Genomic DNA, 57,671 nt, shown 5'->3' on the forward strand with positions numbered 1-57,671 from the left:
CGGCTATTATACCGCAAAGAGAATATTTTTATCCACAGCGCTTGCAGAAGATGTTCCTGTAAGAACCATGGTTTGTTCCAATTCCGTCTTAATGGAATCGATATAGGTTTCAACACCTGCCTGAAGTCCGCCGATCGCCGCCACGGAAAATGGTCTGCCGATCATGACGGCGTCAGCGCCAAGAGCCAGTAGTTTTAGAACATCGCCACCACTGCGAACTCCACCGTCAGCGAGGATGGTGATTTTTCCTTTGACGGTATCGGCGATATCTTCCAGTACATCGGCACTGCCTGGAGCGTGATCAAGCACCCGGCCCCCATGATTTGAAACGACGATGGCATCAGCGCCACTGTTTACAGCCAGTTGAGCATCTTCTGGGGTCATGATGCCCTTGATGACAAACTTCATCCCGCTCTTTTTGACAATTTCAGTCAGCTTATCAAGGGGTTTAGGTGATACGGGGCGGCCCATCTTTTTTAAAGTGATGAGGCCTGCAGCATCAATGTCCATGCCCATAATATCTGTTCCGAGGGCCTGGGCTTTTTCTATCTTGGCATAAAGTTCATCGTCCTCCCATGGCTTGATAAAAGGAATACCCCAGCCTCCGGCATTTTTAATAGCCTCGAAACCGGCCAGGTGAATGAATTCAGGAACGCCGTCACCCGTGCAGCCTATTATTGATTTTGCCTTGCAACCGTTGATAATGGAAGCTGCATATTCTTCTTCTGAGATCTTGCCGCCCATATTAAAGGAAACACCACCAATGGGAGCGGCAAAAACGGGAAGTGCCAGCTGTTTTCCGAGGATATTGACGCTGGTGTCTGGGTCGGTCACTTGGTGAATCAACCGCATGTTGAATTTAAACTTTTCAAGGGCCTTAAGATTGTTGCCAAAGGATGAACCACTGCCAAGGCCACCCATTCCAGGAACCTGTCCAGAGCAAACTTTCCCGTTACAGATTGGACATACCCTGCAGTATGGTTCCATCAGTTTTCTTGCGTTATTACGAATTTCTTGCATCTCTTTCTCCCTTGTATAATTTGGCAGTTAAAATGATACTGCTATTCAGGTTCGACATGTTGATTTTTTTACAGATTGAAAGATGTAAAATAAAATCGGTACTCCGGCAAGTACTTTTCCGCCTTCCCCTCTCCTGAAGGAAACCAATTTATTTTTTGCTCATATATGCTGCCAGACCGTGTTTTAATTTTACCTTGAAATCTTGTAGAGTGGAACTTTGGCCCTGCCAAAGATTTTTTGTCAGGTGGACCTGGGGCTTTCAGCCATGCGCACCAGGAGTCGGGCCAGGTCTGCTTTGGAGAACAGGTACTGATGACGACAGAATTCACAATGGACTTCAGCTTTTCCTTCTGTCTCCATCAGCTGCTGAAGACCAGACTTCCCAAGAGATATGAGGGCATTTTCCATTTTTTCATGGGAGCAGCTGCAGGAGTACTGAAGAGGTTTTGAATGAATTTTTTTATGGGGAACGTTTTTAAACAGCGTTGAGAGGATGTCCGAGGGGGAGTTGCCAGCCAGAAAAAGTTCTGAGAGGGGAGGAAGACTACTAATCTCTTTTTCAATATGGCAGAGGGCAGTCTCGTCGGCTGGTGGCAGAGACTGTATGAGAAAACCACCTGCAGCAGCTATCGAGCCATCTGGATTGAGGTAAACAGTAAGCCCCAGAGTTGAAGGGGTCTGCTCGGATTGGGAGAGATAAAAAGCGATATCATCGCCTATTTCGCCGGAATAAAGAGGGATTGTGCCAGGGTATTTTTGTTCGATGCTGATCTGTTTTACGACGGTGAGCAGCCCGACTGTGCCGATTCCTCCAGCAACATCGATTTTCCCATTTTTAAGTGGGAGCTCCGCATGGGGCTTTTTGACATAACCACGGGTCCAGCCGTTGTAACCCGCTTCGGTGATAATTTTCTCCAAAGGGCCATTGCCTTCAAATTTAAGGAGAATGCTCTGGTCGTCTTTGAGCAATGCGGCCAACAGGGCATTTCCTGTCAGCGCCCTGCCAAGGGCTGCAGCGGCAAGGGGACCCACATCATGACGCCTGCAGGCCTCGGTGACCAGTTTGGTTGTGTTGCATGCAACACCAAAAAAATCTCCCTGTTCGGAGATGACTCGTTCTATTATGTCAGTCATATTTATTCTTTTATAGAGGTGGCGGTGAAAGTATTTCGTGTCAAATCTGCTGTTAGCATATTATAGTCGTAAAGTGAACTGGAGCAACGATCAAATTGTTGACCTGAAACTTTACGTTTACGTATTGGTTAGCTCCCTGTGGGATGGGGGAATATGTACTCTTTATCATTGACTATAAAACAGTAAGGGGAGGATGTTATGCGAGTATTATTGGTTGCGTTGTTGCTTATCGCAGGTCCGCTGCAGGCAAAAGAAATTGCCGGGGTGATGGTTCAGGAGATTGTAAAAACGGATTCTGGCAAAGAGTTGAGCCTCAATGGAGCCGGAATACGATCGAAGTTTTTTATGGATATCTATATCGCGGAACTGTATATGCAGCGGCCTGGCTCGACAGTTGAACAGATTCTGGCCTCAACCGGAGAGCGGTGGATCGTTATGCATTTTCTCTATGAAGAGGTTTCAAAAGATAAATTAGTTGATGGGTGGGTGGAGGGCTTTGCCGGTAATACGAAGCCAGAGGACCTTGTAGCCCTGCAGGAACGGATCGATCGTTTTAATGCCATGTTTGTGGACGTAAAAAAAGGGGATCGTATTATCCTGGCCTATGACCCTGACAAGGGTACCGTTGTGACCATTGCAGGAGAGGTCAGGGGGGTTGTCGAAGGAAAGGATTTTAACGATGCACTTCTGCTTATCTGGCTTGGGGATAAACCGATCAGTAAAAAGTTGAAGGCGGAATTGCTGAGCTACTCAGAATAGCTCACGGGCGAGCAAAGCGCAGGCAAATTACATCAGTTAAAAAGGCCGTCACTGAAGAGTGGCGGCCTTTTTTACCTCATAACGTACGCAGCGGGTTAAGCAGCGAGATGTTTGAGTGGAATGCTGTCTTGATAGTTATTCCGCTTTTCAAAGAAATCCTGGACGTAGAGGAGATGTACACGCATCGCGTCGTGGGCTTTCTGAGGCTCGCGGGCTTTTATATGGTTAAATACCGCTCGGTGGTGATCAAGAACCTCTTCGTAGGCAAGCTCAACATCTCCCAGGTGGACGAGATTCTTTTTTATTCCGACAAATAAGAAGTCATAAAAACTCCTGGTCAGATGAATGAGAACAGGGTTTTTGGTGGAAAAGGTGATAGCCATATGAAAGGCTGTATCTGCTGCCGTGGAGATTGAACCATTGTCTGCCAGATCGTCTTCCATCTCCTTGAGACTTTTCTGAATGGAGCGAATGTCAGCATCTGTCGCTCTGAGCGCCGCGAGTTGGGCCGCGTTACATTCAAGTCCCATCCGCACCTCTACAAGATCGAAAAAAGTGGCTTCGTCCGTACTCATGGCGGCGGAAAGCGGGTTTCCTTCGCGGTGCTCAGGGGAGCTGACAAAAGTTCCCTGGCCCTGGACCTGTTTCAGTAGCCCAAGATTGACAAGTTTTTCGATGGCATTTCTGACAGAAGTCCTGCTGACCTGCATGGATGACGCAAGTTCACGTTCGGGTGGTATCTGCTGTCCCGGCTTAAAATCACCTTTGTAGATGAGCTCTCTGATCTGTTCGAAGACCTGGCTTGAGATACGTCTTGGTTTGATTGGCCGAATTTTCATGGCTGAAATCTCTGTGGTATTCGTATTCATAGTGTAATCCTTAGACCTCATTTTTTATTGTTATCAATCGCTTCGGCAAGAAGTTCAATGGTATGGACGCAGCGAATACTTTCGTTGGCTTTTCCTACAGCACCTTTGAGCATTATCATGCAGCCTGGGCAGTCCATTGCTACAGTTTTTACTCCGGTGGCCTCAATTGCACTGACCTTATCTGCAGTGATCTGTTTGGAAATTTGTGGATGACTGAGAAAAGAATATGTACCTCCAAAGCCGCAACAGCGATCAGAGTTCTTCATTTCTTTCACCGTAATTCCTGTACTTTTCAGCAGTGCCCGAGGCTCTTTGTAAACGTTTGATCCACGTTTGAGATGACAGGAATCGTGATAGGTGACGGATTGATCGGTAGTTGTGCTGGCCAGTTTTTGCGAGGCACCCAGGACGTTTTCTAAAAATGCGGAAGCGTCCATGGTTTTCGCCGAAAGCTCCCGCGCTTTTGCAGCCCATTGTGGGTGATCAGCGAGGCGGTCGACGAAATCCCTCTTAACGGCCATGGTGCAGGTGGGGCAGATAGAGAGAACATAGTCAACTTCAGCTTCAGTAAAGGCCTCCACACTTTGTTTAGCAAGATCAAGTCCTGTCTCGGTATCTCCTGAGTAGAGTGCTGGGATCCCGCAGCAGTTCTGACCCTTTGGAAAAACCACCTCCACGTTCAGGGAGTTCAGAACCTTGATGAGACTGACCCCGACCTCAGGATAGACAAAGTCTGCACCACAGCCGACAAAGAAGCCAACCTTGTAGTCAGGGTTGAAAAGGGTCTGGGGGATAGTGTCAAACTGATCCCTGAAGGATTTTGGCGCAATGGACGGTAGATCACGCCACTCAGTGAAATCACGATCTAAAAAGTGGAGAGGCAGATGCCGGATGATGCGCGGTTCGCCTTCCTTGCGGTTCTTATGGGTGACCGGTCGTTGGAGTTTTGAGGCGGCTCGCACCATGGAGTGAAACAGGCCACGGTTTTTCATAACCGCTTTAAAGGCGACATTTTTGATCACGCCCATTCCATATTCTTTTGTCACCTCATTTCTGAGGTGGAGTATGATCTCTTCAAGATCAATTTTAGAAGGGCAGACGGCAACGCAGGACCGGCACCCGATACAGGCTCGGGTAATATCTTTTGCTTTGTCGAGGCCTTCATAGAAAGCGGTAAGGATGACACCGATCGCAGAGATGTAGATGGAACCAAAGACGTGCCCGCCAACGGTCTGGTAGACCGGGCAGACATTGGCGCAGGCACCGCATTGGATACATTTGAGTGCGTCCCGGCAGGCCTTGGACTCGTAAAGGGCTTCCCTGCCTCCATCGATGAGTACGATATGCTGTTCTTTCTGTTCTCCGTCACAGGGTACACATCCTTTAATCCAGGTAACATAGGAGGTGAGGAGCTGTCCTGTGGCATTTCTTGGAAGCAGACGGGTAATCTTAATGGCGTCTTCAATGTTGCGGACAAGTTTGTGAATGCTGGCGAAAACAACGTGTACCTTGGGAAGTGTAGCACAAAGTCTCGCGTTACCTTCGTTGGTTACAAGACCGATACCTCCGGTGTTTGCAACAAGAAAGTTGGCACCGGTCAGGCCGATGTCTGCATCAAAATATTCCTGTCTGAGGCGGGTCCTTGCATGGTCAACCAGGGTTTTTATCTCAGGAGTCAAGGTTTTTCCGGCTTCTTTGCTAAAGAGCTCTGCAACTTCCTCCTTAAACATGTGGATTGCGGGCATTACCATGTGGCTTGGGCGTTGGCCGGCAAGCTGAATAATCCACTCGCCAAGATCGGTTTCCGCGGCTCGTATGCCGTGGGCCTGTACAGCTTTGTTGAAATGAGCCTCTTCGGAAACCATGGATTTGGATTTGGCAATGAGTTTGGCATCCTTGCTCTTGGCGAGTTTTATGACATAGTCGTTTGCCTCTTTGGTGTTCTTGGCCAGAAATACCTTTGAACCGGCGGCTTCCGCATTTTTAATAAATTCAGCAAGCAGCTCTTTTCGATTGAGGCGAACTTCCTCTTTGATATCCGAGAGTTCAGTCCGCATCTGTTCAAAATCAAGACCCCTATAGGCATTTTCCCGGGCGATGAGGTAGGCATCTCCAAAAAGATGCAGGGCCTTGCTCAGTTTCGGATTGGCAATGGCCTGTTCAACACTTTCTTTATAGTTTGTATTTGTTTTCATCATATTCTCCTTATTAATTTTCCATCAAATCACTGGAAACATTATTGACCAGGAGAATGTGTAACTCTCTGGGACCATGGCAACCTATAGTGAGAACTCTCTCAATATCAGCAGTACGGCTGGGGCCGGTGATATATGCGACAAATTTAGGGTCAGACCCTGTATGCATCTGGGTCATGGGAGTCACTGCGGCAAGGTTGTCTTCAAGTATCTTTTCAGGATCAACGATAACAAAATGGGTTTCGGGCAGGGTGGTCGCAAGGCGGATGGATTCGTCGGTTGATTCCAGAACGACAGTGCCGCTGTCGGCCATGCAGAAATTACAGAAGGTCACGCCTCCTGCAGGTACATGTCCTGCCTCTCGGAAATTGCCACTAAACACCTCAACATCTTCAGCTGCAAGCAGGGAGCGAAGGTTATGCTTTACGGCAAGCGGAGTCTCTGGAACCAGGGTTGTACCACTGGCAACGGAGCTAATGTATTTTGCTGCGGCTTCAAGGTCTTCAAGCTGCAGTACCTCTGCACCGACACGTTTTGCAACTTCGATGAATTGTTCAAGATGCTGATTGGCCATACTGTCTATCCTTTTTTGAGACGAATTAACGAACGATTTCTACGACAAATATTTAAACAGAAGCGGCTCCTTGCTATAGAGCTGTTCCTGATGAGTGTTTCAGGTGAAAAAAAGTCTGCCTCGCCAAGCCAGGCGCGGCAGTGGGGACGACCGGATCCTAAATGAGCAGAATAGAGAAACTACAGGACCGGAGAGGATCACCTGTCTGTACGTATAAGCAAAAAGTATTCCTGTTTTCCTTGTCTAGGAAAAATAACGTAATATCAGTGCGATGGAGAAGGGTCTTTGAAAGAGGGGATTCGCTTGGGAGAGTTTTGTCTTAAAAAAAGGACGGTTTTGAAGGGAACCATGGGGTGTAGTGGTATCCAGGATGAGTGATTTGTTGGAAGCCTCTAGTATAGGTATCTAGAAAAACATTAAAAAATACAAGAAAATTCAGTCCGGAAAAAAAGACAGCAGTGGTCTGGTTACAGACCGGCTTGCTGTGTAAAAGCTCATTACCATTTTAACAGTTTGAAATAAATGAGTTTATCTCTAGTCCTAAAAAAAAGACCACTGGATCCTGCGATTATTTTACGAAGGGTGCAGGCTGTTGCTCTATCATACTTTTTTGTGGGTATCTTGCTGAGATATATTATATTTTTTAAGCAGAGAATAGAAGTGGGAGCGTGAAAGACCGGATATTTCCATTATCTTTTGCATGTTACCATCGCATTGTCTGAGGAGTTCGCTGAGGTAGGTTTTTTCTGCCGCGTTCTTGAATTCTTTGAGTTGAGGCAGTGGTCTGTCAAAAATATCTTCAAAGATCTGCTGTCCGATATTCAGGGCCAGATGGGTTGGTTCTTCCAGTTTATCAGCGGTTTCCTGGGAACCGTCGTAGCGTGCGATTTGCTTTTTGGCAACCTCAATACGCAGACTCCGTGGTAGATGTACAGCGTAGAGGGTATTCTCATTGCCCGCGTCAATGACTGATCTCTCAAGAATATTAAAAAGCTCCCGGACGTTTCCCGGCCAGCTGTAAAGCTTTAAGGTATCAATGAAATCATCGCCTATGTTTTTGGGTTCAAGGCCAAACTCCTGGCAGAGTTGTTTGGTCTTGAAGATGCACAGTTCTGTGATGTCCTCTGCTCTCTGGTGCAGTGGCGGGAGGTGAATTCGCATGGTTTTAATCCGAAAAAGCAGATCACGTCGAAATAATCCCTCCTCTGCCATCTGATCGAGGTCCCTGTTTGTCGCTGCTATCAATCTGAAATTACTTGTTTGTTCTGTTGTGGAGCCGATAGGTCGGAACTGTCTTTCCTGAAGGACGCGGAGGAAAACCTTTTGGATGGAGAGCGGCATTTCGCCCACTTCATCGAGAAACAGGGTGCCGCCGTCTGCGGTTTTAACCAGACCTTTTTTATCCAGTTGTGCCCCGGTAAATGATCCTTTCACATGGCCAAAAAGAGTTGATTCCACCAGGGATTCGGTGAGTGCTGTGCAGTCGATGACAGTGAAGTTTTCCTGGGCACGTCTGCTGTTTTTATGAATAACTGAGGCAAAAAGTTCTTTGCCTGTTCCTGTTTCCCCGGTGATGAGGACGTTGCAATCGGCGCTGGCTGCTTTGTTTGCAAGCTTGAGGCTTGCCTGGATTTCACGACTCACGCCCATGACACCTTCAAGTGGGATGTCGGGTTGGTGGTTGTGACCAACTTTTTCCTGACGGTATTTAAGGGCTCTGTTAAGGCTGAGTGTGATGTCTTTTACCGAAGTGGGTTTGAGTAAATAGTCCCAGACGCCACCTTTTATTGCGAGTTCAGCACCATCTGGGTTTCCTTTTCCTGTGAGAATAATAACCTCAGGAGGATTGGGGATGGCCATCAGCTCCGGGAGGATGTCAAGGCCATTGCCGTCGGGAAGAAATACATCGAGAAAAACCAGATCGTATTCGGTGTTCTGGGCAAGCAGAAGTCCCGCACTCAGGGTGTGGGCCTTGTCTGCGTGATAGGACAGCCGGCTGATAAGGCTGATCATGGTTTCGCAAGCTTCAAAATCGTCATCAATTACTAATATATTCGGCATAGGTCACATGTTTTCCCGGATCTCGGCCAAGCTCTGGAGAAGATCCTTTTTATGATAGGGTTTTATAATCACCTTATAAATATTGGAGCAGTCCTGGGCTGCCAGGCGCGCGTCTTCTCGTCCTGAGACCAGTATCACCGGCAGGTCCGGTAATCTCCTGGCAAGTTCGGTGCCGCTTATGGCTGGCATGTCATAATCACTGATGAGTATATCAAAACTTTGCTTACCTGAGGTGACAAGTTTCAGCGCGGTTAAGGGGTCCTGGAGGGCTGTTACCGTAAAACCCATTTCCTCAAGGATGCGGGGTGTGGTCTGGAGCTGATCGGGGTCATCCTCTACAAAAAGGATATTGCCTCCGTGTTTTATGTTATTGGAGTAATCCAGTGCTGAGTCGGTTCTTCCTGCCGCCACTGCGGGAAGCAGTATCTCAAAAGTTGTGCCTTTGTCTTCCTCGGATTTCACCTCAATGCTTCCCTGGTGGCTCTGGATGATACCATGGACAACGGCGAGGCCGAGGCCGGTTCCCTCTGTTTTCGATTTTGTAGAGAAGAATGGGTCGAAGATTTTATTGATGATGTCCTTGGGGATCCCGGGGCCGTTGTCCTTGACACTGAGCTTGATGAAATCCTTTGCTATTCCCGTTCCTTTCAGTGGGTCTGTATCATTTTTCTGTAACTTGCTGAGTTCAAGGTGCAGGTATCCTCCCTTGCCTCTCAGGGCATGATATGCATTGGTGGCCAGGTTGAGGATGGCCTGGTGCATCTGGGTGGGGTTGGCGTTGACAAAAAAGCGTTGATCTTTCTCTATGTGGGACAGCACTTTGATGTTTGCCGGTGTGGATGCCTCCATGAGGTGGACAACTTCCTGGATAATTTCAGCAAGGTTGGTCGCCTGAAACCCTTCTGTTGATGGTCTGCTGAAGGAAAGGATCTGTTGTACAACCTGCCCTCCTCGGTGAGCAGCTTTGAGAACACGTTTGAGGTCCGCTTCAGTCTGGGTTCCCGGAGTTATGTCTCCGATAGCCAGTTCCGTTGAATTGATAATTGAAGTGAGAATGTTATTAAAGTCGTGGGATATACCCCCGGCGAGGGTACCGATGGCCTCAAGTTTTTGTGATTGGAGGAGTTGACGTTCCAGGTTTTGCTCCTTGGTAATATTTTCAGCCGTCGAGAGGACACCCAGCAGTCTTCCCCCCTGGCCCATCAGTGGAACCTTATTGACCTCCAGCCATGATACACTGTTGTCTTTTCCTGCAACCTGACGTTTTAGCTTGCGAAATGGCTTTTGACTGTCAAGGACGGCACTGTCAACCGTTTTGGACCACTGGGCATAGTCACTATCGCTAATGATATCCTGCGTTTTGAGGTTGATGACCTGCTGGGTGTCTTTAATTCCAAAAAAGTCGGTGAAGGCGCGGTTAACCCCAAGGTATTCTCCCGCTCTGTTTTTCCAGGAAACGAGTTGGGGGATCGTATCCATGAGCGTTTCCTGGAAACTGAGCTGGTCTTTGATTTTTGCTTCAACCTTCCGTCTTTCAACCATTGCCACAACCACGGAAATGAACGCCAGGATGAGGAGAAAGAAACTGACGATGATTGTCCAGAAAAGCTCTTTTGAAATGGAGTAAATGGCTGCTGGCTGATTAATGATTTTACTGTATGGCGGCAGAAGCTTCTGGTCTATGTCCAGTTTTTTCATTACAGCATAATCAAACAGATAAATTCCCCCGGGTTCATTGAGGATTGGAAGATCTTCAGCGCGTTTTCCCTTAAGGATCTCCATGGCCATATTGCCTGCGGTTTTACCCTGTTCAAAGCTTGAGAGAACGCGACCGCCGACGGCACCGTAGCCCACCATAAATTCCCAGGCTGTGTAGATTGGAACATTACTGTGCTGGTAGATGGCCTCACTCACCTCTTCGGAGGTGTAAAAATCACCCGATGGAGTTGTCTGGTAATAGGGGGCAATGAAAAGCATGCTGTCGTCGCTGAGATTGCTTACTCTTTTCTTGGCTTCATCGAGGCTCAGCTGGATCCAGTATTCGATCTGAATCCCCATGTCATGCTCGCTTGAGATCTTTTCAGCCTGCTTTCGGATTGCGGTGCCTGCAGTCGAATCATCGATGAGAACAATGAGCCTTTTCCGTTGTGGATGAAGCTTTTTTGCCACCTCAAGAGTTGCAATGAAGTCGAATACCTCTACAACGCCGGTGATGTTGCCAGAAGCAATATCCGAATCCTTGAGGTCGTTTATGCCGCAGAAAACGACAGGTACTTCTGGGAACAGTTCATCCCTGTAATCCGTAATAAAATTAAGGGCGTCGTTGTCTGAGAGGACGATGAGATCAAAGGTTTGGTCCTTGAATTTTTTTTTATATAAAGAGAGCAGGTTCTGGGAAACATCGTGGTAAAGGAACTTCTTTGTATCCATGTATTCAATCTGCAGGTCAACCCGTGGTTCACTATTGGTGAGAACAGACCGTACCCCATTGAGCAACCCGTCTGACCAGTGATAGCCGTTGTGGTAGGAATTGAGAAAGAGGACATGTTTTTTTTCTGTGTAACCAGATGACATGCCTGTCCATATAAAAATTATGGCGAGGATAACCAGCAGTTTCAGGCACCATCTTTGGTTTGGTCGTATTCTGGGGAATGCGGTTATGTTCATTAGAATTAGAGGGTCGCAGGATTGATTGTGGCTTCTCTAGTGCCATTATAGTGCCAAAACATCTCCGGTCGAAGAAAATTGCATTATTTGTTTTTTTAGGGGTTTTCTCCAGAGTCTATAAAACAAGGAGGGGACTAACCGAGGGTGAGGGCATAGCCGCATTAGCGCTGAGATGCAGTGCGGCTATGATGAACCAATACGGAGAAAAATGGTGGTTGCGGTGGTCTTGATTATATCCCGGATTCACGATGAATCCTGCTTTTGCAAGCGGTAGGTGAAGCCTGGCAAACCATTTTGGGTTGTATTGTTTTTCGGGGTTAGATTTCGTCAACTCCGGATGGGATCATACATATGAAAACGAAATCTTCACCGCCACCATTCATGATTTGATGTTCCTCGTTGCCTGGGATGAAGACCACGGTGCCGCTTCTTACCTCGCGCCATTCGCCATCCTGATAGATTTTGCCGATACCGGAGTGGACAAAGATTTCATGCTCCCACTGGTGGGAGTGTCGCGGAGTGAAGCCTCCTGGTTCGACAGTAAAGACACGCATGCAGAAATTATCTGCATCATCCGCTTTTCCTATGACCACCCTGCCTGTTACACCTTTGACGGCATCACTGTTGAACATGTGGGCGGGTGCTTCTTTGTAATCTGCTATTTTCATAATTTTTCCTGAGCCTCTTGCGTGCGTGTTGTTTTGTGGAGTCGGGTTACAGTACGTCAGTACATGGTCTGACTGGGCCAAGTATAGTCTATAATAAAAAAGGAAAAACAATTTTATACATCGTAAATTATAGTTCGGTATCGGAGGAATGCAACGCCTCTGACTCTTGGCGGCGGGTAATCTTCCCTGTTATTCCCATGTAGATTGCCAGCAGGGTTATCGTTACTCCAAGCCAGTTTATGGGACCGGTGGGCCGGTCGAAAATAAGAACATCCCAGATGAAAGCAAGCGTTGGTTGAAGCAGCAGGGTGAGACCTGTGAGCGAGGCTGGGATTTTGGGCATAGCAGTTGCGATGAGCGCCCAGCCGATGGTTTGGCTGAAGAGTCCAAGACCAAGGAGTGCCAGAAGGCTCTGGGAGTCGGGGATGGTAAAGGAATCACCGGAATAGAGCATTTTAGCACCGAGGAAAATTGCGGTGAAAATCGATACAAGCAGTAGAAGGAAAAAAAATGACGTGCCCCGTGCGGCTTGTACTTTGCGGAGGCTGAGAAGAAAGACAGTGTAGAAGCAGGCGGTGAAGAGGGCAAAGAGAATGCCGGTTTGGTAGTTTGTATCAAGCGTACTCCAGTTTGTTCCGATGATGAGATAAAGACCGGCTACGGCGAGAGGGATAGAGATGATGAATCGAAGTTTGGATTTTTCGCCAAGAAAAATGATCCCCACTCCTGCAAGAAGAAACACCTGAAAGTTGCCTATAAGTGTCGCGAGGCCGGGGCCAATGTACATGATAGACTCATGCCAGAAAAAGAGATCAAGGGCAAAGGTCAGACCACAAAAAATAACAAGACCAAGCTGGCCCAAAGCGGGTCTGTGGTATTCCCTTTGTAACAGTGTGGCGGCCAGCAGGAAAACAGCTCCAAAGAAGGTGCGATAAAAACCGGAAGCGGTGGGAGATACGTGGGCAAATTTAACAAATATTCCAGAAAAACTGATAAGAAAGGCCCCGCAAAGAACGCAAAAAATTGGAGAGTATAGTCTGGAGAGACGCGTCATGATTATTGTAAACCAATGGGGGAGAGGGTTGTTTTTAAATATGCCTATCTGTTAATTGCCCTGAGTGGCCCATTGGCCTGGGTTTTGGTCGGACCTTTTTTCTGACTTTCGCCAATTTTTGAATAAATAGCAATATCTATGGATAAATAATGGCTATGTAAGCTCGTATCTGAGCCGGCAGGCGTAATTTCTTGCCTTGAGAGCCACGTTCTGAGTTGGGCGACAAGGGCTAATGGTCAGGCCAATGTGCATTTTTGAGAACTGGGACAGCTCAAAGGTCGGGTGAAATGGCGACCTTGTATTCTTACGCCTAACACGCACAGCGGAACAGCACAAAAAAGGTCCCATTATAAACCTTTTATTGTAGTTTGAAAAAATAAAAATATTGTTTTTGGCTAATTACACCTTTTTGCCCTCTGTAATTCTAAAATATTGTTGATTTTCTGTGAAAACCTATTAGAAACGACTTGTTGTAATAAATTAAAATCGATGTGCACCTTGTGCTTGAGTACCTTGGAGATTCATTGTGGTGATTCTGAATATCTTTGGTGAGGGTGCTCCTCTCCCGAAAAGAATCAGAAAACGTGCATACCTGACAAAACTGACAAAAGCGTTTGTCTGAGTCTTGCTCATTTTGGACGACAGACAGGGGCAACTTATTCAATGGAGAACAAACCGGACGATATGAAAGATCTTTCAACGACGTACCTTGGGCTGAATTTGAAAAATCCCTTGATTGTAGGAAGTTGCGGTTTTACCAATTCAGTCGATAAAATAGCAGAGCTGGCTCGGAACGGTGCCGGAGCTGTTGTTTTAAAATCTTTGTTTGAAGAACAGATACTTGCCGACTTATCTGCAAACCTTGAAAGTTACACTACTGATTACCCTGGGGCAACCGACTATGTCCGCGAGTATACAAGGGGCAATGAGGTCGAAGCCTACCTGGGGCTCATTGCGGGCGCCAAAAAGAAGGTCGATATACCCGTTATCGCCAGTATCAACTGTGTTTCCGATAAAGAGTGGACCTCCTTTGCCAAATCAGTTGAAAATGAAGGTGCCGATGCCCTTGAACTGAATGTGTCGCTTCTGCCTTCTAATCCTCGGATGACCAGTGAGCAGAACGAGCGGATGTACCTGGATGTTGTCGGCTCGATCAGTGAGAAAGTGTCCATCCCTGTGGTGTTGAAGATGAGTCACTATTCCGCATCGCTTGCAAATTTGATTCAAAAACTGAGCTGGACGGATAAAATTGCAGGTTTTGTCCTGTTTAACCGTTATTACTCCCCCGATATAGATGTGGAGAAAATGGTAGTCAAGTCCTCTGAGCTTTTAAGCAACCCGGCAGAAGGAACACTTCCTCTTCGCTGGATTGCCCTGTTGTCTGGCATTGTAGAAAAGGATCTGGTTGCCTCCACTGGAGTTCACGACAGCGATGGAATGATAAAACAGTTACTGGCGGGTGCGACTGCTGTACAGATTGTCTCTACCATTTACAAAAACGGAATGGGCCAGATTGGCACCATCCTGCAAGGGCTTGAGAGCTGGATGGAGCAGAAATCATTTGCTAAAATTGATGATTTCAGGGGAAGCCTTGCCTATGACAAGGTGGCTGATCCTGCAGTTTTTGAGCGAACACAGTTTATGAAGTACTATGGCGGATTGTCCTAAACCGTTTGACGGGACACTATATCTGGGGAAATCATCTGCTGCATTAGTATGATTCTCCCAGGTTCGAAGGGGCATTCCATACGGGAACTGAATAACGATACAGCCTCCCCTCTTTTCAGGCTGTATCCAATTAACACAACCATTAATTGTTTATGAAACCGTTGCTTACTTTTACAAAAGGCGGAGTACATCCGCCTGAATTCAAGGCGCAGACAGCAGGGCTCGGGATTGAAGTAATGCCCGTACCCCAGGAGCTGCAACTCATTCTAGGCCAGCACATTGGCGCACCCTGTACTCCAACTGTAGGCAAGAGGGATGAGGTAAAGGAAGGAGGGATCATTGGAGAAGTGACGAAGGGACTTGGCGTTCCTCTCCATTCTCCCGTGGATGGGAAAATCAAGGACATTGGTACCTCGACCCATCCTTTGCGCATGAGTGTCCCCTCCATTACTATCAGCGTTGCTGAGGATGCCAGTGCCCCTGTCTATGAAAAGCAGGACTGGCATAACATCGATAAGGCGGAGTTGTTGAAAAAAGTTCATGCTGCCGGTGTCATTGGTGTTGGTGGTGCGGGTTTTCCAACCCATGTCAAGCTGAATCCGCCATCCTCCTCTCCCGTTGATACCCTGCTGCTCAACGGTGCCGAGTGTGAACCCTATATCACCGCAGATCATCGGCAGATGCTGGAAAATACCGAAGATATAATTGAAGGTGCCAAAATTATCCTGAAGATACTTGGCATTAGCAAATGTTATATCGGTATTGAAAGCAATAAGCCTGACGCCATAGAAAAGATGAGTGCTGCCGCGCAGGCAGGTTCAGGAAATGGTTACACCATTGAGGTTCAGCCCCTTCAGGTAAAATATCCCCAGGGCTCAGAAAAGCAGCTCATTGAGGCTATCACGGGGCGAAAGGTCCCTGCAATGGCACTGCCATCGGCTGTTGGTGTGGTTGTGCAGAACGTTGCCACTGCCAAGGCGGTCTATGATGCCGCGGTCTTTGGCAAGCCACTGTATGAAAAGGTGGTAACCATTGCCGGAAAAGGCATCAAACGGCCAGCCAATCTGCTGGTAAAGGTTGGTACAAGAATTGGTGATATCGTCGATTATCTTGGAGGCCTGCAGCCAGGTCTTACGAAGGTGATAATGGGTGGACCAATGATGGGCTTTGCCATCTCAAGCCTTGAGGTGCCTGTGACTAAAACGACTTCCGCCCTGTTGTTTCTAACAGAGGATGAAGTTGATACCAGGCCCCACTCCCAGTGCATTCGTTGCGGCTGGTGTCTGGATGCCTGCCCGATGGGACTGGAGCCCAAAGAAATTGGTATTTTTGTTGAAGCAGGTAAGGCAGAAGATACGGCTCCTTTTGGAGTTTTCGACTGCTTTGAATGTGGCTCCTGTGCCTACGTCTGTCCGGCTAAGCGACCACTGGTTCAGTTTATACGAATGGCAAAGATGAAAGCCAAACGGCCATAATAGGCTAAAGGGTTGTTGGACTTGTTCATCTCATGTTTCGCTCCTCTACGATGGGGGGTAAGTAAGTTAACTTGGAGGTTTGAGGAAAGTCGTGATCAAACAGCAAGCGTCAGAAGATCAGACTGCAGTTGCCGGTAACATGTGGAAGGTATCTATCTCTCCGCATTTAAAAAGCAGCGAGTCTGTGGAAAAAATTATGTGGACCGTTGTGGCGTGTTTGTTACCGCCACTCATTTTATCGGTGTTTGTCTTTGGTATCCAGACCTTATTTATCACAGCGGTGTCTGTGATAAGCTGTGTTGTGGTCGAGGCGCTGAGCCAGAAAGCTCTGAAGCGGCCTGTCACAATTAAGGATGGCAGTGCAGTGCTCACCGGTATGTTGATGGCCTTTGTCATTCCCCCTGGAGTGTCTCCTCTGTTGCCAATCCTGGCAGCAGTTTTTGCCATTTATATCGGCAAGCATCTGCTCGGTGGTATTGGTTATAACTTTTTTAATCCGGCTCTTTTAGGCCGTGCTTTTCTGCTGGCATCCTTTCCCGTTGCCATGACCTCTGCCTGGCTTCCACCAGTGGATGGTATGGCAATTTTTTCCTACCTGGGGACCTCCATAGATGCCGTTTCAACGGCCACACCCCTTGCGGTGATGAAAGAGCAGGGAATGGCTGCATTTACCCAGATGTTCGGCTCGGGCGCCAGTCTGTACGGCAGTTTTTTTATGGGCTTTCGACCAGGATGTATCGGAGAGACCTCTTCCTTTCTTCTGGTACTGGGCGGAATATATCTGATCTACCGCGGCTATATTACCTGGCACATTCCTGTCTCCGTCCTCGGTTCTATCGCCGTGCTGAGCTGGATCTTTGCCGGGGAAAATTATTTCTCAGGGGATCCCCTTCTCGCTATCCTGTCAGGCGGCGCTATTCTTGGGGCTTTTTATATGGCCACGGACTATGTCACGAGCCCTGCCAATAAAACATCAAAGATCATTTTTGGTATATCCATAGGTGCCATAACCGTTCTCATACGCCTAAAAGGTGGATATCCGGAAGGAATCTGTTACGCTATTTTGCTTATGAATCCTATCAGTACGGTACTCGACGGCTGGTTTAAGCCAAAACGTTTTGCTCCCCCCGCTGGAGGTGCAAAATGAAAGATATCATTACAATTATCGTGCGGCTGACGGTGTCCTGTCTTTTGGCCGCCACTGTTATGGGCCTGTGCTTTGTTTTCACAAGCAACGCGAAAAAGCATAACGAGCATGTCAAAGAGCAGAAGGTGATGTTTGAACTGCTCGGCTATAAAGGTGACGTAAAGGCTCCGGAGTCGGTAAAGATGCATGAACTGTATCGTTATGTAATCAGCGGTAATGACAGGCAATCTATCGGCTACCTCCTGCCTCAGGGAGAGGGTGAGCATGGGGGATATCTCTTTGTCAATATCGATCTCAACGGTTCTATGATTGAAAATAAAAAGGTCGATATTACTGAGGCGGAGGCACTTGAGGCCGAATCCCGTGATAAAGCCGTTCAGGCGACTGTCGGCTCTGGTTACAGTGTGGCCTTTGCGGATCAGACCATTGTCGTAACGGACAATGGGGCCAGGATCGCCTATCTGCTTGATGGCAAGTTCCAGGGGTTCAAGACCTTTGTCAGCGTGATGCTGGCCGTTGATCCTTCTTTTGCCATGGTCGGCCTTGAGATATTAGAGCATGAAGAAGATCCGGGTCTTGGTGCTGAAATCGAGCAGGATTACTTCAAGAATCAGTTCAAAGGTAAACCATTTGAGGCGATGAAGGCGATCGATGTCGTCAAAGCTCCAATTCCTGCTGATTACCTCAATGCCTTAAACGGTAAGGTTAGTGAGGAGGATGTTCTTGCCTTCAGAGAGCAGTATAAGAGCAAGGACATATACGCTTTGACCGGTGCTACTATCTCCACCAGGGCAGTTTGCAATGGAGTGAAAGGTATTGTGACCAAGTTTGCATACCGGATAAATGTATTGGATAAGGTTCTACAAGAACAGCAACTGGCTGTTTCGTTTTAATTCTTGTGAGAGGAAGTCGACGTGGCAAATGACAAATCAAGCATGCAGTTGATCAGCCGGGGAATTCTCAGTGAGAATCCGATTTTCAAGCTGGCGCTTTCCATGTGTCCTGCCGTTGGTATTTCTACCACGGTAATGAATGGTCTTATGCTGGGTATCGCTGTGCTTTTTGTACAGGTATTCTCCAGTGTGACGATTTCAATTTTTAAAAACTTGATCCATCCAAGGATCCGTATCCCTACTTATACGTTGACCATTGCAACGTGGGTGACGGTTATCGATCTGGTATTGGCTGCCTATATGCCAGAAGCGTATGCGAAGATGGGTATTTTCGTAAAACTTATTGTGGCCTTTGCCATCATTACCATGCGCCTTGAGATGTTTGCCTGCAAGGAGTCTGTCAATGACTCCTTCTGGGATGGGCTTGGGATGGGACTTGGCTTCATGATCGGTATGATGGTCATAGGTTTTGTCCGTGAACTTCTTGGTTCTGGGATGATCTTTGGCTATGATGTACTGGGATTCAAACCACTTCTGTTTTTCATCCTTCCCAGTGCAGGGTTCTTTGTCGTAGGTCTGATGATGGCGTTTTTTAACTGGATTGAAATCTTCTACAAGCGTACAAAAGGGTTAAAATGATGACTCTTAAAAATTCAAAATTAGTCGTATTGGCGCTGCTTGCTCTCTTTCTGACACCTCTTCTGGCTCAGGCTGAAGGGCTGATTGCAGGGCAGAAATTCAAAGGCGATAAAGAAATAGTTGTAACTTTTGCAGATCCTGTTGACAAGGCAGTGGTCGAGAATGTTGCAAACTATACGATCTACGAAGAGCCGGACCCGGATATTCGTCTGGTTCTTGAGACAGCTACCCTGTCTGAAGATGGCAAGGTTGCCTCGCTTTTCTTTAAAGATGCCTTGAATACTGCAATGACCCATGTGGTCAATGTGAAGGGACTGGCCGGTATTGAAAGCACTACTTTTAAGGTGAGCAAATCATATCTGGGCTATCTGTTTGGAATCATGATCTCTGCTCTATTGATCAATAACTTTGTCTTTACAAAATATCTCGGACTGTGTGTTTTCTTTGGAACCTCAAAGAAAAAATCGACAGCAAAAGGTATGGGGGTTGTTTTTACCATCGTTATGGTTGTTTCAGCCATCATGAGTTGGTTCTTTTATAATTTTATTCTCATTCCCTATAACCTTAATTTTCTACAGATTGTTATTTTCATTGGCCTGGTGTCACTTACCGTGCAGGCGGTGGATACGGTGCTCAGAAAAGTTAATCCGGTGTTGTTTAATTCCTTCGGGGTCTTTCTGGTTCTGGTTATCGCCAACTGTGTAATTATCGCAGTGCCGCTTATTGTTGCCAATAATAACTACAATATTTTTGAAACATTTATGCTCGCACTCGGAGCGGGTGGTGGCTTCCTGCTGGCGTTGTATCTCATGAGTTCTGTGAGTGAGCGTATGCAGCTTGCAAATATTCCCCCTACCTTTAAAGGCCTTCCCATTGCCTTTATCGTCGCGGGGCAGTTTGCCATGGCATTTCTCGGTTTTTCCGGCCTGCAGATATTTTAGGGTCGGTTGTGAGAAACATTCCATTAGATTTCATTAGAGAGTAATAAGATATGGATCCGGCATTAATTAAATTAGCTTTAGGTGGTCTGGTGCTCCTCGGTTGTATCGGCCTTTTCTTTGGCATAGGACTTGCCCTTGCTGCCCATAAATTTGCGGTAGAGGTTAATCCGCTCATTGAGGAGGTCGTCGAGTCACTGCCTCTTGCCCAGTGTGGTGGCTGTGGCTATCCTGGTTGTGAAGGATACGCAATAGCGGTGGTCACCGACCCTGATGTCCCTCCCAATCTCTGCTTTCCCGGTAAAGAGGCGGTAGCTGCCAGAGTAGCAGAGCTCACGGGCAAGAAGATGGCGGCAGTTGAGGACCAGATTGCCCTTGTTCGCTGTTCCAGGGTGGAAGGTAAGGTAAGTCATAAACATGAATATTATGGTTTCGCTTCCTGTACCGCCGCGAATCTCAGCTTTGGTGGTCCATCAGCCTGTGAGTATGCCTGCATAGGCCTTGGGGAGTGTGCAGCAGTCTGTCCATTTGGTGCAATCGACATGGTCGAAAACTTTCCTATTGTCAATCCAGACAAGTGTGTGAGTTGTGGCCAGTGTGTAAAAGCTTGTCCTAAAGGCATAATTGAGTTACAGACATTAAAGGCTAGGGTGTATGTTCCCTGTATGACCAAGGCACTTGGCAAGAACGTAAAAGCCGTATGTGAAGTGGGCTGTATAGGGTGTAAAATGTGTGTGAAAGCATGCCCTGCAGATGCGGTTACCTACGAAAATGGTATTGTTAAAATTGACCATAAGGCATGTATTGATTTTGGACCAAGCTGTGAAACTGCTTGTGTCACTAAATGCCCCCGTGATATATTCAGACCTTATGAGGGACGGCAGGCTATTAAGAGAAATAGTGCTGACGGCCTGAAAATGGCTGGTTAATAACTTCAAGATTGGAAACTGATATGAAAAACCAAAAGACCCCCTTTGATCAGAAAAGAAGATCATTTTTGAAACTTTCCGGCCTGTTAGGACTTGGTGCCGCATCTGCGGCATTGTTACCGGCAGAAAGTGCAGAAGCGTTTCTTTTTAATAAAAAAGAGTACAAGGTAACCAAGACTCGTCTTGCCATGGGGACCTTTGTTGCAATGACAGCAATACATTCTTCACAGGATGAGGCAGAGCAGGCCATAGGTCTTGCTTTTGAGGAAATTGACCGCCTTAATGCCATGTTGACCCATTACGAGAAAACTTCTGCAGTCGGTTCTTTTAATGCCTCCGGTAAACTTGAGCATGCACCTGTTGAAGTGGTAGAACTGATTGGCAGGTCCCTGTACTACAATAGAGAAACCCAGGGTGCTTTTGATATTACTGTCAAACCTCTGATTGATCTGTATAAAAACAGTTTTGCGGTAGACCACAAGCCAAGCGATAGCGAGATCGACCTTGTCCTCAAACGGGTAGGAACGGAGAACATGCGTTATGATGCGGGTTCTATCGTTTTCACTAAGAGTGATATGGGAATTACTCTGGATGGTATCGCCAAAGGATTTATTGTAGACAAGGCATCTGAAGTCTTAAAAGCCAATGGCGTGAGCAATCACCTGATCAATGCCGGTGGTGACATTAGAACCAGTGGTAAGGCCGCCCAGGGGAAAGCGTGGACAGTAGCTGTTCAGGACCCTTCCAAGAAGAATGAATATCCTGATATTATCACAATGCAGGATGGCGCCATAGCTACTTCAGGTAACTATGAGATATATTACGATAAGGAAAAGCTCTTTCACCATATCGTTAACGGTCAGACCGGACATTCTCCACATTTGTCCAGCAGTGTGAGTGTTGTGGCACCTACAGTAATGGATGCCGACGCCCTGGCAACCAGCGTGTTTGTTATGGGTCCAGCAGCAGGTGTCGCATTTATCAACGGGCAGCCTGACACCGAGTGTTTTATCATCGACAAGGATGGTAAGAACATCAAATCAGCAGGCTGGCAGGTGTAATTCTCCTTTTGCAGTTTACAGGAGTATTTCAGTGCTAAAAGGGCCCGTCAGAAGAATTCTGACGGGCCCTCTGTCTTTGTCTGGTAGTCTGGAAAGGTGGTTGTTACTTTTTGAACTCCGAGGAGTCCAGCTCATACTTCTTTGATTTGTATTGTATGGCTCTGCGACTGATACCAAGAAGCTCAGCGGCATCCTTTTTAACTCCCTTAGTCTGTTTGAGTGCCCTGATGATCGCTTCTTTTTCACTTTCTTCTATGGAAAAGTTGTCTTTGAGACGCTTGTTGTTTGCCTGGCTGTGGGGTTCAAGTTGCAGGTCTTCTGGGAGAATCTTATTATTTTTACATAATATTGCTCCTGTTTCCAGGCTGTTCTTTAACTCTCTAACGTTGCCTGGCCATTCAAGAGACTGCAGCCATTTCATCGTTTGGCTGGGAATCTCAATTGGAGCCAGGTGATTTGATGTGGTGTAGTTGTCCACAAAATATCTGGCAAGAAGCGGAATATCCTCGGCTCTCTCGCGTAGGGGAGGGATGACTATAGTGACCACCTTGAGGCGATAATAAAGATCCTGTCTGAAGCTGCCGGCTTCAACATCTTGGAGTAAGTCCGAATTTGTGGCTGCTATGACGCGACAGTCCACGGTCTTCTCCTTGACTGCGCCAACCTGTCTGATCGTCCTTTCTTCAAGAAAACGCAGGAGTCTGCTCTGCATCTCAGGCGAGATATTCCCCACTTCGTCGAGAAAGAGAGTGCCACCATCTGCAGATTCAATAAGACCTTTCTTGTCACTGATGGCATGGGTAAAGGAGCCCTTCAGGTGGCCAAAAAGTTCGCTCTCAAGAATACCTGGAGGGGTGGAACCGCAGTCAACAACCATGTATGGGCCGTTAATTCTGGTGCTGAAGTTGTGCAGAAGCCTGGCGATACATTCTTTGCCGACACCGCTTTCACCAAGAACCAGAACGTTTGCGTTACTTCCTGCAACTTTTTTCAGCAGTCCTTTGACATTTTCCATTTCCTGGCTGACTCCCCAGATAAAACCGGTGGAATCAAGTTGATCCTGGGTAACCAGATCGGCCTTGCCGAGGATGTTATGGACCATTGTTATGAGGTCTTTTCCTTCAAAAGGTTTGGTCAGGTAATCGAGGGCGCCGGCTTTGACGGCGTCCACCGCGCCGGAAATAGTACCGTGGGCGGTGAGGAAAATGACGGGCAGGTATGGGTACAGGGACCTGACTTTCTCGAGTAACTCCATGCCACTCATTTCGGGCATCTTGATATCAGAGATTAAAAGGTCTACAGGGTTTTTCTGGATGAGTGAAAGTGCTGCTTTACCATTAGACGCTTTAGCTACTTTAAAGCCTGCAGTGGTGAGTCGGGCGTGCAGGACCTCAAGAAGTGTGAGATCGTCGTCAACTATAAGAATGTGTTTTGGCTTGGTCATAAAGGTTTTCTTTTTTCCTGATATGTTTCGTCTATTTCTTCAAGCTCTTCCAGCTGGTTTTTGAGATTCTGGAGAGTTGTTGACATCTGGGATATTTTTTTCTTCTGGTATGAAATTACGTTATTTTTACGCTGTTCCCGGGCGGCAAGTGCGACGTGTTTCTGTTGAATAAGGTAGCTTTGCTGCCTCAGCGCAAGAGTGAGAAGGTGGCGGTTTTCGGTAAAAGGCTCCCGACCTTTGTTGGCATCCCATCTCAGCAGATTGTCTATGGCCTCGATGAGTTGCAGGTCGCTGTTGGCCAGCATCATCTGGGTGCAGGCCAGACCATACAGAGCAGAGTTTCTGTCTTCATGAGACAGAGCCGTCTCATAAATGTGCTCGTATTCCAGCAGGGCGTTTTCAAAGTCCCCATTAATAAAAAGGGTATCTGCTGCAGCCTGCGTTGTCTGAGGTTCCTCTATCATGGGCTCTTCCTGGATCTGCTGTAAAGAGCCTACAATCTCTGTACAGGAAGAGGTGAGAATGACCAGTAATGGAATACAAAGAAGATGGAACAAACGATATTGGATTGATGAAATTGTCATGTGAACTGAAATCCCTTTAGTACGTTCTGCAAAAAATTAATTGCAAGATGGAAGGGTAAAGGAAAAAGTACAACCTCCGACCTCATTATTTTCTACTTTAATCTCTCCGCCGTAACTCGTCACAATTTTTTTCGAGATTGCAAGACCGAGTCCGACCCCATCGAGGTGGTCCCTGACGCCTTTAGCACGGTAATACCTTGTAAAAACCAGAGAAATTTCCTTTTCGTCGATACCGGGACCACGGTCTGCGATATGGAATAAAATAAAGCCTTCGGTTTTGATTTCCCAGGAAATGAAGACAGCCTGACCTTCAGGGGAGAATTTAATAGCATTACCAAGGATATTGATAAAGACCTGCTGGAGTTCTTCCTTTACACCGTAAAGCGGAGGAGCTTTTTCCTCAGGGCCGTTAATTATGAGACTCACTGTTTTCTTTTTAGCCAGAGAAGCAAACATCTCTGTTGAATGTTTTACCAGTTTATCAGGGTTTACCTTGGACGCGGCCTTTTTACGAATTCCAGACTCCAGAACCGAAACATTGAGCAGATAGTTGAGGAGTTTATTAATTCTCTGGATTTCGACACTGGCAATTTTCAAAAATTTTGTCTGGTTGCTGTTGACAGGCCCGAAGACTTCCTCAACAATCATGTTTACAGATTCACGGATTGAGGAGAGCGGGGTGCGTATTTCATGGCTGAGAGTGGCTACAAATTCGTTTCGGATGTTTTCCTCTTCTGTGAGCTGGTGGCTCATTTCGTTGTAGGCTGCAGCGAGTTCATTAAATTCGTGTCCACCTCTGAGAGTGATGGGTTTGTGTACTTTGGTCTGGGAGATTCGTCTAAGGCCTGTGGCCAGAGTTTTGAGAGGAGAAAATATTGAGCGCGACAGGTACCAGATACCAAAAAGCCCAACGAGTACCGAGAGACAGAAACCATAAAGGCCGTTTCTGACGCTGATAAGGCTTTTGGTGTTGAGCTCGTGCAGGGCTGCTTCGATTTCATCCTGATTGGTGGTTTTGGCAAGAGTAATGTTACTTTGCCAGAGAGAGACGACCTTATCTGTGACCCAGAGTTGACCAATTTCAGGAGGCTCCCCTTCACTCCACAAGCCTTTGCGATGTCTGTAATAACTGAATTCGAGTTCATGCCAGATTTTACCGCTGCCTTCGGTGCCGGCAAGGTGTAACACCTCGGTAAGGGCCTTTTCGAATTTGTTTTTTGCCTGAACAAAATATTCAGAATATCTATCTTTTTTAAGAACAATCAGCTTTTTGTGATGAGCCTCCATATCAAAGAGGCTGTTGAGTAACACGACAGCGAGTTTATCTATTTTATTGTTCGTGGTAACGATTCGTTCTGTCGTCTGAACCATACTTTGAACATTAAAAAGAAGTACGCCAACGGTACCTGTAAAAATCAGAAAAAAAAGAAAAAAGATAAGAGAAAGTTTCTGTTTAATGCCTGCTTTAAATGCCATTGATAGTTTACCTGCTCCATAGAATTGACCTGTAATGAACAGGATATTAGCAAAGCTCATACCAGCTGTCATCAATTGTCTGAAACAAATATAAGGAAACAAGAGAATGAAAGTAAGTTTTTTTCTCCCATTGAAAATATCTGTAAAATAGTATAGTTGTGTCGGCCATAAAGGAATTATTTCAAGGTGTGCAGAATTTGCACACAAAAGAGCGTTGTAAAGGGTATTTTTTGCAGTTTGATTCGTTGCCGAAAAGATCAGTTTTTGCTAACGAATCGATTCCACGGGGAAAAGAGTGCTGGCATATACCTTGCTTGTACGTCGACGGAATTCCTTGGGCTATAATTACCTTAAAGGTTTGTATTTAAACATAATTTGGAGGATCAATGAAACATATAGTCACCTGTCTGTTACTCGCCAGTTTTGGCGCCATGGGGATGGTTGCAGTTGCTGCAAAGATAGAAGGTGGTTCAACACAGAATTATGGAGAGCCTTTAAGTCAGTTGTTATTGCAACAGGAGAGTATTTTTTCTGGATTTGTTTTTCAGGGACAAAATGGAATAGCTATAACCACCAATCGTGGAACATTTCTGCTAAAAGGTGAAGGGATAGAGCCTCTGGTCGGTAAAAGAATCCGGGTGAGAGGGGTGATCAGAGGAGAGTCTCTTCTCGCCTTACAGGTTGCTGATAAATCGTAGAAGTTGAAATAATAGCGGCGTCTGGTCTGTTGGAGCCCTTGCAGCAATAGGCTGGTCGTCTTTTTTTAAACACCTATGCCAAATTTTACCGCCGTGGCCGCATGGATTGCCGTGGTGTCAAAAAGTGGTATATCCGTGTGTTGTTTGTCCACCAGCATCGCAATCTCCGTACATCCCAAAAGTATAGCCTCGGCCCCCCGATACTTCAGAGCTTCCATAATGCGCAGGTACTCTTGCCTGGAATTGGCGTCTATTTTGCCCATGCACAGTTCCTTGAAAATAATATCATCTATGATTTTTCTCTCCTCTGCGGGCGGTACAAATACCTCCAGACCAAATTTTTCGGCAAGTCTTTGCCGATAGAAATCTTCTTCCATGGTGAATCGGGTCCCCAGGAGGCCAATGACGGAGATGTCTTGTTCTACGAGAGTTTTTCCCGCGGCATCGGCAATGTGGAGCAGGGGAATCGTGATGGCTTTCTCAACCTCGGGGGCTACCTTGTGCAGGGTGTTGGTGCAGATAAGCAGACAGTCGGCCCCTGCTTTTTCAATTTTTTGTCCAGCGGCTGCAAGTATCTGGGCGCAGGTCGACCAATTTCCCTTGCTCATGTTTTCCTCAAGGAGGGCAAAATCGACACTTATCATGACAATCTTTGCGGAGTGAAACCCTCCCAGGGTTTTGCTCACCTGTTGGTTGATAAGTTTGTAATAATCCAGGGTGGATTCCCAGCTCATCCCCCCAAGTAGGCCAATGGTCTTCATTGTAGCTCCTTAAGGCTTGCCTGTACAGGTACAGGGGTGATTATTGTTTGTCAGTCAGCTCTATAATCGATGTAATACCAGATAGATGCAGAAAAGATTCGTTAGCGTTAAAGGTTGCGGCAATGGAGCGAAACAGCTCCAGAACAACGGCGGTTTTAGGTGCCGGTGAGTGCAGATGGATCTCAATGGTTCTGAGATCCATTACCGCTTGATCTAACAGATTATAGGCATGGGCCTGTTTACTCAGCTCATCTTTGATACTGTTGCAGACACACTCTATCACTTGACGGTCTTTTTCAGTGACCACCTGTTCGCAGCTGAGCCGCGGTCTGTCCGAGAGGTCGTCTTTTGGCGCAGGTGATATGCCTAGCTTGTTAAGGCCTTCATCGGTGATACTAATTCCTCCGGCAAGGGTTTTGAGTTCGATGAAGCCAAGAACCATCAGTTCTTCGGCAATTCTTCCGGCCTCTGTTTTTTCCAGTCCAAGAGCAGAACCCAGATCATACATGGAGACCTGGGTTTCGGTGTTGCCCTGGGTTGTATTGTAGAGTTCCTGGAGATAGGTGACTGCGATCATTTCCTCTTCGTTCATGTTAGCGGGATCCTCCTGGTAATTGTTGTTGTATCCTACCGGCCGTAGTGCAGGCCTTTTGACGTGGTGTCTTGGTATTGACAGTGTAATCATCAAGCTTGATCTTCTGTTTGAAAAACATCCTGAATTCGTCGGTTCTATGGCTGACAAAGAGAATTGTTGAAAGATTATTTTCTGCAATCTTTTCCAAAAGATCTAAAAGCTTATTTCTGTTGTCATCGTCAAGCCCCTGGGTTGCCTCATCAAACACGAGCAGTCTCGGTTTCTTGATGAGCGCCCTTGCAATGAGGATAAGACGCTGCTGGGCAAAAGGCAGACGACGAAAGGGTTTGTCCGCAAGGGGGCTCAGTTCAATCCAATCGAGCCAGAGCTGTGCCTCTCTGATCTGAGTACTGTTCACCTTTGAGTAAAGACCGATGGAGTCGAATAAGCCAGAGAGTACAACATGAAGGGCACTGCAGGGAACACGGTGGTCCCGGTGCAGGGAAGGGGAAACAATACCCATCTGCTGCTTGATCTGCCAAATGGACTCTCCTCCACCGCGTTTCTGGCCAAACAGGCGCAGGTCGTTGGCGTAGCATTTGGAATTGTCACCGGTGAAAATATCAAGCAGGGTCGACTTACCACAACCGTTAGCGCCGTAGATGAGGGTGTGGTCGCCGGTGAAGATTTCAAGATTGAGTCCTGTGAAAAGTAAACTCTCCCCATAGCCCGCAAAACCGTTTTTGAGCCTGATGAGTTCATCTCTTGGAGACTGTGCAGGGTCAGACCTTTTTCGCTGAACGGCAAAAGGGGCCGGTTCTGTTGCCTTGCAGGAAGATGTACTCTGAAGGTACGTGAGCATCTCTTCTCTTTGACCGGCATGGGTCAGTTGGCGTTGACTAAAAATTCCCAGATGAGAGCACCAACCTGGTATGTCTTTTATGCTGTTGACCAGTATGATAAGACAGATGCCGTTTTTCTTCAGATGCTGCAGTGCGCGGTTAAGTTCGGCACAGCTTTCTAGGTCGAGACCATCATAGGGATTTTGCAGAATAATTGTTTGACTGCCGCGGATGACCTCCCGGAGCATAATAAGTTTTCTGGATTGCCCTGAGCTGAGATAACGTATGCCTGTGGAAAGGCATTGCTCGATATTGAAGGCCTTGAGAAGGGCTTGGACGCCCTTGGTCTTGACGGAAGTTCCCAGAAACTCCCCTGCAGAGGTGCCCGGATCAGGTCGATCCATGAAATCACTGTCGTCGTTGCGGAGTTCTTCTTCAAAGAGCTCTTGTTGGCCCTGGAATGAAAGTACACCGGGCTTTTCAACGAGTTCTAACCTGGTGGCTGAAAACCCTTTCAGCCGGCCTTGAAGAAGCAGCAGGAAGGTGTCTATGCCGCTACTGTTGTTACCCCAGAAACACCATGATTGGTTGCTTTTCGCTTGCAGCTGGCCGATGGTCAGGCCCGGATGGATCAAATTCTTGATATACATGACAGGATCGGGGTAAAATATTATATATTAGCCAGTTAAGCTGATCAGAGACTCTATGTCATCAGAGATGTACTATATGCCCTGCGCTTATCCAATGTTTTTGTATAATCTGGAACTGTGTAACGCACTTTCACTGGTTTTTTTTCTGTTTCCTAACGAAGCAGGAGAGAGAAAATCTGCCTACGCGACGTCACTGAGCTCCAGAACAGGAAGGGTAGTGATAAACGAGTCCAAACGGTCATATATATCAAAAAGAGATGAAATGACAAGGTGTTCACTCTCTGTATGTTGACTCATCTCACCATCAGCTCCCCAGACAATACCGGGGACCCCTCTTGCCGAGAGGTATCTGGCATCGGAGGCGCCATCTTCACAGCCTGTCCGGGTGGTGCTTGATTGTGCTATCAGTGTATTGAGATAGTCGGATTGACCGGATGAAAATACAGGTTCCTGAGTTTTTATTTGTACTTCCGATACGCTAACCGCTCTGATTTGCCGAATAAGTTCGTCGGGGTCGTCATTTTCAGTATATCGTATGTCAAGCATCGCATAAGCAGAGCCCGGTACCATATTGGGCGAACCGTTACCTACTGAACATTGGGTCAGGGACACCGTTTTGTTCCAGTGATTTTCTGCCTCATCTCTGAACAGTTCTTTGATACGTGCATAATCACTTGTAAGGATGTCAAAGGCGTTACAGCCGAGCCAGGGCCTTGCCGCATGGGCAGCTTTGCCACGGGCAATTAATTCCAGACGGAGAATACCTTTTTCTTTGGTAACGATGATGTCCGGATTGCCACCGTCAAGGGTAATGAAAAAATCAGTGGAAAAATGGTCAATGGCTTTTCCGGTACCGTTTGCCCCGCCAATTTCTTCATCGCCGGTGAGAAGAAGGCCGAAAGGCATGGCTTCCTGGCCTCGGCCCATCTTTGTGAGTCGATGGAGATGTTGATCAAAAAGAGTTAATGAGAGTGCAACTCCATATTTATCGTCTATTGCCCCCCGGCCAAACAGTTTTCCATCTTCAACCCGTGGGGTGAAGAGTGAGCTGTCTTCGGCCTCCACTACGTCAAAATGGCTCATGAGTAACATCGGCGAGTAGCTTTTCGTGGGCAGGACGAGGATGGAAGGAACATTCTGATAGGTCGTTGTTGTAAAATGAATGTTTCGCGCTGAAAGCCAGGAACTAATCCATTGGTTACATTCATGAATTTTCCCCGGGCGGGAGTGGGTGGAGGGAATAGCAATGAGCTCCTTGGTGAGTTTAAGGAGCTCAGTTTGTCGATTTGGCTCGATCACTTGTGTCACTTGTTGGTTCTAAGGTTTTGCTTTACAAAATCAAGAGGGTTCCGTAACAGATTTTACAGGGCCGTTGTCAGCAGAGGTGAAAAAATGTAAACCATATTAGTAGAAATATTCAAACGAAAAATATGTAACCTAAATATTGGCCGAGCCTTGTGGTTAGATATGCGAGGCACAAGACATGCCACCGGAGTTTTCTCCTACAAATGTCTTGTGATACTGCAGAGTTGACCTCAAGGTGCTCCCGTAGGGTTCGCTTGTTTTGAAATTTTCTTTTTTCACACTGTTGTAAACCTCTACATTGTTGTTGTCTGACATATCATCCTGAAAATACGATAATATTTAAAAACGAAAAACAGAGAATGCAATTTTTAGGTATAAAGATAATATGTTTACAGGATGACTCTGCTCGTTATGGAGCCCGGTACAGAAGAGGCGGTTCTTGACTGTGATTGTATAAGGTGTGTCTTCTCGCCGGCATGAAAGATTCGGATTGTTGTTGCGCATTTTTTGGGCGGTATAGCTGATAAAAAACAGGAGCATATCCGGTCCTGGCATGGTTCTTTTACAGGTTTTATCCAGACATTACAAAAAAAGAGAGAAGAGAAAATGAGTCTTTTAGCACAAGTTGTAGGCTTTCTGGCTGGTGGATATCTTATCATTGTCGGTGTTATGTACTGGAAGCAGGAATCTTTTCTGTTTTACCCTACCGTAGCAAGTCATGCAGAGTATAAAGCCACCGATGTCAAAGACTATTCTTTTAGCCGCGATGGGGTGACCGTCAAAGGCTGGCTGGTTAACCCATTGTATGCAAGGGAAAAGATCGTGATTTATTATGGTGGTAACGGTGAGGATGTTTTTTTTAACATTGATGAGTTTGAAGCCCTCCAGGTGGCAACCCTTTTTGTCGCCTATAGAGGCTACGGACCCAGTGGGGGGGTGCCGGGAGAAGGCGATATTTTTGCTGATGCCCTCGGTATTTTTGATGATATCAGAAGCCAGTACCCTGCATCCCGTATTTTTCTTATGGGCCGGAGTCTTGGCTCAGGTGTTGCCTGCTACGTAGGATCAAAGCGGCAGATAGCGGGGGTTATCCTGATTACACCCTACGACAGTTTAGTGTCTGTGGCCCAGTCTGCTTACCCTTGGTTACCCGTGGGCAGGCTCTTGCGGCATAGGTTCGATTCTGTTGCCTATGTAGCAAAAGTCGAGGCACCTTTTCTCATTTTTTATGGGGGCAGAGATACGGTTGTACGACCGGAAAGGACACGAAAACTTCTTGACCATATTCCAGGAGAGAAGAAAGTTGTATTCATTGAACGGGGTGAGCATGGAACCATCTCCATGTTCCCGGAATACTGGCCGTCGGTTCTGGAGTTTTTAAATGGCGGTGGAGGTGAAGCAGATGTGCTGCTGTAACGACTATTTTAACGCTGAATAACCTTTTTTTTTCCGTCATCATCGACGGCTACGTAGGTAAATGCCGCACGGGTGACCTGAAATTTATTTCCAGCGGCACTTGCCGAGTTCATGGATGGTTTCACCCAGACTTCCAGGTTTATGGTAACAGATGTGGTCCCGATCCGGACCACATCACCATAACAGCAGACGACATCCCCTACTCGCACGGGTTTTATAAAAGTGATGGATTCCACAGCAACCGTTACAATTCGCGCACCTGTTACTTCCCGAGCCCGGATTCCTCCGGCAATATCCATTTGAGACATGATCCAGCCACCAAAGATGTCACCTGCAGGGTTGGTATCTGCAGGCATTGCCAGGGTCCGTAAGATCAGGTCGCCTTGTGGGCTTTTACTTCCTTCCATGGGTTATCCTTTTTAAGCGGGGCTTCGTGTTAATGGGTTGAGGCAATTTGCTATAGACTTATAAGGGCCGCGTCCCGTAATTTCAATTGAAAATAACATCAGGCTGGCAAAACCGGAAAGGACTCCCACCATTCTGTAATGGTTACTTGAATTTTATCTTCAGATCGATATAGTTAAAGGGTGGTTTAAATTTTTCCCTTATGGTCCGCATCGCAAGGCGAACCGCAGGTTCAGCGAGAGAACATATGAATGTTGAAAAACGTAGATTTAGCCGGATAGTGTTCGATGTTGCTGCAAAATTGAATGTGGATGGTGTGGAGTACGCTCTTGAGCGCATAACTAATCTCAGTGTGGGTGGCTGTTTGCTGGGTGTAAACGACGGCTTTTCTATAGATCAGGAGTGCAGTGTCACAATCCTTCTCCCCAGAATGGAACCTGGGGTTATGGTTTTCGGTCGAATTGTCAGGGTAGTTGACGGAGAAGTAAGTATTCAGTTCACTTCTGTTACTCCTGAAAACCTGAGACATCTTCAAAATATAATCCGTTACAACGCCCCAGATCCGGATTTGATAGACAAAGAGCTCAGCACCCGCATCGGCCTGCAGTAATAGCTGCCTGAATTTCCCCCCCCACAGACAGATACATTCTCCCATTTCTTTTTGGCCATTTACAAGGCCTTTCGGGCTATTACAGAAACAATTAATAATTGACATTTTTCCAATAACTCCCAATGTTCTACTGACACCAAGTGGCATAAGAATGCATATTGGAGAATGTATGGAGTATTTCAGGAAGTACACATCAGCATTAATTTTTCTGCTGGCTCTTGCCTGTGCACTAAGCCTTCCGTATCTCTATGAATCACAGACCCTCTGGTACAAAATTGGTCTGGATAAAACACTGTTACGTCTGGGCCAAATATCGGGAATGATAGCCCTCGTCCTGCTCTTTAGTCAGATTGTTCTGGCGGTGGCTGGGCGGTTTCTGGAAAAATCTTTTGGCCTGAAAAATATCATGGCCTGGCACCGTGCCAATGGTCTGCTGATTTTGTTTTTTGCAGTTTTACATGTGTTGTTGATTCTTGTCCCGGAAGGTTTAGAAAACTTACCCATTGGTTTTAAATTCTGGCCGGAGATGGTGGGGGCACTTCTTTTCTGGATCATTCTCGCAATGGTGATTTCTTCACGCTACAGACAGGCATTGCATCTGGATTACCGGCGCTGGCGGGCCATCCATAAACCGCTGGGCTATCTCACCCCGGTTATCATTGTTGTGCATGTTTTGTATGTCAGTGATTCTTTTTCACATAACGTTCCTAAAACTATTCTGCTTCTTGCTTTTGCCTTGCTCTGTTTACGTGTTTTCTGGGTTAAAGGAACTGCTTTTCTGCAAAATAGAAAAGACAAAAGTGTCTGAAGCGCAACCCTGTAATACCCCGGCTCTTCCCCGGTCCCTGTTTGGAGGAGAGTTACCGGTATGCAGAATATATGAAAGTATGAATTCATCCCCTGGAGGATACCTATGCAAATTTATAAATCACTCTGCGTTCTCTTTCTGTCTCTTTTGTTTTTCCCCTTTGCTTCCACAGCGGCCAATACCTGGGAGGTCGATACGGGACATTCAAATATTTATTTTAGCGTAGATCATATTTTTTCTAAAGTGCATGGACATTTCAATGACTTTACCAGTGAAATTGTCTTTGATCCGGCCGATGCAGGCAACAGCAGTTTTGCCTTTACCATCACAGTTGATTCCATTGACACTAATATCAGCAAGCGGGACAAACATCTGCAGTCAGCCGATTTCTTTGATTCTGGCAAGTATTCCACCATAACCTTTGTTTCAACGGCTGTAACGCCGGGTGATGACGGGTTGTATAATATTACCGGTAAACTTACCATCAAAGGTAAAAGCTATGATCTTGTTTTGCCTCTGGTTCTGGCAGGTATGAAAGATCATCCAGCCGCTGCGGGAAAGGAGGTAGCTGGCTTTAATGGCAAGATAGTGCTTGATCGCCTTGCCTATGGGGTTGGAACAGGAAAATTCTATGAAATGGGGCTTGTAGGTAAAGACGTCGAGGTGTTTGTCAGCCTGGAGGTAACAAGAAACAAATAGGGCAGGTCACAAACTCTGTCTAAAATTGCAAAAATAAGAAAAGGTGTCCAGGCAGTGGTCGGGACGCCTTTTTTAGTTTGAAGTCTCCAAGAGGCGCTGCAGGGAATCCATACAGGGACTCAACTGGACAGTTTCGATGAGAAAATTTCCCCTCTGCTTGTGGCTCGCCGCGCTGACTGTTATCGGCAGTGTGAAATTCCGATATCCAAAAGTACCAGGTCACTGCTGTGGGCCTTGGTGTGCCATTGACAAGCAATGGAGTTTGGTTAGTTTAATTACCAGTGGCCTGGATATGTTTTTGCAGTCAGTTTTCTCTGCAATCATTTCTCGTCATATCCGGGCATCCAGAGTGTTTTCTGTTCTTTCTTTAGTAAAAATCAACATATAAAGGGGGCTTATTATGGCTCATACCTGTAAAAGTTGTGGCGCTGTGGCTGATGATCCGGGTCATCTTTGTGATCCCATTGATGAAGAGATATCCTGTAGTTTTTGTGGTGAAAAAAATGTGGGCATAACCCACGTATGTAAAGCAAAACTGGCAGCGATAAAATATTCCTGTTCATCTTGTGGCAGAATGGCTGCGAGTAGCGGCGACCTCTGTAAACCAACAGAAATATCCTGATATCTTATAGTTAAAAGAAAAACAGGCAAGGATGAGGCCAATATCCCGCGAGGGATGTTGGCCTTTTTTTTGTACTACAATGAAGCAATTGCCGCTGTAGATGAAAGTGGTAGAATGGCAACCGTTCTATCATGGTACAAATAGCTGATGTTTTAACCCAAATTTCAATGTTCATTGAGGAGATCTTGACATGAATCGATCCGTTGTCAAATTGCAGATTTTTGCGCTGTTGTTCCTTTTTCTTTCGGCGTTCTCGGCACAGGCGCAACCGTCTGGTAAACTGGTGATTTTCCATGCAGGCTCGCTCTCCGTGCCATTTGCTGCCATGGAGAAGGCCTTTGAGGCTCAATATCCAGAAGTTGATGTTCAGCGGGAAGCTGGTGGCTCCACCAAGATGGCACGTCTTATTTCTGAAGTTGGCAAGCCTGCAGATATAATGGCCTCAGCTGACTTTGTCGTCATTGATAAGAACTTGATCCCTAAATTTGCTTCCTGGAATGTGCGTTTTGCCTCCAATCAGCTGGTGCTTTGTTACACCGATCAATCAAAATATGCAGATGAAATTAATGCCAGCAACTGGTTTGATATTCTCCAGCGTAAGGATGTAGTCTGGGGCCATTCTGACCCCAATCTTGACCCCTGTGGCTACCGCTCTCTTATGGTCTTGCAATTGGCTGAAAATTTTTATGGTGTCCCCGGCTTAAATGATAAGCTTCTTGCAAATCGTCCGGAGAAAAATGTTCGGCCTAAATCTGTGGAACTGATATCTATGCTCCAGTCAGGCCACATGGATTACGCCTGGGAATATCTCTCGGTTGCCGTTCAGCATAATTTGAAGTACATCAGCTTGGACGATCAGATCAACCTTGGAAATTTCGACATGTCTCCGGCATACAGTAAGGCTAAGGTGACCGTTGCCGGCAACAAACCTGGAACAACAATTGACCGAATAGGCAAATCGATTACCTACGGTATCACCATGCTCGATCAGGCGGCCAATAAAGAGGCCGCCGAGGCTTTTCTCAGCTATCTTTTTGATGCCGAGGGAGGTCTGAAAGTTCTGGAATCCCAGGGACAACCCCCTTTTATACCCGTTCAGGTGCCAAGTCAGGAGATGTTGCAGAAGTTACCAGCCTCCCTGCAGTCGAAGGTTGCAGTAAAAGAGTAGTTCATGGAAGAAACAGATATCACACCTTTTCGGAAAACGCTGACGGGGCTTCAGCGTTTTCCGGGATTTCTCTTTAACAGCTGGATGCTGGTCTCTGCGGTCCTCGTCCTGCTGTTTATCTTTGGCCCTCTGGCCCAGACGGTTTTTGCACCTGAAAAAGAGATTTTCCTTGAGACCTTAAAAGATAAAGATGTTTTACGTTCTATTGGCCTCTCTCTTTTTGCCTCTGGCACGGCGGCCATTATTACACTTATTTTCGGGACACCTCTGGCCTATATTCTGGCACGCCACAGATTCCACGGGAAAAAGCTGGTCGAATCCATCATTGATCTGCCCATTATGATCCCGCATCCAGTGGTGGGTATTGCCCTTTTGACTATTTCGGGTCATAACCATCCTTTCGGAAAGTTTCTGCTCTCGTTAAATATCAGTCTGATGGGCACCAGCATAGGAATCATCGCTGTTATGGTTTTTGTGGGCTTGCCGTTTTTCGTCAATACCGTAAAAGCAGGGATTGAGGGTATCCCGGAGCGGCTGGAAAAAGTTTCGCGCTCTCTTGGGGCGGGAAGGGGGGCCACTTTTTTTCGGGTGCTGCTGCCCCTGAGCTGGCGTTACCTGCTGGTGGGAATGATCATGTGTATGGCAAGAGCCTTGAGTGAATTTGGTGCGATCATCATCATCGCCTACCATCCAATGGTAGCCCCTGTCCTTATGTACGAGCGGTTTACCGCATATGGTTTGAAATATTCACAGCCGGTTGCGGTTCTACTCATACTTGTCTCATTGCTGTTTTTTCTGTTCCTGCGGATTATCTCCCAACCCAAACGTATATCTGAATGATTTCTATTGATAAATTGCAGATTAAGTTCCCCTCGTTTTCTCTGGGGCCGGTCTCGCTTGAGGTGGATAGCCACTCTTTTTTTGCCCTTATGGGGCCGACCGGGTCGGGAAAAACCCTGCTGCTGGAGTCCATTGCCGGTCTGCTGAGATCCGATGGAGGCAGTATTTCTATTGATGGTCAGGATATCACAAAGGCACCTCCTGAGCAGCGCAACGTAGGCCTGGTTTACCAGGACAACAGCCTCTTTCCCCACCTTACTTGCTATGAAAATATCATTTATGGGCAGCGTTACAATAATATTGAGGAAACTGAAGGGAAACGATATGCACTTGAACTCATGGAAATGCTTTCCATTGACCACCTTCAAGTGAGAAAACCTTCCAGGCTGAGCGGAGGAGAGAAACAGCGGGTGGCACTTGCCAGGGCTCTGGCCTGCCGGCCAAAGGTCCTGCTGCTCGACGAACCACTGTCTTCGCTTGATCCACAGTTTCGGGAAGGGTTGAGGAAAAATCTCAAACAGTTGCATAAAAGCTCGGGTGCCACCTTCTTCATGGTTACCCATGATTTTGTCGATGCTCTGACTCTCGCCGACAATGCTGCGGTTATCCACAAAGGACATATCGAACAGAGCGGTCGAACCCTGGATATCTTTCACCGGCCCTCGACCACCTTTATTGCCGATTTTGTCGGGATGAAAAACATATTTGAAGCAAGCTATGAAAAGGGTCTGTGTACCTTTAAGGGTATCACCATTCCAGCTCCCACCTCAGTTGGCAATATGCAGAAGGGGCATATTGCTCTTCGACCAGAAGATATCCATATCGGTTCAAAAGGGGAATTCTCTTCCGGGGAAAAAAGGCTTTCAGGGAGCGTCACAGGGCTTATTCGAGATGGTTTTACCTGGATTGTAACGTTTTCCTGCTGCGATGCGGTTTTCAGTGCTCGACTTGAGCACCATCTTGCACTCAACGGCACAATCCAGGAGGGAACGGAAATATCGTTTGGTTTCAGGCATGACCTTGTCCACCATATTTTAGATGTACCAGACCGACGCGACTGACCTCGCTTTAAAAATCGATGCCCGGCTGTGGTTCGATGTCTTTTCTGTAGGCGTGTTTTATCTCGCGCACCTCGCTGACGGTGTCTGCTAGGGCGATGAGATCTGGATGCGCATCCCTGCCAGTGAGTACAAGATGCATCTGTTCAGGGCGTAATTTGATAATCTCCATGACCTGGTCGAGGTCAATAAGCTTAAGCTGCAGAGCATTGTTGATTTCGTCGAGGATGAGAGTATCCGGTGGATCGTTTTGAATGATCTGTTTGATCAACTGCAGGGCGTCCTGGGCATTTTTCCTGTGTTCAGAATGGGGGAAGGGGTTGCCTTCGATGCCGCAGAACCCTTTGCCTGTGTGGTAAAGAGTTACCAGTGGTTCAAGGTATTTTACGCCATCCCATTCACCAGAATAGAGATCACCTTTCATGAACTGGACAATTGTGGTTCTCAGTCCATGTCCACAGCCCCGCAATGCCATGCCCATGGCGGAGGTTGTTTTTCCCTTACCATTGCCTGTGATGATGACGATGAGGCCTTGCTTTTTCTTCGGTTCATAGCGGGTGATTGTTATATCTTCTTGCATGTGTCCTCCTTGAGTTTCTTGCAGCCTCAAAACTCCCTGTATTTGTGGTGTCGGTGCGAAGCTTTTTTAAAGATCATCACTAGTTTGACAAAGTAAAGATTGATGGTTTTTCAAAAAGTTCGAACTTTTTTAGAGTTCGCCGTTACGGCCAGGATGAATCTTTACGACGATATCAAGATTGGCGCTCAATTGCATTTTTCACTAAGGAGATAGAAAAAAGTGTCTTTTCCTTGTAATGATGGACGGTTTTGTGATTGAATTTTACAAGCTGCTTTGATTGGTCTGGAGCGTATTTAAAACTGGTCTTCTGGCCTCAGGGTGGTGAAGGTATCGGAGTTGTCGACAATATTGGCCGTGCTGACGGTAGGGTCCGCACGGCGTGGGACTATTTCCGGCGGTAGTGAAAGACAGTAAATGATTCCGATGCCTCGGGAAAATGTTCGCGTCTTTCTTCAATAAATTCATCACTGGTAAAGTGAGGGAAACTGACGTCCCCTTCTACTTCTTTGTTGATAACCGTCAGGATTATGTGAGTGGCAACGTCAAAACCGTGCAGAAAAATCTCAGCACCGCCGATGATAAAGACTTTTTCGACGTCACCACACAAGTCCAGCGCTTCTGTAAGTGATGATGCGTACTCCGCTCCTTTGGGCTGGTATTCCTTGTTACGGCTGAGCACGATGTGTCGGCGCCCCGGTAAGGGCGTCGGAAATGATTCAAAGGTTTTCCGGCCCATGATCATGGGGTAACCTATGGTCGTTTTTTTAAACAGTTTAAGTTCTTCAGGGATGTGCCAGGGCATTTTGTTGTTAACACCGATGACGCGGTTTTGAGCCATAGCGGCTATTATGATGATTTCCATTGCGATCTTTAGTTAGAAAAAACTGAAAAATATATTGTATTTGCGTAAGCTTCTATTTAATAATACGATGATTATGCTAATCATGCAATTCTATTAGTGCCACCTTTGGGTTGGAAAAGAGGCAGAGGTGCGATACTATTTTTTGAAAGAGATTCAATTTTCACAGGTATCCGTATCATGCGCAGCACCCCGGACCGTTCCGGGCATCTACTATTTGGGAAGACATATTCATGTTAGATGAATTAAACAGAGGAGCTGGAGGAGTTCGATGAAAATTTATTGTCCCCATTGCGGAGTGAAAGGCTCTGCGGATGATTCATATAGCGGACGAAAGATAAAGTGTCCAAAATGTCAGGGGATGTTTGATCTCACATCTGATATGGCTATTGACCAAAGCGAATTCTCTCCCCCCTCTGTAGAAGATGCCCTCAACCTTGAGGAATCAAAGGCCGAGAAAAGTCTACAGGAGGCAAGCGACCCGACTCTTGATCTTTCTGATGAAGTATCTTCTTTTGATGAGAAAAAGGCACCTGAAGAAGTGACCGAAGGGTTGCTTGATCTGCCAGATGACAGTGCTCCTGAGATTGTCGCAGCGGAGAGTGAAGATGCAGAGGCCCCTGAAGACGCTGAGGCCCTTGTCGAAGAAAGTGACGAGAGTATCGACTGGGATGACTTTGGGGCTGAGCTGGATAAGGAAATTGCCGAAAATGAAATGCAGGCCAAAAGAGATGAGCTGACAGCACCCGGCTCCGTCGATGATGATGAAGGCCCTGTTGCCGCTTTAAACGCCCAGATAGATGCAGATATTGAGACTGACATCAGTGGTGAAAGAGAAGAGAGCATTGATGAAGATGATCTTGCTGCAGATTTAGGTAATGTCCTGGGTGGCAGAACCGATGACCTTGAAGAAATTATAGAAGAACTTGAGACCGAGACGGAGGCGGTAATTGACACTGAAGAAGCGTCTGCTGCCATGGCCTTTGCCGAGGCTGATCTTCCTGCAGACGGCCAGGAACAAGATGACTCCGATGTTGACGTTATCATTGGAGATGAGCCCGATGAAGTCGATGAGATGGTTGAAGTAGAAGACGAGCCGTACGGCATGGATAAAGAGCAATGCTGGCAATGTGGTAAGAAAGACAGTGTTGGAGAGCCTTTTATCGCAATCGACGGACGTTTGTATTGCACCGACTGCCTGCCTGCGGAAGAAGCTGAAGAAACCGCTGCGTTTGAGCACTCTGCCACTGCTGCACTTGGGGCTGCGGCACTTGCTTCACAGAAGGATGATGCCAGCCAGTCAACGGGAGATGAGGGGCAGAAACGGTTCACGGTAGGCGGGGTTATCAAAGATGCCTGGGACGGTGTCAAAGGAATTAAAGGTGCGGTCTGGGCAGGTTCTGCGATCATGTATCTGGTGTTGATCGTCATCATCGCGGGAGGTGCATTCCTGATGCCGGCAACCACTACAGAAGATATAGGGCTTGGAGGGTATATCCTTCCGTCTCTTTTCCAGGTTGTGACACAGGTTGTCTCCATGCTTTTTATTGCGGGTCTGCTCTTTATGGGAATCCGTAAGGTTGCAGGAGATAGGGTGTCCTGGAAGATGATTTTTCACGGTTTTTCTTTTACAGGAAAGATCATTGTCGTAACTATCCTGCAGTTTATCCTGGTCAGTATTGGTTTTCTGTTATTGATTTTGCCGGGTATTTATCTTGCGGTTGGCTATGCCATGGCAATCCCTCTAATTGTTGATAAAAACCTCTCACCATGGCAGGCCCTGGAAACTTCCAGAAAAGCAGTTCACAAGGTTTGGTGGAAGGTTGCGGCCTTGTATCTCATCATGTCTCTTCTGTTTTTGGTGGCATCAATTCCCCTTGGAATTGGTCTGATCTGGGTCTGGCCGATGGTTATGGTCGCGGCAGGTGTTGTCTATCACCGGCTGTTTGGGAAGTAGAAAACAGTTGGTGTTACAAAACAATTTGTGCGTAAGAAGGGGGGCGGGGTTTTTCCGTCCTCCTTTTTGTCTTTTTCCATGGGGAAATTATGTCTTTTATTGATCCTGCACTGTATTGGTTGATTATCGGGGTGATGCTTTTTTTTCTTGAACTGGCCTTACCCGGTTTTGTCCTCTTTTTCTTTGGTCTTGCGGCTATTATTACAGCCCTTGTGGCCTGGCTGACACCCATTGCTCTGGCCTGGCAACTGGGCCTTTTTATTGTAACTTCTGTGGTGTCTCTACTGACGCTCCGCGACCTTATCCAAAAGAATTTCTTTAAGCCAAAACATACGCAAATCGATGAAGAGCCTGATGAGGATGTAATATATGCGGTGCCGGGCGAACGTGCCGTAGTCGGTGTTACTATTGTTCCACCTGCTGAAGGCCGGATTAATTACTCTGGCACCTCTTGGCGTGCCAGCGCAGACGAGGTGATAGAAGAAGGTGAAATTGTAGCCGTTGTTCGTCAGAAGAACCTCGTCATCCACGTAGAAAAAATATAAATCTGCAAAAAACTGACAGATGGACAAAATATAGCCGGGGGAAGTCATGGAACAGAATCTAATAGCGCTTGGATTTATCTTACTTTTTGTTGTTGTCGTTGTGCTCAAGACTGCTGTTGTTGTGCCGCAGCGCTCTGAGTTTGTCGTTGAGAGGCTGGGAAAGTACAGAACGACTCTTGAAGCGGGGTTTCATATTCTGATTCCGTTTCTTGATAAAGTGGCCTACAAGAGATCATTGAAGGAGGAACCTATCGACATTCCTGCTCAGACCTGTATTACGGCTGATAACGTGACCCTTGAAGTCGACGGTATTCTTTACCTTCAGGTCCTGAACTCAAAACAATCCGCCTATGGTATTGATAATTATCATTTTGCAGCATCGCAGTTAGCCCAGACGAGCCTTCGTTCTGCCATAGGAAAAATATCTCTTGATAATACCTTTGAGGCAAGGGAGACGCTCAATGGTCAGGTGGTGATGGCCCTTGATGAAGCGGCCAACAATTGGGGTATCAAGGTTCTTCGTTATGAAATCAAAGATATTCAGCCGCCCAGAACGGTACTTGAAGCCATGGAAAAGCAGATGAAGGCCGAGCGGGAAAAAAGGGCGGAGATTGCCCGATCGGAAGGTCAGAAGCAGGCCATTCTCAATAAAGCGGAAGGAGACAGGGGAGAGGCCATATTTCTATCAGAAGGCGAAAAAATCAAACGCATAAATGAGGCTGAGGGTCGTGCTCAGGAAATATTGAGGGTGGCTGAAGCGACTGCTCAAGGTATTGCCAAGGTCGCAGAGGCGATGTCTTCGCCAAGCGGGCATGAAGCGGCAAACCTTGAAGTGGCAAAAAGCTATATTGAACAGTTCGGCAAACTGGCCAAAGCAAACAACACCATGATTATCCCGAGTAATCTGACCGATGTCAGTGGCATGGTCGCGGCCGCCATGGCAACCATAGAACAGGTTAAAGCAAAAAATGATGGTCCCAAGGTCGGTGGACCTGAAATCCATTATAAAAGTTGAAGCAGGACTCGGATTTTCACAACAGGTCCGACCGAAAAAAGTTAGATTCACATGCGGTGGCCGGTGTAATGATACGCCGGCCTCTTATAAAGATTCATCTTTTTATGCTGCTTTCGGCGATCCTGGTTTCCACCTCCTTTATTGTGGGAGCGGCAATCACCTCAGCCCTTGATCCTGCCCTGCTCACCCTGATCCGCTTTAGTGTTGCGGCAACAATCTTCGGGCCGATTGTTCATCAGAGGTATGGCTTACACTTCTCCTTTTCTCTCCTGTGGCGCTGTAGCTTAATCAGTGGCTGCATGGTCTTTTTCTTTTGCGCAATGTTCTTGTCTCTGCGTTACACAAGTGCTTTGAATATAAGTGTTATTTTTGCACTGGTGCCTTCCATCTCCTGCTTCTACTCCTTTTTTCTACTGAGGGAGCGATTACGTAAAGAACAGTTTATTGCCCTGTTTTGCGGGCTGATCGGGGTGCTCTGGGTGATTTTTGACGGCGATATTGTACGTCTTCTCACCATGCAATGGAATCATGGAGATATGATTTTTCTTGGGGGATGTTGCTTTATGGGGCTTTATGCTCCACTGGTGAAGATTCTGCACCGGGGGGAGTCAATGGCGGTGATTACGTTCTGGGTGCTGGTTACCGGAGCGATCTGGTTGTTTGCCTATACAGGAAAAGACCTGGCGACAGTTTCATGGGCCGAGGTTCCACCCCTTGTCTGGGTTGGGATCTGTTATCTTGCTGTTTTCACTACCATTGTCACCTTTTTTCTGACGCAGTATTCCGTACTGTTTCTCGGGCCCACCAAAGTGACAGCCTATTCGTATCTGTATCCCGGCCTTGTCTTGGTACTCAATTTCCTTATTGGCAACGGCTTGCCCCACGCTAAGATTATTCCGGGAGTTCTGGTGGTGTTGGTGGCCATGTTTGTGCTGATGAGGGCCAGGGAAAGCAACTAGACAAGTGGAGACGTACAGAGTATTTCCCCGTTTTTGTATTATATTTCTTTTTCCACAAGATGGAGGTAAAGATCGCCTCGTCCCAGAGGTCCTGGGCGGCCTTTTCCTTTGATTCTTAGTCTTTGTCCCTGCTGACTGCCGGGGGGGATGGAAATTTTCAGGGTCTGTTCGCCCTGTCCTCCGTAGACGACTACCTGAACAACCTTGCCGTGTTCCAATTCTTGCTTCAGGAGAGGGGTATGGTAGGTAATGTCTAGGTGATCCTGATGGGGATGAGGGTGTGGAGCCCTGGTTTCTGTTCTTTTTCTGCCGCCAATAAGGTTGCCAACTGCACCGGAAATTGATTTGATTACAGAGGCTCGCCCAGAAAGAGTCTTTTTGGCAGCACCGGTGATAAGGGGTTTTGCCATCGAGCCAATGAGAAAGACACCACCTGCAATAAGGCCTGCTTTCCCGCCAAAAAAACTCTTTTTAATAAACTGGGAACTGTGTCGAAAGCCTGATCTTTGAAATTCCCGGAGAAGGCCGGTAAACATCTTTTGAAATCTGGGATCTTTAAACAGATCTTTAAGGATGTCTTCCTGGCTGTAGGTAAAACCGTCGTTTGTGTAGGTTGTACCATTGGTTCTGCAGCGGTTGTATTCACGTCGCTTGACAGGGTCGGTTAGAACGCCGTACGCCTCTGCCACCTCCTTGAATTTTTCTTCTGCACCAGGATCGTTGGGATTGCGGTCTGGGTGGTAGCGCATGGCCAGCTTTCGATAATTCTTTCGAATTTCGTCGTCTGTACATTTGGGTGAGAGTTCCAGTATCAAATAATAATCTTTCATGTATATGCGGTTTAAAGACCAGTTTACAGTCAATCTTGTCCTATGATAGCTGTTCTATCGGGCGATGGATAGGTTGTTTACGATTGCAGTCCTTTCCCAGTGGTTACAATAATAAATCTATTGTCATGAAATAACAAATAAATCCATATTAATCGTGTTATAACACTAAAGAGCGGATCTCTCACTGTTCTGCTGTTGGTCAGTCGTCTTGTATGTACTGTAAGGCGTGGAGTTGCTTGAAACTCAGGAACACAATGAACAGGTTCCTGGCCGATTGCTGAATTGGTATTTATGGCAGTGGGCTGGACTGTTCTGTTGTTTGTAAAACCCCAAAACTGTCTTGTGTAACGCACAAAAAGTAAAAATACTATTAAAGTGAGATGGATAGGAATAACTTTTCCACCCAGGCTGTGGATAAGACCTGAAACCCAAGGCTGGATGTTTTAAATGCTGGCCTTTTGTCCAATGTATTGAAGGTTCATACTATGAAAAAACTTGTAATTGTCTTTTTGCTGCTTGTGGCAGTTGTCGCCTTTTTTGCTTTTGATCTCGATACGGTACTGACCCTTGAAAACATCAAGGCCAATCAGGCTCAACTCCTTGAGATTCGAGACAACGCACCGTTCGTAACAAGTCTTGTGTTTTTTTCACTGTATGTGCTGGTGACAGCCCTTTCTCTTCCGGGCGCTGCAATAATGACCCTTCTTGGTGGCGGTCTGTTCGGTCTGGTCTGGGGTTTTGTCCTTATATCGTTTGCCTCAAGTCTTGGTGCAACGCTTGCCTTTCTGGTATCACGTTATCTTTTAAGAGACAGTGTGCAGAAGCGCTTTGGTGATAAACTGGCTGCGATAAATAAAGGTGTGGAGCGGGAAGGGGCGTTTTATCTCTTTACCCTGAGACTTGTGCCGATTTTTCCGTTTTTTCTCATAAATATTCTTATGGGGCTTACCCCGATCAAGACGTGGAGCTTTTACTGGGTAAGCCAGGTTGGCATGCTGGCAGGTACTCTGGTCTTTACAAATGCAGGTACCCAGCTTGCTAAAATTGACAGTCTGTCCGGTATTCTGTCACCTGGGTTACTCTTTTCTTTTGCCCTTCTTGGGCTCTTTCCTCTTATCGCCAAAAAGCTCACAGAAACCCTGAAAAAAAAGAAAGTGTATACAAAATGGACAAAACCCTCTCGTTTTGACAGAAACCTTGTGGTTATCGGTGCAGGGGCTGCGGGGCTTGTCAGTGCCTATATCGGGGCCGCTGTAAAGGCGAAGGTAACCCTGGTAGAAGCCGAAAAAATGGGTGGTGATTGTCTCAACTACGGCTGTGTGCCGAGTAAGGCGCTGATAAAGAGTGCCAAAATTGTCCATTACCTAAAAAACGCTGGACATTATGGCCTCGAGGATAACAGTCCTTCTTTCAGTTTTAAAAAAGTAATGCAGCGGGTTCATGCTATTATAGCAACGGTCGAACCCCACGACAGTGTTGAACGTTACACCAAGCTCGGGGTCGAAGTGTTGAAAGGCTATGCAACGGTGGTTGATCCATGGACCGTTGAAATAGCCTTTGAAAATGGTGAAAAAAAACGGCTGACAACCCGAGCAATAATTATTGCCGCCGGGGCGCGTCCTTTTGTCCCTCCCTTGCCTGGGATTGAAGATTCAGAGTATCTCACCAGTGATACCCTTTGGGACAAACTCGCTGAACGTGACACCGTACCGGAGCGTCTTGTTATTCTGGGTGGCGGCCCCATAGGATGTGAGCTGGCCCAGAGCTTTGCCCGCCTGGGGGCAAATGTGGTACAGATCGAGCGTGGGGCGGTCATCATGGGCCGAGAAGATCTGGAGGTTTCTGCCTTTGCCAGGGCGTCTCTTGAAAAGGACGGGGTGACAGTCCTGACAGAGCACAGTGCGCAGAGGTGTATTCAAGACGATCAGGGCAAGGCGGTTATTGTAGAAAATGGCGGGCAAAAAAAGAGAGTTGACTACGACGTATTTATCTGTGCAGTGGGCAGAAGTGCTCGACTGGATGGCTATGGTCTTGAAAATCTAGGGATAAAGACAGAGCGAACTGTTGTAACAAATGAGTATCTCGAAACAATCTATCCTAATATCCTGGCCGCAGGTGATGTGGCCGGTCCCTACCAGTTCACCCATACAGCAGGGCATCAGGCCTGGTACGCTGCAGTTAATGCCCTCTTTGGGGAGTGGAAGAAGTTTAAGGTCGATTATTCCGTAATCCCCTGGACAACTTTTATTGATCCTGAGGTGGCAAGAGTTGGTCTCAACGAGCAGGAAGCCAGGGGAAGAGGTATCAAGTACGAAGTGACCCGCTTTGGAATCGATGACCTTGATCGTGCCATCGCTGATGGTTCGGCAGAGGGTTTTGTTAAAGTACTCACCGTTCCCGGCAAGGATCGTATCCTCGGGGTAACCATCGTGGGAGCCCATGGTGGAGATCTGTTAAGTGAGTTCGTGCTTGCCATGAAGCACGGACTTGGCCTGAACAAGATCCTTGGGACAATTCATACCTACCCCACCCTTGCCGAAGCAAATAAATACGTTGCAGGAGAATGGAAAAGAGCCCATGCGCCTCACAAGTTGCTGGCCTGGGTTGAAAAGTACCATACCTGGAAAAGGGGACAATGATGCTGCAATTTCTTTTTACCTTGTGTTTTTTTCTTCTTTCTTGTGCACCGGTTTCGGCTGCGGGGTTTGATCACACTCTCTGGAATAACCTCTTGAATAAACATGTTGTTGCCATTAACGATGGTAAGGTAACAGAGGTTGATTACCGGGCAATGCTGCAGGATAGAGCCAACCTTCAGTCATATCTTGCACAGCTCTCGACAGTAGAGACGACTGACTTTCTGCAGTGGTCTAAAGCCGAGCAACTTGCGTTTTTAATCAATGCCTATAATAGCTGGACTGTAGAGCTTATTTTGACCCGCTATCCTGACCTTACATCCATAAAAGAACTGGGCTCTTTTTTTCAGTCCCCCTGGAAGAAAAAGTTTATCTTCCTCCTCGGTGAAAAGCGCAGTCTCGATGACATCGAACATAATCTTATCCGGGAGCCCGGAAGGTATAACGAGCCAAGGATACACTTCGCCGTCAACTGTGCGAGTATCGGCTGTCCGGCACTTCGCTGGGAGGCCTATCGTGGCGAAATTTTAGAGCAACAGCTTATAAGTGCGGAAAAGTTGTTTTTAAGTGATCAAACAAGAAACAGAATAGTAGAAGGAGGAGTCTTTGAAGTATCTTCAATTTTTAGTTGGTATGGAGATGACTTTCGTGAATGGGCTGGGAGTGCTCAATCCTTGGAAGAATATTTCCTTTCAAAGGCATTGATGTTTTCTGGCTACACTGACTATTATGAAAAAAATTCAGGAAGACCAGTTAAGATACGCTATCTTGAGTATGACTGGAGGCTCAACGACATCACAGTGAAGTGAGAAGAGTACTGAGTTGAGTTCTTTGCTGCAATCCGTGACCGTGCTTATTGCAACTGTTTTTAGACCGAGGTTTTTGTATGGGCATCCAGCAACATATAAAGGACTTCTCGATAGGGCAGGGGATGGCCTGTAAATGATTACGATACAGCCTCATCTGATCTCAGCGGCCATTTTGGGACTTGTGAATCTGAGAATTAACATCCTTACTTTTAGGAGTATTTTATCCGAATAGAGCGCTGTAATAACGAGACAGGGCAAAGTAGAGCAGCGGCAGGAAAATCCCTGGAATCAGGTTTCCCACCCGAATCGATGTTATCTTGAGCATGTTAAAGCCGATGGCCATGATGAGTAAGCCACCAACGGATGTCATCTGCTCTATTGTCTCAGGAACAAGAAGATCCTTCATGGAAGTGGCTGTCAGGGTGATCAGGCCCTGGTACAGAAAGACAGCAAGTCCCGAAAACATAACACCCAGCCCCATGGCAGAGGCGAAAATGATGGAAGTCACACCATCCAGAACTGATTTTGCAAAAAGGGTCTGATGGTTTCCGGTCAGGCCGCTTTCAAGTGAGCCGATAATTGCCATGGAACCGACACAGAAAACGAGGCTGGCGGTTACAAAACCGCGGGCAAAGGATCTGTTGTCCTTTGATTTTGATGTGACCTTACTCTCGAGAAAGGCACCTAATGCTTCCAGCTTTTTCTCAATTCTTAGCGCCTCACCTATAATTGCCCCGATAATCACAGAAAAAATGACGATCATCAGGCTATCCGATGTAAGGGCGCTCTTAATGCCAATGAGAAGGACGGATAACCCTACTGCACTGAGAATAATTTCTTCATAATTTTTCGCGATACCTTTACTGAAAAACAGCCCCAGCAGACTGCCTGCAACTATCGCAAGAGCATTGACAATTGTTCCGAGCATATTCGTTCCAGTGGAAAAACCTTTAGGATAGGGGTGGTCGATCCACGCCTGTTGATTCTGACCTTCACCGAAGGTGATGTTATACCACGGCGGAAATATTATGAAACATCTCTTTTGGCCTTTCTCTTTTTTTCTGCAGGTGGGGCAATCATAGTAAGCACGGTAGCACTCACATAAGATTTTTTATGGTAATGAGCTGTTGTGTCACATCTTGTCGAGTCTGTAGCGTAAAGTAGCCCTTGAGAGACCGAGGAGGCGCGCCGCCTGGGAAACATTGTTGTTAGCCGCCTCCATGGCATATTGGATATACGATCTTTCCAGTTCTTCAAGACCGACTCTGTGGTCGCGCATGAGGAGTTCAACGACCTGGTTAAGATTCAGTTCTCCCAGTGGTTTACCCTGAGATTCATGGAGTATGACATGCTGGGCGGTAATTTTATCGCCTTTGGAGAGAATCATGGCCCTTTCCAGTACGTTGCGCAATTCTCTGATGTTACCCTTCCATGGATGGTTGTAGAGCATCTCCATCGCTTTTTCTGTGAGGGTAGGGGGACGTCTGCCGAAGTTGTTGCTGAACTCACCAATGAAATATTGTGACAGAAGGGGAATGTCACCCCGTCTTTCTCGCAGGGGCGGGATTCGAATAGGGAAGACGCTGATACGGTAGTATAGATCCTCTCTGAAACTTTTTTCCTGGACCATTTTTTCAAGGTCTTGGTTGGTGGCAGCAATAATCCGGACATCCGCCTGGATGGTTTTATTGCCTCCGAGACGTTCAAAACTTTTGGATTCGAGAACGCGGAGAAACTTTGCCTGTACATCGAGCTCCATATCCCCGATTTCATCAAGGAAAAGAGTTCCTCCCGAGGCTATTTCAAATTTTCCTTTTTTGAGCTGGTGTGCTCCGGTAAAGGCACCTTTCTCATGGCCAAAAAGTTCGGCTTCGAGAAGGGCCGAAGGAATAGCTGCACAGTTGACCGGTAGAAAAGGGTTTTTGGACCTTGGACTGTTGAGGTGGGTGGCCCTTGAGAGCAGTTCTTTGCCGGTTCCACTTTCACCTGTGATAAGTACCGTTGTGTCCTGGTGGGAGACATCACCTGCAAGGCGAAGAATCTCACAAATTTCACTGGAATCTCCGACAATATTATTAAAGGTGTATTTTCCTTCAATTTCCCTTCTCAGATATTTCACCTCAGATGTTAACTTACTGATCTGTTGAGCTCTTTTGACACTGGAACGCAGTTTGTCTTCCGTAAAAGGTTTGGTCACATAGTCAAAGGCGCCTTCATGGATTGCTTCGACTGCGCTGTCAATGGAACCAAAGGCGGTGATGACAATGACGGGTATCTCAGGCTTGGCATTTTTGATGTGCTTGAGCACCTCCATACCACTTATTTTTGGGAGTTTGAGGTCTGAAATCACCATGTTAATGCTTTCAGTACTGAAGACATTGATCGCTTCATCCCCATCACTGGCCTCAAAAATATTGAGTTCCATGTCGGAGAGCAGCATTTTGATCACTTCCCTCATTCTAGTTTCATCTTCAACGATCAGTAGATTGGACATTACCAAAAGGCTCCTTGATTATGCATGGAAAATAGAGATAAAAAGTTGTTCCTTCATCGAGGGTACTTTCCACCTGGAGATGGCCCCGGTGGAGTTTCGTCAGTTGTGAAACAATGGAGAGACCAAGACCGATACCGTCGTCGCGGAAGGAAACAAAAGGATCCATAATTTTTTCAAGTTGTTCACAACTCATGCCATGGCCTTCATCTGTGATGGAAATTATCAGCCAGTCCCTTGCAACGGTAAATGGATTTCTGATGGAGATAAAACGCTTCCTGGCCCCGCCTATTTCCGGTTCCCTTTCCGCCCGGATTGTTATGGTGACCTTTCCACCATCTGGCATAGCCTTGAAGGCGTTGAGGAAAATATTGATAAAAATCTGTCTCAGCTGGGCTGGATCGGCTTCGATAAGCGGTAAATCGTCTGGATACTCACGGATAATCTGATACCCTTCTTCCAGATACCTCTCCTCTGTTGCCGATAGGGTCTCTTCAAGTACCCTGCCTATATCAACTTCACTGAAAAGTGGGGTCGCTGGTCTGGCAAAGGCCAGAAATGCCTGGAGGGTGGTGTCCAGACGGACAACTTCATCCATGATAAAGCTTGCCGCTTTTTCCCGCATCTCCCAGGGGCGCTTTCGATCAAGGACAACCTGGGTGGAACCGAGGATGATTCCCAGTGGATTTTTTATCTCATGGGCGATGCCTGCAGTCATCTTTCCAACAGCAGCAAGTTTTTGTTTCTCCTGCAGTTCCATATAGGTGTTTTTAACCTCAACCAGGCTTTTGCGTAAAGAAAGAGCCATTTTATTAAAGGCCCTTGCCAGATCTTTTGCCACATCCGGGTCACTGACCTGGACCCGGTACTCAAGATCTCCACTGGTGATACGTTCAATGCCCTGTTTCAGCTTGAGCAGGGGGCTTATAATGTTTTTACTGAGGAGGTAGCTGAAAATACTCGAGAAAAATATAGCTGCTATGACAAGGCTTAAGGTCGTCAGTTGTATTACCCTGATTTTCTTGAGATAACTTGAAGTAGAGACCGTCACTCCGATAGTCCAGTCATTTTCAGGATATTTTGTGTAAGAGGTAAAATACTGACCATCGTCAAAGTCTGTTTCCCCAAAGATTTTCTTTTCACTGTCGAGCTGTTGTCGAATAGTTCTCAGCAGGTCAAGTTTTTCATTGCTATGGGGCAAAGCGGTAATCCATGGATGGGCGATGATGTGGCCGGTTTTATTTTCAAAAATATAGGCCATACTTTCCCTGCCTATATCCAATTCCTGAAGAAACCGGGAAAAGGCGATAAGGTCCACGTCAATACCACAGACGCCCCGAAGTCTCTGGCGGTGGTCGAGGACAGGAATAGAAACGGTAATACCGGGTTTCTGGTTGGAGGCAAACAGGTATACATCGGTCCAATGGGTGCTCTGGCTCTTCGCAGCTCCCTTGTACCAGGGGCGGGTTCGTGGATCGAAGATTTTGTGCACCTCCGGCGTCTGGGGAGGGACCATGGTGAAAGAGCCGTTACTGTCTCCGTAGTAGATGTTGACAAATTCCTGGTGATCTTTTTTGAACAGGGTTAGATATTGTAATATTTCCGTGGTGTTATCTGTGTTGATGAGCTTGCTTTCAAATAATGAGGCCAGTAGGGTGACGCTTGTGGTGTGCTGGGCCAGAAAAGAGGTAACGTGTTTGGCAATCTGCAGCCCGGTGCCGACCGTATATTGCTCCATCTGGTCTTCGGCCACATGAAGGGCCTGGAGATAGCCGACATATCCTGTGATAGGAATAAAAATTACACTGATCATCACCAGGGCAAGAAAAATTCGAAGCTGAAAAGACTGACGAAATTTCCTCAGATATTTCTTCATCTTTTTCATTTATTCATTTGCCTCCGGCCCTGCAGACTCGGTTGTTTGAGACAAAGAACTGGACTGTTCTTCTGATTCCTGAGTTGTTTTTGCAGCAAGCACTTGCCTTTCCAGGGTACCTTTCTGGGTCTCGGTGAGATCACCTTTTGTGAGGAGTAGTGTTTTTGCAAGGGAGAGAACGTTACTCTTGGGGGAGCGTGCCTGTAAATTGTTATAATAATGGAGTGCCGGCTCTGCTGAAGGCGAATTACGAATAAGCTCAAGAAGGGCTAGTTCTCCCCAGGTAAAGCCAGTTTCCCTCAGATACGGCTGGTGGCTGCGGGTTTTTTCGTCAAGGTTCAGGCTTGTCCAGGGGGCCGGGGCAAGGATGGATATTTTCTCATCTGTATATCGTTGAATGAGTTCGATATAGCTTTGTCTTCCTTCTGAAATGTGGTGAAGGAGGTCAGTTAAAATCCATCCATGGTACCAGAGGGCTTTTGCTGAGATGGCAGGTATGTCCTGGTATAGAGAGGCAATCTCCCGGTATTGCTGCAGCGCCTGAATACATTCTTCTTTTCGGGCTAACCGGTAGTCATCTCCAAGGTGCAGGTAAGCGATTTCAAGAGCAGCGAAGCCTTTTTGCTCTCTTGCCTGTGGATAAAAGAGTGCTACTGCTTTAAATGCGGCAAGTTTCTGAGGCCCCTCTTCAATTGATGCCCTTGCAAAGGCCAGTTGCTCGTTGGCTGTTTTAAGTTTTGGGATGTTGAAATTATCAATTTGTTCATAGAAGATGGCATCTCTTTGCTGTGATTCGTTCTGAGGGGCTTGCTGACAGGAACAGGAAATGACGATGAGCAGGAATCCATGAAAAAGGCGCAGCAGTGCCCGCGATTGAGAGAGAGCGACGATTTTATTATGGGTTACGGTAACCATCTTGTTCGGTAATTAACGAAGTTTCGGTGAGAAACGATTTCTCTAATCGTATAGCTTATCATGAATACTCCTGCAATCATTCAATTGTTATCTCTTGAGTGAAGATTTAAAAAAATATGGGTCCGCAATTCAGACCGACATTGCTGATATCATCAAAATATAGATAGATTCTTGAAAATATAATGAAATACGGCGACGTGGCAGGTTCCTGTGGTTATGATTTGACCATATGCTCACAAAAGGTTTTTGCAGGTGGCCAAGTGGCTCTTCTTTTTTGGCATACAACTGTTGGCCATTTGGTCATTAATTCGTTCTACTCTGTGAGAAGATGAGAGAAAGATTAGAAAAACTATATTTTTGCTTTGTAATGGCGGACAAATTGCAATAAAATCAGCAGATCGAATATATGACCCCTTCGTGAGGCTGGCTCTTTTTTTAGGGCGGGGAATTATACGGTGAAGAACCATGTCCATTGGGGACGTTCACTGCTAATCAGTATCAAGAGGAGAAATTGTATGAAGCTTATGAACAAACTCGCTGTAACCACTGTGTCCTGTTTTGCCCTGGCAATCACTGCATTGCCAATATCTTCACAGGCCGCTGATCAAACCTTCGTTACCATCGGAACTGGTGGCGTGACCGGCGTGTACTATCCGACTGGTGGAGCCATTTGCCGTCTGGTGAATAAAGGAAAGAAAGAACATGGTATCCGCTGTTCTGTGGAAAGTACCGGTGGTTCTGTGTACAACATTAATGCCATCTCCAGTGGTGAGCTTGATATGGGGGTTGCTCAATCTGATGTACAATTTCAAGCCTATAACGGTACTGGAAAATTTGAAAAAGACGGTCCTCAGACCCAACTCCGGTCTATTTTCGCAATCCATTCTGAACCATTCACGATTGTGGCCAGAACAGATTCTGGTATCAAAAACTTCGAAGACCTGAAAGGCAAGCGAGTAAATATCGGCGATCCAGGTTCAGGTCAACGCAACACCATGGAAGTTGTCATGGAGAAATATGGCTGGACCAAAGACGACTTCACTCTCGCTTCTGAACTGAAGGCGGCTGAGATGTCTGCGGCTCTTTGTGATAACAAAATTGATGCCTACGTTTATATGGTAGGTGTTCCCAACGGTTCAATCAAAGAAGCAACGACCACCTGTGATGCGATTATAGCCAATGTTGATGGACCGATCATTGATAAGCTGGTTGCAGAGTTCCCTTATTTTCGTAAAGCAGTGATTCCTGGTGGTATCTACCGTGGAACCGATGAGGATGCGCATTCCTTTGGTGTGGCAGCGACCTTTGTTAGCTCTACCAAGGTTTCTGATGATGTTATTTATCAGGTTGTTAAAGGTGTGTTTGAGAATTTTGAAGATTTCAAAAAACTTCACCCAGCATTCGCAGACCTGAAAAAAGAAGAGATGATCAAAGATGGTCTCTCTGCTCCTCTGCATAACGGTGCTATCAAGTATTACAAAGAAGCTGGCCTGATGTAAGTCCTCTTCTTTTTTCATGAGTATAATCGGGCCCCAGGCGAAAGCCTGGGGCCCATTTTTGTTTATTGTAAAAAATATTGTTGTCCTGGCATTTCACTTTCATTTCCACTCACCGATAGATAACGTCGACTTCTCATCCGCGTGGCCGGTCTCTCAGTTCTCTTTTGTAAAAATGCCTGGAAAAGGTAATAGTAGAAGTCTCTTCTCTTGGAATTATAAAGGTGAGAGGGATTTTTGTTCACCCTTTCAACAAAAAATAAGCCTGACAAGTTAATTGCCCTTGAACTAAAATAACAGGGAAAAAATGTCTGATTTTGAACGGGGAGGCTTCTATGGAAATAATGGTAACAATCTGCAAGGTACTTATATCTTGCACAGTGGTGGCTCTTATGGGGGCTCATCTGGCAAAAGAAACTATAGCCAAAGAAAATAAGGATGGGCTGGTGATTCGTACCTTTGATAATTTGTATGAGCCATCCGCCGTCGTCTCTTTGCCTGGGGGACATTTTCTGATATTTGAAGATGAAGGCGGGAAGAAAATGGCTTCATTTTCTCTCCAGATGGATGATTCAGGATTGTTATTGCAGAAAATCTTCTCAGGCGGAGCTGAACTCAGGGTCTCAGATATAGAAGGTGCCACAATGGGGGGTGGCGAGCAGTTTTTTGCTGTGACCTCACATTCGGCCAGAAAAGATGGTGAAAGAACAGGTGAAAGGGAGAACCTGCTGAGGTTGAGCCTGGGGGTGAACAACTCTGTCGAAATACATGGGCAAGCCAATTTACGGGCGCCACTGATCAAGGAACTGTTGAAGTTGGACCCATCACCTGCAGATAAAGAAGAGGGACTAAATATTGAGGGCCTGTCTTTTACAGCCGATAAGAAGACCTTGATGATTGGTTTGCGGGCACCACTTGTGGAGAATAAGGCGGTTATCCTCCTGCTTAAAAACCCCTATGATGTGGGGAAGAAAGGTTTTGTCCCTGATTTTTCAGGAGGGCAGCTACTGTTGGATCTTGGAGGCGGAGGAGTGAGGGCAATGGGTTTTGCTGCACAGCAGGGGCTCTACTTTTTTGTCAGTGAAATAGAGAATGAAAAAGGAAAGATGAGATCCAGATTGTGGTCCTGGAGTGGTGAAAGAAAAGATTATCCAATGCAAAGAGATCTGTATGGATTAAAACATCTTCGCAATATTGAAGGCTTGTCCTTTTTCACTTATGAAGAAAAGGAGATGGTACTGCTGGTCTGTGACGATGGAAACAAGAAAAAGAAGCAGGGAGCACACTATGTTGTAGTCCCAGTGGCGCAGTTGCGATGAATGTTAAAAAAAATACGACCTGAGACAGCAGATGATGGAGCAGTCTCAGGTCGTATCTCATGTCAGCTGGGAATTATTTTACCAGTGGATCAACAACTCCAAACGAGTAAATTGCCAGCATACCAAGAGTTCCTGTAAGGAGCACATAGTAGATTGTTGGCAGGATGGTCATACGAAGGGTCTTGCCTTCCTGACCGAGGAGTCCTACCGTGGCCGAGGCTGCAACCACATTGTGGATGGCAATCATGTTTCCTGCGGCAGCACCAATTGCCTGAAGGGCAACAAGGATAGCGCCGGATATTGAAAGAGCACCAGCCACTTCAAACTGGAATTGACTGAGCATCATGTTACTGACAGTGTTGGATCCGGCAATAAAGGCACCGAGAGCTCCGACTGTTGGTGCAAATATCGGGTAAATTGAACCAAAGGTTTCAGCAACAAAGCTGGCCATGGCAACAGGCATTGAGGCGAGGTCTGCACCATTGACTCCGGAGTTGATCAAAATACGTACCATTGGAATGGTAAACATCAGAACAAAGCCTGCACCAACAAGAGTCTTTCCGGCGTCTGCTGCAGCAGAGACAAGCTGAGCTGGCTTCATTTTGTGAAGGAAAAGAGTCAGGATACAAACAAACAGCAGGATACCACCTGGCAGATACAGAGGTTGTACGGAGCCGCTGACGCCAGCTTCTCCGAGGATGTCTTTCACACCAAAAGAAACGCTTGTCAGAAGGCCTTTGAATTGTGGAGAAACACGGCTTGCAACAAGAATTCCAGCAACCAGGATGTATGGGATCCAGGCCATGACCAGGGAAATTTTTCTTTCGTCTGCACTTGGTTTTTTAATCTCAATCATGCCAAGCCATCCCTTAGGCCACTCTTCACGGGGTTCGAAATCCCAGGAGTTTTTAGGGACAAGAAAACCAGCTTTTGCAGCGGGAACCACGATGGCAAGTCCGACGAGAGCACCTACAATTGAAGGAAATTCGGGGCCGAGAAATACTCCGGTCAGAGCGTAGGGAACGGTAAACGCAAGGCCTGTAAAGAGCGCAAAAGGAAACATGGCAAAGCCTTCGGACCAACTCTTGTTTTTGCCGAAGAATCTGGTGAGCATGACAACCATTAAAAATGGCATCAGGGTTCCGACAATGGCGTGTCCGATGGCAACTTCAGAGGTGATCAACTGAAGAAAGGCTGGCCAGCTTGATCCGACCGCCGTGAGCTGTGCACCAATTGCAGTGTGGTCAAGGCCGTTTGTAACTCCGATCAGAATTGGAGTTCCAACCGCACCAAAAGATACCGGGGTAGATTGAATCATCATGCCAATCATGACGGCTCCAAGGGCGGGAAAGCCGATGGCAACGAGGAGAGGAGCGGCAATAGCTGCCGGGGTTCCAAAGCCTGAAGCACCCTCGATAAAACAACCGAACAACCAGGCAATGATGAGCGCCTGTACCCTTCTGTCGGGGCTGATGTCTGTGAAGCCGGCACGAATGGTAGAAATGGCACCTGAATTCTGCAGGGTGTTGAGGAGCAAGATGGCTCCAAAGATAATCCAGAGAACTGCAACGGTCACGATCAGTCCCTGCAGGGAAGAGGCGAGCACGCGGGTGACAGTCATATCCCAGAAGGTAAGAGCGATTCCTGCTGCCGTGAGATAGACAACCGGCATT

General features: G+C 46.7%; 51 protein-coding genes (1 of these 51 only partly in view). 26 read left to right on the forward strand and 25 right to left on the reverse strand.

All coding sequences use genetic code 11. From position 1 onward, the window contains the following. Window positions 1-6: 6 nt before the first annotated feature. On the reverse strand, window positions 7-1,020 hold the full coding sequence (locus FCL48_RS08265; RefSeq protein WP_136871794.1) for an alpha-hydroxy-acid oxidizing protein: 1,014 nt from the start codon (window positions 1,018-1,020) through the stop codon (window positions 7-9). 240 nt (window positions 1,021-1,260) lie between these two features. After that, window positions 1,261-2,154: an Hsp33 family molecular chaperone HslO gene (gene hslO / locus FCL48_RS08270; protein ID WP_136871795.1), complete on the reverse strand. Its 894-nt coding sequence runs from the start codon at window positions 2,152-2,154 to the stop codon at window positions 1,261-1,263. 198 nt (window positions 2,155-2,352) lie between these two features. On the opposite strand from hslO, the gene FCL48_RS08275 reads away from it, so the two are divergent. After that, on the forward strand, window positions 2,353-2,913 hold the full coding sequence (locus tag FCL48_RS08275) for a chalcone isomerase family protein (protein ID WP_136871796.1): 561 nt from the start codon (window positions 2,353-2,355) through the stop codon (window positions 2,911-2,913). 95 nt (window positions 2,914-3,008) lie between these two features. Here the strand turns inward: FCL48_RS08275 and FCL48_RS08280 are convergent, their stop codons facing one another. From FCL48_RS08280 to FCL48_RS08310, 7 genes are all read right to left on the reverse strand, one after another. After that, window positions 3,009-3,782: a FadR/GntR family transcriptional regulator gene (locus tag FCL48_RS08280; RefSeq protein WP_240744788.1), complete on the reverse strand. Its 774-nt coding sequence runs from the start codon at window positions 3,780-3,782 to the stop codon at window positions 3,009-3,011. 17 nt (window positions 3,783-3,799) lie between these two features. Beyond that, complete coding sequence (gene ldhH / locus FCL48_RS08285; RefSeq protein ID WP_136871797.1) at window positions 3,800-5,980, reverse strand: L-lactate dehydrogenase (quinone) large subunit LdhH; 2,181 nt, start codon at window positions 5,978-5,980, stop codon at window positions 3,800-3,802. A 10-nt stretch (window positions 5,981-5,990) separates the two neighbouring features. Beyond that, window positions 5,991-6,551 (reverse strand): lactate utilization protein, encoded by a 561-nt coding sequence (locus tag FCL48_RS08290; RefSeq protein WP_136871798.1) that lies wholly within the window; start codon window positions 6,549-6,551, stop codon window positions 5,991-5,993. 600 nt (window positions 6,552-7,151) lie between these two features. Then, a complete protein-coding gene (locus FCL48_RS08295; RefSeq protein ID WP_136871799.1) occupies window positions 7,152-8,612 on the reverse strand; it encodes a sigma-54 dependent transcriptional regulator in 1,461 nt (486 codons plus the stop codon). A 3-nt stretch (window positions 8,613-8,615) separates the two neighbouring features. Next, on the reverse strand, window positions 8,616-11,186 hold the full coding sequence (locus tag FCL48_RS08300) for an ABC transporter substrate binding protein (protein ID WP_205747670.1): 2,571 nt from the start codon (window positions 11,184-11,186) through the stop codon (window positions 8,616-8,618). A gap of 410 nt (window positions 11,187-11,596) precedes the next feature. Then, complete coding sequence (locus FCL48_RS08305) at window positions 11,597-11,947, reverse strand: cupin domain-containing protein (RefSeq protein WP_136871801.1); 351 nt, start codon at window positions 11,945-11,947, stop codon at window positions 11,597-11,599. Window positions 11,948-12,074: 127 nt separating this feature from the next. After that, window positions 12,075-13,001 carry a DMT family transporter gene (locus FCL48_RS08310; protein WP_136871802.1) on the reverse strand — a complete coding sequence of 309 codons (927 nt, stop codon included), beginning with the start codon at window positions 12,999-13,001 and terminating at the stop codon, window positions 12,075-12,077. A gap of 663 nt (window positions 13,002-13,664) precedes the next feature. Between FCL48_RS08310 and FCL48_RS08315 the strand changes: the two genes are divergently transcribed. The 8 genes from FCL48_RS08315 (at window position 13,665) to FCL48_RS08350 (ending at window position 21,751) form a co-directional block, all read left to right on the forward strand. Further along, window positions 13,665-14,669, forward strand: a complete 1,005-nt coding sequence (locus tag FCL48_RS08315) for a dihydroorotate dehydrogenase-like protein (RefSeq protein ID WP_240744789.1) — start codon at window positions 13,665-13,667, stop codon at window positions 14,667-14,669. 152 nt (window positions 14,670-14,821) lie between these two features. Next, complete coding sequence (rsxC, locus tag FCL48_RS08320) at window positions 14,822-16,144, forward strand: electron transport complex subunit RsxC (RefSeq protein ID WP_136871803.1); 1,323 nt, start codon at window positions 14,822-14,824, stop codon at window positions 16,142-16,144. Window positions 16,145-16,235: 91 nt separating this feature from the next. Then, entirely contained in the window at window positions 16,236-17,291 is a 1,056-nt protein-coding gene (locus tag FCL48_RS08325) for an RnfABCDGE type electron transport complex subunit D (protein ID WP_240744790.1), read from the forward strand. Beyond that, a complete protein-coding gene (locus FCL48_RS08330; RefSeq protein ID WP_136871804.1) occupies window positions 17,288-18,184 on the forward strand; it encodes an FMN-binding protein in 897 nt (298 codons plus the stop codon). Before FCL48_RS08325 ends, FCL48_RS08330 begins: the two co-directional genes overlap by 4 nt. A gap of 21 nt (window positions 18,185-18,205) precedes the next feature. Then, window positions 18,206-18,823, forward strand: a complete 618-nt coding sequence (gene rsxE, locus FCL48_RS08335; RefSeq protein WP_136871805.1) for an electron transport complex subunit RsxE — start codon at window positions 18,206-18,208, stop codon at window positions 18,821-18,823. Beyond that, window positions 18,820-19,764 (forward strand): electron transport complex protein RnfA, encoded by a 945-nt coding sequence (locus tag FCL48_RS08340; RefSeq protein ID WP_136871806.1) that lies wholly within the window; start codon window positions 18,820-18,822, stop codon window positions 19,762-19,764. The genes rsxE and FCL48_RS08340 overlap by 4 nt, the downstream gene beginning before the upstream one ends. A 50-nt stretch (window positions 19,765-19,814) precedes the next feature. Then, entirely contained in the window at window positions 19,815-20,690 is an 876-nt protein-coding gene (gene rnfB / locus FCL48_RS08345; RefSeq protein ID WP_136871807.1) for an RnfABCDGE type electron transport complex subunit B, read from the forward strand. Between the two features lie 23 nt (window positions 20,691-20,713). After that, window positions 20,714-21,751 carry an FAD:protein FMN transferase gene (locus FCL48_RS08350; protein WP_136871808.1) on the forward strand — a complete coding sequence of 346 codons (1,038 nt, stop codon included), beginning with the start codon at window positions 20,714-20,716 and terminating at the stop codon, window positions 21,749-21,751. Window positions 21,752-21,854: 103 nt separating this feature from the next. Here the strand turns inward: FCL48_RS08350 and FCL48_RS08355 are convergent, their stop codons facing one another. From FCL48_RS08355 to FCL48_RS08365, 3 genes are read right to left on the reverse strand one after another with little or no spacing between them, the layout of a single operon-like run. After that, window positions 21,855-23,195 carry a sigma-54 dependent transcriptional regulator gene (locus FCL48_RS08355; RefSeq protein WP_136871809.1) on the reverse strand — a complete coding sequence of 447 codons (1,341 nt, stop codon included), beginning with the start codon at window positions 23,193-23,195 and terminating at the stop codon, window positions 21,855-21,857. Beyond that, window positions 23,192-23,779 (reverse strand): hypothetical protein, encoded by a 588-nt coding sequence (locus FCL48_RS08360; RefSeq protein WP_136871810.1) that lies wholly within the window; start codon window positions 23,777-23,779, stop codon window positions 23,192-23,194. Before FCL48_RS08360 ends, FCL48_RS08355 begins: the two co-directional genes overlap by 4 nt. Before the next feature lie 36 nt (window positions 23,780-23,815). Then, window positions 23,816-25,315: a cell wall metabolism sensor histidine kinase WalK gene (locus FCL48_RS08365; protein WP_169309137.1), complete on the reverse strand. Its 1,500-nt coding sequence runs from the start codon at window positions 25,313-25,315 to the stop codon at window positions 23,816-23,818. A gap of 326 nt (window positions 25,316-25,641) precedes the next feature. Between FCL48_RS08365 and FCL48_RS08370 the strand changes: the two genes are divergently transcribed. Next, entirely contained in the window at window positions 25,642-25,953 is a 312-nt protein-coding gene (locus tag FCL48_RS08370; RefSeq protein ID WP_136871812.1) for a hypothetical protein, read from the forward strand. A 65-nt stretch (window positions 25,954-26,018) separates the two neighbouring features. Here FCL48_RS08370 and FCL48_RS08375 read toward each other — a convergent pair whose 3' ends face one another. From FCL48_RS08375 to FCL48_RS08390, 4 genes are all read right to left on the reverse strand, one after another. Then, the gene (locus FCL48_RS08375) at window positions 26,019-26,714 is read right to left on the reverse strand and encodes an aspartate/glutamate racemase family protein (protein WP_136871813.1); all 696 of its coding nucleotides are present in this window, start codon (window positions 26,712-26,714) and stop codon (window positions 26,019-26,021) included. A 40-nt stretch (window positions 26,715-26,754) separates the two neighbouring features. After that, entirely contained in the window at window positions 26,755-27,306 is a 552-nt protein-coding gene (locus FCL48_RS08380) for a hypothetical protein (RefSeq protein ID WP_136871814.1), read from the reverse strand. A gap of 1 nt (window position 27,307) precedes the next feature. Next, a complete protein-coding gene (locus FCL48_RS08385) occupies window positions 27,308-28,780 on the reverse strand; it encodes an ATP-binding cassette domain-containing protein (protein ID WP_136871815.1) in 1,473 nt (490 codons plus the stop codon). Between the two features lie 180 nt (window positions 28,781-28,960). Next, on the reverse strand, window positions 28,961-30,079 hold the full coding sequence (locus FCL48_RS08390; protein ID WP_136871816.1) for a M20 family metallopeptidase: 1,119 nt from the start codon (window positions 30,077-30,079) through the stop codon (window positions 28,961-28,963). 612 nt (window positions 30,080-30,691) lie between these two features. On the opposite strand from FCL48_RS08390, the gene FCL48_RS08395 reads away from it, so the two are divergent. Next, complete coding sequence (locus tag FCL48_RS08395) at window positions 30,692-31,501, forward strand: alpha/beta hydrolase (RefSeq protein ID WP_136871817.1); 810 nt, start codon at window positions 30,692-30,694, stop codon at window positions 31,499-31,501. Between the two features lie 8 nt (window positions 31,502-31,509). On the opposite strand, the gene yciA is transcribed toward FCL48_RS08395, so the two are convergent. Next, a complete protein-coding gene (gene yciA / locus FCL48_RS08400; protein WP_136871818.1) occupies window positions 31,510-31,908 on the reverse strand; it encodes an acyl-CoA thioester hydrolase YciA in 399 nt (132 codons plus the stop codon). A 245-nt stretch (window positions 31,909-32,153) separates the two neighbouring features. Between yciA and FCL48_RS08405 the strand changes: the two genes are divergently transcribed. The 7 genes from FCL48_RS08405 (at window position 32,154) to FCL48_RS08435 (ending at window position 37,714) form a co-directional block, all read left to right on the forward strand. After that, the gene (locus FCL48_RS08405; protein ID WP_169309138.1) at window positions 32,154-32,516 is read left to right on the forward strand and encodes a PilZ domain-containing protein; all 363 of its coding nucleotides are present in this window, start codon (window positions 32,154-32,156) and stop codon (window positions 32,514-32,516) included. A 169-nt stretch (window positions 32,517-32,685) separates the two neighbouring features. Then, the gene (locus FCL48_RS08410; protein WP_169309139.1) at window positions 32,686-33,324 is read left to right on the forward strand and encodes a ferric reductase-like transmembrane domain-containing protein; all 639 of its coding nucleotides are present in this window, start codon (window positions 32,686-32,688) and stop codon (window positions 33,322-33,324) included. Window positions 33,325-33,429: 105 nt separating this feature from the next. Further along, complete coding sequence (locus tag FCL48_RS08415; protein ID WP_136871821.1) at window positions 33,430-34,023, forward strand: YceI family protein; 594 nt, start codon at window positions 33,430-33,432, stop codon at window positions 34,021-34,023. Window positions 34,024-34,423: 400 nt separating this feature from the next. Then, window positions 34,424-34,645 (forward strand): hypothetical protein, encoded by a 222-nt coding sequence (locus FCL48_RS08420; RefSeq protein WP_136871822.1) that lies wholly within the window; start codon window positions 34,424-34,426, stop codon window positions 34,643-34,645. A gap of 190 nt (window positions 34,646-34,835) precedes the next feature. Beyond that, window positions 34,836-35,813, forward strand: a complete 978-nt coding sequence (gene wtpA, locus FCL48_RS08425) for a tungstate ABC transporter substrate-binding protein WtpA (protein ID WP_136871823.1) — start codon at window positions 34,836-34,838, stop codon at window positions 35,811-35,813. Between the two features lie 84 nt (window positions 35,814-35,897). Further along, window positions 35,898-36,653, forward strand: coding sequence for an ABC transporter permease (locus FCL48_RS08430; RefSeq protein ID WP_205747676.1), 756 nt, complete (start codon window positions 35,898-35,900; stop codon window positions 36,651-36,653). After that, window positions 36,650-37,714, forward strand: coding sequence for an ABC transporter ATP-binding protein (locus tag FCL48_RS08435; protein WP_136871825.1), 1,065 nt, complete (start codon window positions 36,650-36,652; stop codon window positions 37,712-37,714). Before FCL48_RS08430 ends, FCL48_RS08435 begins: the two co-directional genes overlap by 4 nt. A 7-nt stretch (window positions 37,715-37,721) precedes the next feature. Here the strand turns inward: FCL48_RS08435 and FCL48_RS08440 are convergent, their stop codons facing one another. Both FCL48_RS08440 and FCL48_RS08445 read right to left on the reverse strand, forming a co-directional pair. Next, the gene (locus tag FCL48_RS08440; RefSeq protein WP_136871826.1) at window positions 37,722-38,291 is read right to left on the reverse strand and encodes a cob(I)yrinic acid a,c-diamide adenosyltransferase; all 570 of its coding nucleotides are present in this window, start codon (window positions 38,289-38,291) and stop codon (window positions 37,722-37,724) included. Between the two features lie 385 nt (window positions 38,292-38,676). Then, window positions 38,677-39,153: a dihydrofolate reductase gene (locus tag FCL48_RS08445; RefSeq protein ID WP_136871827.1), complete on the reverse strand. Its 477-nt coding sequence runs from the start codon at window positions 39,151-39,153 to the stop codon at window positions 38,677-38,679. 268 nt (window positions 39,154-39,421) lie between these two features. Between FCL48_RS08445 and FCL48_RS08450 the strand changes: the two genes are divergently transcribed. The 4 genes from FCL48_RS08450 to FCL48_RS08465 all read left to right on the forward strand — a co-directional run bounded on the left by FCL48_RS08450 (window position 39,422) and on the right by FCL48_RS08465 (window position 43,626). Next, window positions 39,422-41,107, forward strand: a complete 1,686-nt coding sequence (locus tag FCL48_RS08450; RefSeq protein WP_136871828.1) for a hypothetical protein — start codon at window positions 39,422-39,424, stop codon at window positions 41,105-41,107. 89 nt (window positions 41,108-41,196) lie between these two features. After that, a complete protein-coding gene (locus FCL48_RS08455) occupies window positions 41,197-41,652 on the forward strand; it encodes an NfeD family protein (RefSeq protein WP_136871829.1) in 456 nt (151 codons plus the stop codon). Window positions 41,653-41,698: 46 nt separating this feature from the next. Then, a complete protein-coding gene (locus FCL48_RS08460) occupies window positions 41,699-42,667 on the forward strand; it encodes an SPFH domain-containing protein (RefSeq protein WP_136871830.1) in 969 nt (322 codons plus the stop codon). A gap of 68 nt (window positions 42,668-42,735) precedes the next feature. Further along, the gene (locus FCL48_RS08465; protein ID WP_136871831.1) at window positions 42,736-43,626 is read left to right on the forward strand and encodes a DMT family transporter; all 891 of its coding nucleotides are present in this window, start codon (window positions 42,736-42,738) and stop codon (window positions 43,624-43,626) included. A gap of 38 nt (window positions 43,627-43,664) precedes the next feature. Here the strand turns inward: FCL48_RS08465 and FCL48_RS08470 are convergent, their stop codons facing one another. Further along, window positions 43,665-44,456 (reverse strand): J domain-containing protein, encoded by a 792-nt coding sequence (locus tag FCL48_RS08470; RefSeq protein WP_136871832.1) that lies wholly within the window; start codon window positions 44,454-44,456, stop codon window positions 43,665-43,667. 485 nt (window positions 44,457-44,941) lie between these two features. Here FCL48_RS08470 and FCL48_RS08475 point away from each other — a divergent pair, with 485 nt between their 5' ends. Together FCL48_RS08475 and FCL48_RS08480 are read left to right on the forward strand one after the other, a co-directional pair. Beyond that, entirely contained in the window at window positions 44,942-47,095 is a 2,154-nt protein-coding gene (locus FCL48_RS08475) for an FAD-dependent oxidoreductase (RefSeq protein ID WP_136871833.1), read from the forward strand. Further along, window positions 47,092-47,901, forward strand: a complete 810-nt coding sequence (locus tag FCL48_RS08480; protein ID WP_136871834.1) for a DUF547 domain-containing protein — start codon at window positions 47,092-47,094, stop codon at window positions 47,899-47,901. Before FCL48_RS08475 ends, FCL48_RS08480 begins: the two co-directional genes overlap by 4 nt. Before the next feature lie 220 nt (window positions 47,902-48,121). On the opposite strand, the gene FCL48_RS08485 is transcribed toward FCL48_RS08480, so the two are convergent. The 4 genes from FCL48_RS08485 to FCL48_RS08500 form a co-directional block, all read right to left on the reverse strand. Next, window positions 48,122-48,829: a DUF554 domain-containing protein gene (locus FCL48_RS08485; protein ID WP_136871835.1), complete on the reverse strand. Its 708-nt coding sequence runs from the start codon at window positions 48,827-48,829 to the stop codon at window positions 48,122-48,124. Between the two features lie 204 nt (window positions 48,830-49,033). Next, on the reverse strand, window positions 49,034-50,395 hold the full coding sequence (locus FCL48_RS08490) for a sigma-54 dependent transcriptional regulator (protein ID WP_136871836.1): 1,362 nt from the start codon (window positions 50,393-50,395) through the stop codon (window positions 49,034-49,036). Further along, a complete protein-coding gene (locus FCL48_RS08495) occupies window positions 50,373-52,277 on the reverse strand; it encodes a cache domain-containing protein (protein ID WP_136871837.1) in 1,905 nt (634 codons plus the stop codon). Before FCL48_RS08495 ends, FCL48_RS08490 begins: the two co-directional genes overlap by 23 nt. After that, window positions 52,278-53,183, reverse strand: a complete 906-nt coding sequence (locus FCL48_RS08500; RefSeq protein WP_136871838.1) for a hypothetical protein — start codon at window positions 53,181-53,183, stop codon at window positions 52,278-52,280. It lies immediately after the preceding gene. A gap of 524 nt (window positions 53,184-53,707) precedes the next feature. Between FCL48_RS08500 and FCL48_RS08505 the strand changes: the two genes are divergently transcribed. Next, window positions 53,708-54,682, forward strand: a complete 975-nt coding sequence (locus FCL48_RS08505) for a TAXI family TRAP transporter solute-binding subunit (RefSeq protein ID WP_136871922.1) — start codon at window positions 53,708-53,710, stop codon at window positions 54,680-54,682. A 332-nt stretch (window positions 54,683-55,014) separates the two neighbouring features. After that, complete coding sequence (locus tag FCL48_RS08510; RefSeq protein WP_136871839.1) at window positions 55,015-55,998, forward strand: DUF3616 domain-containing protein; 984 nt, start codon at window positions 55,015-55,017, stop codon at window positions 55,996-55,998. 73 nt (window positions 55,999-56,071) lie between these two features. On the opposite strand, the gene FCL48_RS08515 is transcribed toward FCL48_RS08510, so the two are convergent. Further along, window positions 56,072-57,671: the 3' portion of an L-lactate permease gene (locus FCL48_RS08515; protein ID WP_136871840.1), read on the reverse strand. It continues 92 nt past the right edge of the window; the window shows 1,600 of its 1,692 coding nt (coding positions 93-1,692); its start codon lies off the right edge, out of view; the stop codon is at window positions 56,072-56,074.

This window comes from Desulforhopalus sp. IMCC35007, assembly GCF_005116575.1.
Classification (GTDB): domain Bacteria; phylum Desulfobacterota; class Desulfobulbia; order Desulfobulbales; family Desulfocapsaceae; genus Desulforhopalus_A.

What these genes read in the sequence shown, in the direction of transcription:
- FCL48_RS08265 (WP_136871794.1), bottom strand. Translation starts at nt 1,020, where the DNA reads ATGCAAGAAATTCGTAATAACGCAAGAAAACTGATGGAACCATACTGC.
- hslO (WP_136871795.1), bottom strand. Translation starts at nt 2,154, where the DNA reads ATGACTGACATAATAGAACGAGTCATCTCCGAACAGGGAGATTTTTTT.
- FCL48_RS08275 (WP_136871796.1), top strand. Translation starts at nt 2,353, where the DNA reads ATGCGAGTATTATTGGTTGCGTTGTTGCTTATCGCAGGTCCGCTGCAG.
- FCL48_RS08280 (WP_240744788.1), bottom strand. Translation starts at nt 3,782, where the DNA reads ATGAATACGAATACCACAGAGATTTCAGCCATGAAAATTCGGCCAATC.
- ldhH (WP_136871797.1), bottom strand. Translation starts at nt 5,980, where the DNA reads ATGATGAAAACAAATACAAACTATAAAGAAAGTGTTGAACAGGCCATT.
- FCL48_RS08290 (WP_136871798.1), bottom strand. Translation starts at nt 6,551, where the DNA reads ATGGCCAATCAGCATCTTGAACAATTCATCGAAGTTGCAAAACGTGTC.
- FCL48_RS08295 (WP_136871799.1), bottom strand. Translation starts at nt 8,612, where the DNA reads ATGCCGAATATATTAGTAATTGATGACGATTTTGAAGCTTGCGAAACC.
- FCL48_RS08300 (WP_205747670.1), bottom strand. Translation starts at nt 11,186, where the DNA reads ATGTCATCTGGTTACACAGAAAAAAAACATGTCCTCTTTCTCAATTCC.
- FCL48_RS08305 (WP_136871801.1), bottom strand. Translation starts at nt 11,947, where the DNA reads ATGAAAATAGCAGATTACAAAGAAGCACCCGCCCACATGTTCAACAGT.
- FCL48_RS08310 (WP_136871802.1), bottom strand. Translation starts at nt 13,001, where the DNA reads ATGACGCGTCTCTCCAGACTATACTCTCCAATTTTTTGCGTTCTTTGC.
- FCL48_RS08315 (WP_240744789.1), top strand. Translation starts at nt 13,665, where the DNA reads ATGGAGAACAAACCGGACGATATGAAAGATCTTTCAACGACGTACCTT.
- rsxC (WP_136871803.1), top strand. Translation starts at nt 14,822, where the DNA reads ATGAAACCGTTGCTTACTTTTACAAAAGGCGGAGTACATCCGCCTGAA.
- FCL48_RS08330 (WP_136871804.1), top strand. Translation starts at nt 17,288, where the DNA reads ATGAAAGATATCATTACAATTATCGTGCGGCTGACGGTGTCCTGTCTT.
- FCL48_RS08340 (WP_136871806.1), top strand. Translation starts at nt 18,820, where the DNA reads ATGATGACTCTTAAAAATTCAAAATTAGTCGTATTGGCGCTGCTTGCT.
- rnfB (WP_136871807.1), top strand. Translation starts at nt 19,815, where the DNA reads ATGGATCCGGCATTAATTAAATTAGCTTTAGGTGGTCTGGTGCTCCTC.
- FCL48_RS08350 (WP_136871808.1), top strand. Translation starts at nt 20,714, where the DNA reads ATGAAAAACCAAAAGACCCCCTTTGATCAGAAAAGAAGATCATTTTTG.
- FCL48_RS08355 (WP_136871809.1), bottom strand. Translation starts at nt 23,195, where the DNA reads ATGACCAAGCCAAAACACATTCTTATAGTTGACGACGATCTCACACTT.
- FCL48_RS08360 (WP_136871810.1), bottom strand. Translation starts at nt 23,779, where the DNA reads ATGACAATTTCATCAATCCAATATCGTTTGTTCCATCTTCTTTGTATT.
- FCL48_RS08365 (WP_169309137.1), bottom strand. Translation starts at nt 25,315, where the DNA reads ATGAGCTTTGCTAATATCCTGTTCATTACAGGTCAATTCTATGGAGCA.
- FCL48_RS08370 (WP_136871812.1), top strand. Translation starts at nt 25,642, where the DNA reads ATGAAACATATAGTCACCTGTCTGTTACTCGCCAGTTTTGGCGCCATG.
- FCL48_RS08375 (WP_136871813.1), bottom strand. Translation starts at nt 26,714, where the DNA reads ATGAAGACCATTGGCCTACTTGGGGGGATGAGCTGGGAATCCACCCTG.
- FCL48_RS08380 (WP_136871814.1), bottom strand. Translation starts at nt 27,306, where the DNA reads ATGAACGAAGAGGAAATGATCGCAGTCACCTATCTCCAGGAACTCTAC.
- FCL48_RS08385 (WP_136871815.1), bottom strand. Translation starts at nt 28,780, where the DNA reads ATGTATATCAAGAATTTGATCCATCCGGGCCTGACCATCGGCCAGCTG.
- FCL48_RS08395 (WP_136871817.1), top strand. Translation starts at nt 30,692, where the DNA reads ATGAGTCTTTTAGCACAAGTTGTAGGCTTTCTGGCTGGTGGATATCTT.
- yciA (WP_136871818.1), bottom strand. Translation starts at nt 31,908, where the DNA reads ATGGAAGGAAGTAAAAGCCCACAAGGCGACCTGATCTTACGGACCCTG.
- FCL48_RS08405 (WP_169309138.1), top strand. Translation starts at nt 32,154, where the DNA reads ATGAATGTTGAAAAACGTAGATTTAGCCGGATAGTGTTCGATGTTGCT.
- FCL48_RS08410 (WP_169309139.1), top strand. Translation starts at nt 32,686, where the DNA reads ATGGAGTATTTCAGGAAGTACACATCAGCATTAATTTTTCTGCTGGCT.
- FCL48_RS08415 (WP_136871821.1), top strand. Translation starts at nt 33,430, where the DNA reads ATGCAAATTTATAAATCACTCTGCGTTCTCTTTCTGTCTCTTTTGTTT.
- FCL48_RS08420 (WP_136871822.1), top strand. Translation starts at nt 34,424, where the DNA reads ATGGCTCATACCTGTAAAAGTTGTGGCGCTGTGGCTGATGATCCGGGT.
- wtpA (WP_136871823.1), top strand. Translation starts at nt 34,836, where the DNA reads ATGAATCGATCCGTTGTCAAATTGCAGATTTTTGCGCTGTTGTTCCTT.
- FCL48_RS08430 (WP_205747676.1), top strand. Translation starts at nt 35,898, where the DNA reads ATGCTGGTCTCTGCGGTCCTCGTCCTGCTGTTTATCTTTGGCCCTCTG.
- FCL48_RS08435 (WP_136871825.1), top strand. Translation starts at nt 36,650, where the DNA reads ATGATTTCTATTGATAAATTGCAGATTAAGTTCCCCTCGTTTTCTCTG.
- FCL48_RS08440 (WP_136871826.1), bottom strand. Translation starts at nt 38,291, where the DNA reads ATGCAAGAAGATATAACAATCACCCGCTATGAACCGAAGAAAAAGCAA.
- FCL48_RS08445 (WP_136871827.1), bottom strand. Translation starts at nt 39,153, where the DNA reads ATGGAAATCATCATAATAGCCGCTATGGCTCAAAACCGCGTCATCGGT.
- FCL48_RS08450 (WP_136871828.1), top strand. Translation starts at nt 39,422, where the DNA reads ATGAAAATTTATTGTCCCCATTGCGGAGTGAAAGGCTCTGCGGATGAT.
- FCL48_RS08455 (WP_136871829.1), top strand. Translation starts at nt 41,197, where the DNA reads ATGTCTTTTATTGATCCTGCACTGTATTGGTTGATTATCGGGGTGATG.
- FCL48_RS08460 (WP_136871830.1), top strand. Translation starts at nt 41,699, where the DNA reads ATGGAACAGAATCTAATAGCGCTTGGATTTATCTTACTTTTTGTTGTT.
- FCL48_RS08465 (WP_136871831.1), top strand. Translation starts at nt 42,736, where the DNA reads ATGATACGCCGGCCTCTTATAAAGATTCATCTTTTTATGCTGCTTTCG.
- FCL48_RS08470 (WP_136871832.1), bottom strand. Translation starts at nt 44,456, where the DNA reads ATGAAAGATTATTATTTGATACTGGAACTCTCACCCAAATGTACAGAC.
- FCL48_RS08475 (WP_136871833.1), top strand. Translation starts at nt 44,942, where the DNA reads ATGAAAAAACTTGTAATTGTCTTTTTGCTGCTTGTGGCAGTTGTCGCC.
- FCL48_RS08480 (WP_136871834.1), top strand. Translation starts at nt 47,092, where the DNA reads ATGATGCTGCAATTTCTTTTTACCTTGTGTTTTTTTCTTCTTTCTTGT.
- FCL48_RS08485 (WP_136871835.1), bottom strand. Translation starts at nt 48,829, where the DNA reads ATGCTCGGAACAATTGTCAATGCTCTTGCGATAGTTGCAGGCAGTCTG.
- FCL48_RS08490 (WP_136871836.1), bottom strand. Translation starts at nt 50,395, where the DNA reads ATGTCCAATCTACTGATCGTTGAAGATGAAACTAGAATGAGGGAAGTG.
- FCL48_RS08495 (WP_136871837.1), bottom strand. Translation starts at nt 52,277, where the DNA reads ATGAAAAAGATGAAGAAATATCTGAGGAAATTTCGTCAGTCTTTTCAG.
- FCL48_RS08500 (WP_136871838.1), bottom strand. Translation starts at nt 53,183, where the DNA reads ATGGTTACCGTAACCCATAATAAAATCGTCGCTCTCTCTCAATCGCGG.
- FCL48_RS08505 (WP_136871922.1), top strand. Translation starts at nt 53,708, where the DNA reads ATGAACAAACTCGCTGTAACCACTGTGTCCTGTTTTGCCCTGGCAATC.
- FCL48_RS08510 (WP_136871839.1), top strand. Translation starts at nt 55,015, where the DNA reads ATGGAAATAATGGTAACAATCTGCAAGGTACTTATATCTTGCACAGTG.